The 43,610-nt window shown below is 73.2% G+C and carries 31 protein-coding genes and 1 rRNA gene; 6 read left to right on the forward strand and 26 right to left on the reverse strand.

Annotated elements, in window-relative coordinates:
* The 10 genes from AB0F71_RS35750 to eccD form a co-directional block, all read right to left on the reverse strand.
* Positions 1–93 (reverse strand): 16S ribosomal RNA (locus tag AB0F71_RS35750); the annotation flags it as partial.
* Between the two features lie 497 nt (positions 94–590).
* Positions 591–2,276, reverse strand: coding sequence for a ribonuclease J (locus tag AB0F71_RS35755; protein ID WP_360243990.1), 1,686 nt, complete (start codon positions 2,274–2,276; stop codon positions 591–593).
* Between the two features lie 171 nt (positions 2,277–2,447).
* Positions 2,448–3,347, reverse strand: coding sequence for a 4-hydroxy-tetrahydrodipicolinate synthase (gene dapA, locus AB0F71_RS35760; protein WP_360243993.1), 900 nt, complete (start codon positions 3,345–3,347; stop codon positions 2,448–2,450).
* A 215-nt stretch (positions 3,348–3,562) separates the two neighbouring features.
* On the reverse strand, positions 3,563–4,294 hold the full coding sequence (gene thyX / locus AB0F71_RS35765) for an FAD-dependent thymidylate synthase (protein ID WP_360243996.1): 732 nt from the start codon (positions 4,292–4,294) through the stop codon (positions 3,563–3,565).
* The gene (locus tag AB0F71_RS35770) at positions 4,291–4,749 is read right to left on the reverse strand and encodes a tetratricopeptide repeat protein (protein WP_360243999.1); all 459 of its coding nucleotides are present in this window, start codon (positions 4,747–4,749) and stop codon (positions 4,291–4,293) included. The genes thyX and AB0F71_RS35770 overlap by 4 nt, the downstream gene beginning before the upstream one ends.
* Before the next feature lie 25 nt (positions 4,750–4,774).
* A complete protein-coding gene (dapB, locus tag AB0F71_RS35775; RefSeq protein ID WP_360244002.1) occupies positions 4,775–5,521 on the reverse strand; it encodes a 4-hydroxy-tetrahydrodipicolinate reductase in 747 nt (248 codons plus the stop codon).
* Between the two features lie 29 nt (positions 5,522–5,550).
* Positions 5,551–6,903: a pitrilysin family protein gene (locus AB0F71_RS35780; protein ID WP_360244005.1), complete on the reverse strand. Its 1,353-nt coding sequence runs from the start codon at positions 6,901–6,903 to the stop codon at positions 5,551–5,553.
* Positions 6,904–7,021: 118 nt separating this feature from the next.
* A complete protein-coding gene (locus tag AB0F71_RS35785; protein WP_360244008.1) occupies positions 7,022–9,229 on the reverse strand; it encodes a polyribonucleotide nucleotidyltransferase in 2,208 nt (735 codons plus the stop codon).
* 455 nt (positions 9,230–9,684) lie between these two features.
* Entirely contained in the window at positions 9,685–9,975 is a 291-nt protein-coding gene (rpsO, locus tag AB0F71_RS35790) for a 30S ribosomal protein S15 (protein WP_188302791.1), read from the reverse strand.
* 200 nt (positions 9,976–10,175) lie between these two features.
* Positions 10,176–11,636, reverse strand: a complete 1,461-nt coding sequence (gene eccD / locus AB0F71_RS35795) for a type VII secretion integral membrane protein EccD (RefSeq protein ID WP_360244011.1) — start codon at positions 11,634–11,636, stop codon at positions 10,176–10,178.
* A 334-nt stretch (positions 11,637–11,970) separates the two neighbouring features.
* Between eccD and eccCa the strand changes: the two genes are divergently transcribed.
* Both eccCa and AB0F71_RS35805 read left to right on the forward strand, forming a co-directional pair.
* Positions 11,971–15,915, forward strand: coding sequence for a type VII secretion protein EccCa (gene eccCa, locus AB0F71_RS35800; RefSeq protein WP_360244014.1), 3,945 nt, complete (start codon positions 11,971–11,973; stop codon positions 15,913–15,915).
* 512 nt (positions 15,916–16,427) lie between these two features.
* Complete coding sequence (locus tag AB0F71_RS35805) at positions 16,428–17,831, forward strand: APC family permease (protein ID WP_360244017.1); 1,404 nt, start codon at positions 16,428–16,430, stop codon at positions 17,829–17,831.
* A gap of 106 nt (positions 17,832–17,937) precedes the next feature.
* Here AB0F71_RS35805 and AB0F71_RS35810 read toward each other — a convergent pair whose 3' ends face one another.
* The 6 genes from AB0F71_RS35810 to AB0F71_RS35835 all read right to left on the reverse strand — a co-directional run bounded on the left by AB0F71_RS35810 (position 17,938) and on the right by AB0F71_RS35835 (position 24,032).
* Entirely contained in the window at positions 17,938–19,233 is a 1,296-nt protein-coding gene (locus AB0F71_RS35810) for a hypothetical protein (RefSeq protein ID WP_360244020.1), read from the reverse strand.
* A gap of 144 nt (positions 19,234–19,377) precedes the next feature.
* Positions 19,378–19,920 (reverse strand): SigE family RNA polymerase sigma factor, encoded by a 543-nt coding sequence (locus tag AB0F71_RS35815; RefSeq protein WP_360244023.1) that lies wholly within the window; start codon positions 19,918–19,920, stop codon positions 19,378–19,380.
* Between the two features lie 126 nt (positions 19,921–20,046).
* A complete protein-coding gene (gene mycP, locus AB0F71_RS35820) occupies positions 20,047–21,279 on the reverse strand; it encodes a type VII secretion-associated serine protease mycosin (RefSeq protein ID WP_360244026.1) in 1,233 nt (410 codons plus the stop codon).
* 112 nt (positions 21,280–21,391) lie between these two features.
* The gene (locus tag AB0F71_RS35825; protein ID WP_360244029.1) at positions 21,392–21,682 is read right to left on the reverse strand and encodes a WXG100 family type VII secretion target; all 291 of its coding nucleotides are present in this window, start codon (positions 21,680–21,682) and stop codon (positions 21,392–21,394) included.
* 99 nt (positions 21,683–21,781) lie between these two features.
* A complete protein-coding gene (locus AB0F71_RS35830; protein WP_360244032.1) occupies positions 21,782–22,084 on the reverse strand; it encodes a WXG100 family type VII secretion target in 303 nt (100 codons plus the stop codon).
* Between the two features lie 184 nt (positions 22,085–22,268).
* Positions 22,269–24,032 (reverse strand): type VII secretion protein EccB, encoded by a 1,764-nt coding sequence (locus AB0F71_RS35835; RefSeq protein ID WP_360244035.1) that lies wholly within the window; start codon positions 24,030–24,032, stop codon positions 22,269–22,271.
* Positions 24,033–24,243: 211 nt separating this feature from the next.
* Here AB0F71_RS35835 and eccE point away from each other — a divergent pair, with 211 nt between their 5' ends.
* The 3 genes from eccE (at position 24,244) to AB0F71_RS35850 (ending at position 28,812) form a co-directional block, all read left to right on the forward strand.
* Positions 24,244–25,647, forward strand: a complete 1,404-nt coding sequence (gene eccE, locus AB0F71_RS35840) for a type VII secretion protein EccE (RefSeq protein ID WP_360244038.1) — start codon at positions 24,244–24,246, stop codon at positions 25,645–25,647.
* Positions 25,647–26,414 carry a hypothetical protein gene (locus tag AB0F71_RS35845; protein ID WP_360244041.1) on the forward strand — a complete coding sequence of 256 codons (768 nt, stop codon included), beginning with the start codon at positions 25,647–25,649 and terminating at the stop codon, positions 26,412–26,414. Before eccE ends, AB0F71_RS35845 begins: the two co-directional genes overlap by 1 nt.
* Before the next feature lie 130 nt (positions 26,415–26,544).
* Positions 26,545–28,812 carry a MinD/ParA family protein gene (locus AB0F71_RS35850; RefSeq protein ID WP_360244044.1) on the forward strand — a complete coding sequence of 756 codons (2,268 nt, stop codon included), beginning with the start codon at positions 26,545–26,547 and terminating at the stop codon, positions 28,810–28,812.
* Between the two features lie 75 nt (positions 28,813–28,887).
* Here AB0F71_RS35850 and AB0F71_RS35855 read toward each other — a convergent pair whose 3' ends face one another.
* The 10 genes from AB0F71_RS35855 to rimP all read right to left on the reverse strand — a co-directional run bounded on the left by AB0F71_RS35855 (position 28,888) and on the right by rimP (position 42,200).
* Positions 28,888–29,829: a bifunctional riboflavin kinase/FAD synthetase gene (locus AB0F71_RS35855; protein WP_360244047.1), complete on the reverse strand. Its 942-nt coding sequence runs from the start codon at positions 29,827–29,829 to the stop codon at positions 28,888–28,890.
* A gap of 64 nt (positions 29,830–29,893) precedes the next feature.
* The gene (locus AB0F71_RS35860; protein WP_360244050.1) at positions 29,894–33,517 is read right to left on the reverse strand and encodes a serine protease; all 3,624 of its coding nucleotides are present in this window, start codon (positions 33,515–33,517) and stop codon (positions 29,894–29,896) included.
* A 239-nt stretch (positions 33,518–33,756) separates the two neighbouring features.
* On the reverse strand, positions 33,757–34,686 hold the full coding sequence (gene truB, locus AB0F71_RS35865) for a tRNA pseudouridine(55) synthase TruB (RefSeq protein ID WP_360244053.1): 930 nt from the start codon (positions 34,684–34,686) through the stop codon (positions 33,757–33,759).
* A 44-nt stretch (positions 34,687–34,730) separates the two neighbouring features.
* A complete protein-coding gene (locus AB0F71_RS35870; RefSeq protein WP_360244056.1) occupies positions 34,731–35,834 on the reverse strand; it encodes a DHH family phosphoesterase in 1,104 nt (367 codons plus the stop codon).
* 2 nt (positions 35,835–35,836) lie between these two features.
* Positions 35,837–36,277, reverse strand: coding sequence for a 30S ribosome-binding factor RbfA (gene rbfA / locus AB0F71_RS35875; protein ID WP_360244059.1), 441 nt, complete (start codon positions 36,275–36,277; stop codon positions 35,837–35,839).
* Positions 36,278–36,430: 153 nt separating this feature from the next.
* Complete coding sequence (locus AB0F71_RS35880; protein ID WP_030311386.1) at positions 36,431–36,727, reverse strand: DUF503 domain-containing protein; 297 nt, start codon at positions 36,725–36,727, stop codon at positions 36,431–36,433.
* Between the two features lie 135 nt (positions 36,728–36,862).
* Positions 36,863–40,006 (reverse strand): translation initiation factor IF-2, encoded by a 3,144-nt coding sequence (gene infB / locus AB0F71_RS35885; RefSeq protein ID WP_360244062.1) that lies wholly within the window; start codon positions 40,004–40,006, stop codon positions 36,863–36,865.
* A 229-nt stretch (positions 40,007–40,235) separates the two neighbouring features.
* The gene (locus AB0F71_RS35890; RefSeq protein WP_360244065.1) at positions 40,236–40,478 is read right to left on the reverse strand and encodes a YlxR family protein; all 243 of its coding nucleotides are present in this window, start codon (positions 40,476–40,478) and stop codon (positions 40,236–40,238) included.
* Between the two features lie 124 nt (positions 40,479–40,602).
* Positions 40,603–41,607 carry a transcription termination factor NusA gene (nusA, locus tag AB0F71_RS35895; RefSeq protein ID WP_360244068.1) on the reverse strand — a complete coding sequence of 335 codons (1,005 nt, stop codon included), beginning with the start codon at positions 41,605–41,607 and terminating at the stop codon, positions 40,603–40,605.
* Positions 41,608–41,660: 53 nt separating this feature from the next.
* Positions 41,661–42,200, reverse strand: coding sequence for a ribosome maturation factor RimP (gene rimP, locus AB0F71_RS35900; RefSeq protein ID WP_360244071.1), 540 nt, complete (start codon positions 42,198–42,200; stop codon positions 41,661–41,663).
* 292 nt (positions 42,201–42,492) lie between these two features.
* Between rimP and AB0F71_RS35905 the strand changes: the two genes are divergently transcribed.
* Entirely contained in the window at positions 42,493–43,464 is a 972-nt protein-coding gene (locus AB0F71_RS35905; RefSeq protein WP_360244074.1) for a ferritin-like domain-containing protein, read from the forward strand.
* Positions 43,465–43,610 lie beyond the last annotated feature (146 nt).

The raw sequence follows: 43,610 nt of genomic DNA on the forward strand, positions 1-43,610 counted from the left end.
ACTGATCCACCCCGAAGGGCTTCACCGTTCGACTTGCATGTGTTAAGCACGCCGCCAGCGTTCGTCCTGAGCCAGGATCAAACTCTCCGTGAATGTTTACCGGTCTATCCGGTTCACACCCGCGTTGAGCGGCACGGCAACCACCGGAATAGGGTGATCCCGCGCACTGCGTCCTCGCTAGTGTTTGTTTCAAAAGGAATCTCCAACCCCAGGAAACCTGAGGCCGGGGATGTCAACATATCTGGCGTTGACTTTTGGCACGCTGTTGAGTTCTCAAGGAACGGACGCTTCCTTCGGACCGCCTTCCAGCGGGCCCTCCGGGCGCTTCGTTCTTTCGTGTTTCCAGCTTATCAGATGTTTTCAGCTCCGTTTTCCGGAGTTTCATTCATCCGATTAGGCTTTTGCCTTTCGGCGCTCCCGAACTCTACCAGAGTTTCTCGGTCCGTTTTCCCGGTAGTTCTCGAATTCGCATTCGCATTCGAGGACTTCCTTGGGGCTCGTCCCGTGGGGCAACCCGGAGAACATTACGCACCGGGTCGCCCCACGTCAAACCGGCCTCAGCGGGGCCGGACGAGGGTCTCGAGCGGGGCTCAGACCTCGACGACGACCGGCAGGATCATCGGCCGGCGGCGGTAGTTGTCCGCGACCCACTTGCCGATGGTCCGGCGGACGAGCTGCTGCACCTGGCGGGGCTCCAGCACGCCGTCGCTCGCCGAACGGTCCAGGGCCTCCTGGAGCTTGGCGATGACCGGCACGAAGGCGTTGTCGTCGATGCCGGAGCCGCGGGCCTGGATGGTCGGGCCGCCGACCATCTTGCCGTTGGTCGTGTCGACCGCGACGAAGACCGAGATGAAGCCCTCCTCGCCGAGGATCCTGCGGTCCTTGAGCGAGGCCTCGGTGATGTCGCCGACCGAGGCGCCGTCCACGTAGACGTAGCCGGCCCGGACCTTGCCGACGATCCGGGCGACGCCCTTCTCCAGGTCGACGCAGACGCCGTCCTCGGCGATGACCACGCGGTTGCGCGGCACGCCGGTGGCGATGCCCAGCTCGGCGGCGGCCCGCAGGTGGCGCCACTCGCCGTGGACCGGCATCAGGTTGCGCGGCTTGCAGATGTTGAAGAAGTACAGCAGCTCGCCGGCCGAGGCGTGGCCGGAGACGTGCACCTTGGCGTTGCCCTTGTGCACGACCTTGGCGCCCCAGCGGGTCAGGCCGTTGATCACGCGGTAGACGGCGTTCTCATTGCCCGGGATGAGCGAGGACGCCAGGACGACGGTGTCGCCCTCGACGATGCGGATCTGGTGGTCGCGGTTGGCCATCCGGGACAGCGCCGCCATCGGCTCGCCCTGGGAGCCGGTGCAGATCAGTACGACCTCCTTGTCCGGCAGGTCGTCGAGCTGCTTGACGTCGACGATCATGTTGCCGGGGACCTTGAGGTACCCGAGGTCGCGGGCGATGCCCATGTTGCGGACCATCGAGCGGCCGACGAAGGCGACCTTGCGCTTGTACTCGTGCGCGGCGTCCAGCACCTGCTGGATGCGGTGCACGTGGCTGGCGAAGGAGGCGACGATGATGCGCTTGTCGGCGTTCGCGAAAACGTTTCGCAGCGCGGCCGAGATGTCGCGCTCGTGCGGGATGAAGCCGGGGACCTCGGCGTTGGTGGAGTCCACCAGCAGCAGGTCCATGCCCTCCTCCGCCAGCTTGGCGAAGGTCGGCAGGTCGGTGAGGCGGCCGTCCAGCGGCAGCTGGTCCATCTTGAAGTCACCGGTGGCCACGACCATGCCGGCGGGGGTGCGGACCGCCACGGCGAGGGCGTCCGGGATGGAGTGGTTGACCGCGATGAACTCGCAGTCGAAGGGGCCGATGCGCTCGCGCTCGCCCTCCTTGACCTCCAGCACGTACGGCCGGATGCGGTGCTCGGCGAGCTTGGCCTCGATCAGGGCGAGGGTCAGCTTGGAGCCGATCAGCGGGATGTCCGGGTTCTCCCGCAGGAGGAACGGGACGGCGCCGATGTGGTCCTCGTGGCCGTGGGTGAGGACGATGCCGTCGACCTTGTCGAGGCGGTCCCGGATGTAGCTGAAGTCCGGGAGGATCAGGTCCACGCCGGGCTGCTCGTCCTCGGGGAAGAGGACGCCGCAGTCGATGATCAGGATGCGGTCGCCGTACTCGAGGACCGTCATGTTGCGGCCGATCTCGCCGAGGCCGCCGAGCGGAGTGATGCGGAGGGCGCCCTCCTTGAGGGCCGGGGGCGCGCCGAGTTCGGGGTGCGGGTGGCTCAAAAGACTCTCCTCACGACGCACGCCATATGCCCGGGGTCCTCCCCCTGGAGACATATGGCGTGCGTACTCAGTGTCGTTCTTCCTACTGGGTCTGTGCTCTCGCGCCTTCGGTCCGGTCCAGCGGCGGACCCGGTCGGGTCCGGCGAGCCGGGGCGCGCACGTCTGTGTCTGCTACAGGTGTACCCCGCCGGAGGCGAGATCCTGCTTCAATCGGTCGATCTCCTCGGGCGTCGCGCCGACCAGGGGCAGGCGCAGCGGCCCGGCGGGCAGGCCCTGGAGGTCCAGCGCGGCCTTGGTGAGGATCACGCCCTGGGTGCGGAACATACCGGTGAACACCGGCAGCAGGCCCTGGTGGACGGCGGTGGCCTTGGCCACATCGCCGGCCAGGTAGGCCTCGATCATCGCCTTCAACTCACCGGCGACCACGTGCCCGACGACGCTGACCACGCCGACGGCCCCGACGGACAGCAGCGGCAGGTTGAGGATGTCGTCGCCGGAGTACCAGGCGAGGCCGGAGCGGGCGATCGCCCAGGCCGCGGCGCCGAGGTCGCCCTTGGCGTCCTTGTTGGCGACGATCCGCGGGTGCTCGCCGAGCCGGACCAGGGTCTCGTGGCTCAGCGCGACACCGCTGCGGCCCGGGATGTCGTACGTCATGACCCTCAGGCCGGTGGCGTCGGCGACCTGCGTGAAGTGCCGGTACAGGCCCTCCTGCGGGGGCTTGTTGTAGTACGGCGTGACGACCAGCAGGCCGTGCGCCCCGGCCGCCTCCGCCTGGCGGGCCAGCTCGACGCTGTGGTGGGTGTCGTTGGTGCCGACCCCGGCCACCACGTGGGCACGGTCCCCGACCGCCTCCACCACGGCGCGGACGAGCTGGGCCTTCTCGGCGTCGCTGGTGGTCGGGGACTCACCGGTGGTGCCGTTGACGACGAGGCCGTCGTTCCCGGAGTCGACGAGGTGCGTGGCGAGGCGCTGGGCGCCGTCGAGGTCGAGCGCGCCGTCGGCGGTGAACGGGGTGACCATCGCGGTCAGCACCCGGCCGAACGGCGTCTGGGGGGTGGAGGTCGGAGCCATGCGTCCAAAGCTACTCGTAGGCGGTGGGGCGGTACCCATGCCGGTCCAGGGTTCGGACAGGCGCGCAGGCCAGGAGGCGGGGGAATGGGATCCCGGTGCTGCCCGCTCGGGGGTTCGGGCAGCACCGGGATCCGTGGTCACGAATGTAGGGAGCGGCTAGAAAAGCCGCAATCCAGACATGCCCGACACTCTGCCCATATGCCTGTCGTCCCAGGTCAGGGCGCGACCCGGCCGTGCTTCTCGAAGGCCGCATGGGTGAGCGGCATGAGCTGCGCCCACTGCTCCTCCATCCGCTCCGCGACCATCTCGATCTCGCGCTGCGGGAAGGACGGCACTGCCGAGTTCTCCCGCCGGGTGCGCAGCGAGAGGAAGTGCATCAGCGAGCGCGCGTTGCAGGTCGCGTACATCGAGGAGAACAGGCCGACCGGCAGCACCGCCCGGGCCACCTCGCGGGCCACGCCGGCCGCCAGCATCTCCTGGTAGCGGGCGTAGGACTCGCGGTACGCGGCCTCCATCGCCGCGGTGGTGGTCTCGTGCTGCTCCGGGGTGCCCTGGTGGAACTCGTACTTGCCCGGACGGCCCTGCTGGACCAGCTTGCGGTCGGCGCCCGGGACGTAGAAGACCGGCTCCAGCTCGCGGTAGCGGCCGGACTCCTCGTTGTACGACCAGCCGCTGCGGTGCCGGTGGAACTCGCGGAACACGAAGATCGGCGCGCTGATGAAGAAGGTCATCGAGTTGTGCTCGAACGGCGTGCCGTGCCGGTCGCGCATCAGGAAGTTGATCAGGCCCTTGGACTTCTCCGGGTCCTGCTGGAGCGCCTCCAGGGACTGCTCCCCCGCGGTCGACACCCGGGCCGACCAGATGACGTCCGAATCGGCGGCGGCGCTGCGGACCAGCTCCACCGTCACGTCGCTCCGGAAGCTGGGGGCCGTCGGTTCGTCGCTCACGCGTTACTCCTTGCGGGTTCGGTGCTGTGCAGCTTGATGGCGTGCTGCATGGTCTTGCGGGCGCGCGGGGTGTCGCCGGCGTCTGCGTACGCCACGGCGAGGCGGAACCAGACGCGCCAGTCGCCCGGTGCGGCCTCCGCCTCGGTCCGGCGGCGGGTGAACACCGCGTCGGCCGAGGCCCGGTCGATCCGCCCGCCGCTGGTGCGCTCCAGCTCGTCCACCGGCAGGCCGCCCTCGGCCTCCAGCTCGCGGGCGAGCTGCTCGCTGGCCCGGCCGAAGCGGACGGTCTGGCGCAGGAACCAGATGCCGATCACCGGGATCACGAAGGCGCAGAGGCCGATGCCGATGCCGAGCGGCTTTCCGGTGGCGACCAGCTGGACGCCCTCCCCCACGCAGAGGAGGGCGACCAGCAGCAGCACGCCGGACAGGACGAAGAAACCGGTACGGGAGGTCATTCCGCGCTCCTGGAGGTCGACACGGTCACAGCTCCAGGAAGTGTTCGAGGCCGAAGGTCAGCCCCGGGGTCTCGACGACCTTGCGCACGCCCAGCAGGATGCCCGGCATGAAGCTGCTGTGGTGCAGCGAGTCGTGCCGGATGGTGAGCGTCTCGCCGGTGTCGCCGAACATCACCTGCTGGTGGGCGAGCAGGCCGCGCAGCCGTACGGCGTGCACCGGGACCCCGTCCACGTCGGCGCCGCGCGCGCCGGGCAGGCTGTGGGTGGTGGGGTCCTGCTGCTTCGGGCGGCCGGCCTCGGCGCGGGCCGCGGCGATCAGCTGGGCGGTGCGGGTGGCGGTGCCGCTGGGGGCGTCGGCCTTGTTGTCGTGGTGCATCTCGACCACCTCGACGGACTCGAAGTACCTCGCGGCGATCTGCGAGAACTTCATGCCGAGGATGGCGCCGATGGAGAAGTTGGGCGCGATCAGCAGCCCGAGGCCAGGGGCCTCGGAGAGCCAGCCCTCGACGGTGGCCAGCCGCTCGTCCGTCCAGCCGGTCGTGCCGGTCACCACGTGGATGCCGTGGTGGAGGCAGTAGTCGAGGTTGCCCATCACCGAGTCCGGGTGGGTGAGTTCGACGGCGACCTGGGCCCCGGCCGCGGTCAGCTCCGCCAGCTTCGAGCCGCGGCCGAGGGTGGCCACCAGCTCGAGGTCCGGCGCGGCCTCGACGGCCTTGACCGCCTCCGAGCCGATCCGTCCGTTGGCGCCGATCACGGCGACACGCAGCGTCATAGCGACGTTCCTCTCCGGGAAGACAATCCTCAGACCAGCAGATCGGCGAGCTTGGCGGCCCGCTTGTCGTTGACCGGGCCGATCAGCGCCAGTGACGGCCGGTACGCGCCCAGCACATCACGGGCGACGGCGTGGACGTCCTCCAGGGTCACCGCCGCGATGCGCTCCAGCATGTCGTCCACCGACAGGTGGTGCCCGTAGCTGAGTTCGGCCTTGCCGATGCGGTTCATCAGCGAGCCGGTGTCCTCCATGCCGAGCACGGTGGAGCCGGAGATCTGGCCGATCGCGCGCTGCAGCTCCTCCTCGGTGATGCCGTCGGCGACCACCTTGGCGAGCTCCTCGCGGCAGATCCGCAGCACCTCCTCGACCCGCTTGGGCTGGCAGCCGGCGTAGATGCCGAACAGGCCGCTGTCCGCGTAGGAGGAGGAGTACGAGTAGACGGAGTAGGCCAGGCCGCGCTTCTCCCGGACCTCCTGGAACAGCCGGGAGCTCATCCCACCGCCCAGGGCCGCGTTGAGCACGCCCATCGCCCAGCGGCGCTCGTCGTGCCGGGGCACCCCGGGCACGCCCAGCACCAGGTGGGCCTGCTCGGTGGAGCGGTTGAGCACCTCGACCTTGCCGGCCGTGCGCAGCGCCTTGACGCCGCGGCGGGCCTCGGCGGGCGCCGCGGTGGAGCGGGCCAGCACCGGGGCGAAGGCCTCCTGCACCTGCTTGACGACCTTGCGGTGGTCGAGGTTGCCGGCCGCGGCGACGACCAGGTTCTCCGGGCGGTAGCGGCGGTGGTAGAAGCCGGCGACCTGGTCCCGGGTGAGGGCCTTGATGGTCTCCTGGGTGCCGAGGATCGGGCGGCCGAGCGGGCCGTTGCCGAAGATCACCTTGGCGAACAGGTCGTGGACGACGTCACCCGGGTCGTCCTCGGCCATCGCCATCTCCTCGAGGATGACGCCGCGTTCGGCGTCGACGTCCTCGGCGCGGATCAGCGAGCCGGTGAGCATGTCGCAGACCACGTCGATGGCCAGCGGCAGGTCGGTGTCCAGGACCCGGGCGTAGTAGCAGGTGTTCTCCTTCGCGGTGAAGGCGTTCATCTCGCCGCCGACCGCGTCCAGGGCCGCCGAGATGTCCAGCGCACTGCGCCGCTCGGTGCCCTTGAAGAGCAGGTGCTCCAGGTAGTGGGTGGCGCCGTTGAGCTGCGGGGTCTCGTCCCGCGAGCCGACGCCGACCCAGATGCCGAAGGTCGCGGAGCGCACCGTCGGCAGGGTCTCGGTGACGACCCGCAGGCCGCCGGGGAGGACGGTGCGGCGCACCGTGCCGGCGCCGTCGACGCCCTTGAGCAGGGTCCGGGTGGAGCCGGGACGCTGCTTTACCGCCGGGGCCTGGGCCACGGGGGGTACCTCCAGAGGAAACGCACGTGGAATGGCACGTACGGACGAACGCGTGGACAACAGGGTGCGGCCCGCACGCCGGGAGGCGTACGGGCCGCAAGGGTCAGCTAGCGGCGCTTCACTCGGAAGCGGCCTCGCCGCCTTCCTCGCCCTCGATGACCGGGATCAGGGAGAGCTTGCCGCGCGGGTCGATCTCGGCGATCTCGACCTGCACCTTGGCGCCGACGCCGAGGACGTCCTCGACGTTCTCGACGCGCTTGCCGCCGGCCAGCTTGCGGATCTGCGAGATGTGCAGCAGGCCGTCCTTGCCCGGCATGAGCGACACGAACGCGCCGAACGTCGTGGTCTTGACCACGGTGCCCAGGTAGCGCTCGCCGACCTCCGGCATGGTCGGGTTGGCGATCTGGTTGATCGTGGTGCGGGCGGCCTCGGCGGCCGGGCCGTCGGCGGCACCGATGTAGATGGTGCCGTCGTCCTCGATCGTGATCTCGGCGCCGGTGTCCTCCTGGATCTGGTTGATCATCTTGCCCTTGGGGCCGATGACCTCACCGATCTTGTCCACCGGGATCTTGATGGTGATGATGCGCGGCGCGTTCGGGGACATCTCGTCGGGCGAGTCGATGGCCTCGTTCATCACGTCGAGGATGTGCAGGCGGGCGTCGCGGGCCTGCTTGAGCGCGGCGGCCAGCACGGAGGCCGGGATGCCGTTCAGCTTGGTGTCGAGCTGCAGCGCGGTGATGAAGTTGCGGGTACCGGCGACCTTGAAGTCCATGTCGCCGTACGCGTCCTCGGCACCGAGGATGTCGGTCAGCGCGACGTAGTGGGTCTCGCCGTCGATCTCCTGGGAGATCAGGCCCATGGCGATGCCGGCGACGGCGGCCTTGAGCGGCACACCGGCGTTCAGCAGCGACATGGTCGAGGCGCAGACCGAGCCCATCGAGGTGGAGCCGTTGGAGCCGAGCGCCTCGGAGACCTGGCGGATGGCGTACGGGAACTCCTCGCGGGTCGGCAGGACCGGGAGGATGGCGCGCTCGGCGAGGGCGCCGTGGCCGATCTCGCGGCGCTTGGGCGAGCCCACGCGGCCGGTCTCGCCGACCGAGTACGGCGGGAAGTTGTAGTTGTGCATGTAGCGGCGACGCGTCTCCGGGGAGAGCGTGTCGAGCTGCTGCTCCATCCGGAGCATGTTCAGCGTGGTGACGCCCAGGATCTGGGTCTCGCCGCGCTCGAACAGGGCCGAGCCGTGGACGCGCGGGATGGCCTCGACCTCGGCGGCCAGGGTGCGGATGTCGGTGACACCGCGGCCGTCGATGCGGACCTTGTCCTTGATGACGCGCTCGCGGACGATCTTCTTGGTCAGCGCGTTGTAGGCGGCGCTGATCTCCTTCTCGCGACCCTCGAACTCGGGGAGCAGCTTCTCGGCGGCGACCGCCTTGACGCGGTCCAGCTCGGCGTTGCGCTCCTGCTTGCCCGGGATGGTGAGGGCCTTGGCCAGCTCGTCCTTGACGGCGGCGGTCAGCGCGGCCAGGACGTCGTCCTGGTAGTCCAGGAAGACCGGGAACTCGGCGGTCGGCTTGGCGGCCTGGGCGGCCAGCTGAGCCTGCGCGGCGCACAGCACCTTGATGAACGGCTTGGCGGCGTCGAGGCCGGCGGCCACGACCTCCTCGGTCGGCGCCTCGGCGCCGCCCTCGACCAGCTTGATGGTCTTGTCGGTGGCCTCGGCCTCGACCATCATGATCGCGACGTCGCCGTCCGGCAGGACGCGACCGGCGACGACCATGTCGAAGACGGCCGACTCCAGCTCGCTGTGGGTCGGGAAGGCGACCCACTGGCCCTTGATCAGCGCGACGCGGACGCCACCGATCGGGCCGGAGAACGGCAGGCCCGCCAGCTGGGTGGAGGCGGAGGCGGCGTTGATCGCGACCACGTCGTACAGGTGGTCGGGGTTGAGCGCCATGATGGTGCAGACGACCTGGACCTCGTTGCGCAGGCCCTTGACGAAGGACGGGCGCAGCGGGCGGTCGATCAGGCGGCAGGTCAGGATCGCGTCCTCGGACGGCCGACCCTCGCGACGGAAGAACGAGCCGGGGATGCGGCCGGCGGCGTACATCCGCTCCTCGACGTCCACGGTCAGCGGGAAGAAGTCGAAGTGCTCCTTCGGCTGCTTGGACGCGCTGGTGGCCGACAGCACCATGGTGTCGTCGTCCAGGTAGGCCACGGCGGAGCCGGCGGCCTGACGGGCCAGACGGCCGGTCTCGAAGCGGATGGTACGGGTGCCGAAGGAACCGTTGTCGATCACGGCTTCGGCGTAGAACACGTTCTCTTCCACCTGGAAGATCTCCTCTTTCGTACGTTCTCCGGGAGAGCGTCCCCGCGCACTGCCTCGGGCTGGCCCTTGGGGCCCTCCTGCCAGGAGGGCGGCAGTCGGGCCGGTCTTCGATCGAAGCCTCCGGGGTGCCCCGCTCGTCGGGCGGGGGTTCCGGGGGCCACTACCGAGGACCGGCGCCTCACGGCTGCCGGGCCGGGACGGGCGGTCCGCGTCTGGACGCTCTCTCGGATGCGGGCGGCTTCCGTTTGAAGCCTTCGTCCCGCGGGGGGTTCGGGCTTGCTGCCCGGGTGGCGCTCCTGCGCCATCACCCGGCATGCCCACAACCCTACGGTGCAATCCTCGGCCACCTGGGGAGGTGCGCGCGAGTTGTTATGTCAGGGTGCCGCGTTCGAACCGCCGCGGCATACGCGCGAGGGGCGGCTCCCCGGTGTGGGGAGCCGCCCCCTGCGGCGGTCTTAGCGGGCGCCGCCGGCGGCACCGCGACGGATGCCCAGGCGGTCGACGAGCGTACGGAAACGCTCGATGTCCTTCTTGGCCAGGTACTGCAGGAGGCGGCGGCGCTGGCCGACCAGGATCAGCAGGCCACGACGCGAGTGGTGGTCGTGCTTGTGGAACTTGAGGTGCTCGGTCAGGTCCGAGATACGGCGGGAGAGCATGGCCACCTGGACCTCGGGGGAACCGGTGTCGCCCTCCTTCTGGCCGAACTCGGCGAAGATCTGCTTCTTGACGTCAGAGGCGAGAGCCACTGCAACTCCTTCAAGGTCTACCGAGCGGTCCTGGTCGACAGCACAGGACTCTGCGAGAACTCGGTGTCTCGAGCGTCGTCCGTGGTCGACGGCCCACGAAGGGGTGGACACACGGCTGCGCTCGAAGGCCAAGGGTACCAGTGCCGACCACCCGGCCGGTCGGCGGGTGGAAGGCGCCCGGCGGCAGGGGCCGGGCGCGGTCAGCCGGTGGCGCCGCGGACCAGCCGGTAGACGTTCAGCACGGCGAGCGCCAGCGGGACCAGCGAGATCAGGGTGAGGCTGTCCACCAGGTCCAGGATGCGTCCCCAGAACGGGGAGACGCCGAGCCGGGGCACCACCAGGGCGATCGCGGTGAGCAGCGCGGCCCCGAAGGCGACCGAGGCGGCCAGCCAGATGGTGCGCAGGTCGAGCTCGGTGCTGGAGCCGGCCGCGCGCAGGACGAACTGCGGGGTGTGCAGGGACAGCCCGACGATCAGCAGGCACAGGCCGAGCAGGCCGGCCACGGTGAGGCTGAGGACCTGCGCGGTGTAGCGGAACAGCCGGGCGCGCAGCATGGCGGCGATGCCGAGGGCGAGCGCGAGCAGTTCGGGGAAGGTCCGGTCGGTGAAGGAGAGGACGGCGCAGGCGCCGACCACGACCGCGGCGCAGCCGCCGACCAGGCCGACCAGCACCTCGTGGCCGCGGCGGGCCTGGTGGGCGATCCGCTCGTACTGGACGGCCTCGGCGCGCTCGGCCTCCTCGTCGTAGTCGCGGCTGCGGGTGCGGGTCTGGCCGGGGGCGCTGAATCCGACCGGCAGCCGGGCGAAGCGGGCGGAGAGGCTGGGCAGGAAGCCGATCGCGGCGACGGCGGCGACACCGGTGACGGCGGCGATGTTCCCGGCCGGGGTGTCGGGCATCAGGACGGCGGCGAAGGTGGCGAGCGCGCCGGCGGTGGCCACGAAGGCGGCGGCGACGAACACCGCGTCCTTGTCCGGGAGGAGTCCGGCGAGCAGCACGGCGATCACCAGGACGGTGACGCAGCCGGTGAGGAACTGGAGCCGGCCGGGGCCGTCCCACGGGTGGGCGACGGCGATGATGCCGCTGCCGGCGATCATGGCGTGCGGCAGGGCGCCGAGGCCGAGCGCGACGGCGGCGTGGGCGTCCTGGTAGACCCGGGCGCGCACCCCGGCGAGCGCGGTGAGCACCACGGCGGCGACGCCGGCCAGCACGCCGGGCAGGCTGTGCATGTCGTGGCGCAGGTCGGAGAACCAGAGCGCGAAGCCGAGCAGGGTGAGCAGCACCCCGGCGCCGATCAGGCCGAAGCCGCGCATGAGGTCGACGGTCCAGAACCGGCGGTCGGCCTCGACGGCGCTGGCGATGGCGTCGGCGACGTCGTCGTAGACGGCGGGCGGCAGCGACTCGGCGAAGGGGCGCAGCGCCAGCAGGTCGCCGTCGCGGACCTGCTGGGCGGCCAGGGACAGGCTGCTGTCGAGGACGGTGCCGTCGCGGCGGACCAGGTGGAAGCCGGTGGGGGTGCCGTCGGGCTGGCTCTGGTTGGCCAGCCGCAGCACCTCGGGGTAGACGTCGGCGAGGGCGACGTCCTCGGGCAGGGCGACGTCGATCCGGCGGTCCGGGGCGACGACGGTCACCCGGCAGTAGCCAGTAGCGGCCGACGTGGTCATGACCCCACCTCGATCATTCGACGCACTTGACGCTCCCCCTGTGTGGACGGTGCCGCGGCACGGTGGCGCGCGGGGTGGCTGTGGAACCGGCCCGGCCGGGCCGCGAGTTGGCGCGGCGTTACCCTACCCGCTCGGTTCGTGCCCGGTGCCGCTGCGGGGTGCGGCCCCCGTCGGTGCGGGCACGCCCCTATGTAGGATCGGCGCCTGCGCGAGGTGGTACGGGGGCTGCGCTGTGTGGGGCGTCCTCAGTCACGGGAATCCCGTACCGGGCCGAGCGCAGTCGCGTGAGGGCTGATGCCGAAGTGATCGATCGACGCCGCGGGGTGGGTGACGCATGGGTGTGATCATGGTCAAGCGACCGGCCAGGGCCTACCCGCCGACGGTGCCGGACGAGCCGGTGGAGCTGGTCAGTCCGCCGGAGCTGCCCCGGCAGGGCGGCGAGGACTGGCTGATGAGCGTCCTGCCGATGCTCGGCATGGGCGGTTCGGCGGTGTTCTTCTTCTCGCCGGGTGCGGCCGCGCCGATGAAGATCATGGGCGGTCTGATGATCGTCTCGACGGTCGGCATGGTGCTGGCCCAGATCGTGCGGGCCCGCCGGGGCGGCTCGACCGCGATGGCGGACGAGCGGCGCGACTACCTCAAGTACCTCCAGCAGACCCGCCGCCAGGTGCGCCGCACGGCGGAGAGCCAGCGCGGCGCGCTGCTGTTCCTGAACCCGGCGCCGGACCAGCTCTGGTCGATCGTCGAGGACGGCCGCCGGCTGTGGGAGCGGCGGACGGCCGACGGCGACTTCGCGCAGATCCGGGTCGGCCTCGGGCCGGTGCAGCTGTCCACCCCGCTGGTGGCGCCGCAGACCGCGCCGATGGACGAGCTGGAGCCGCTGTCGGCGGCCGCGATGCACTCGTTCCTCAAGGCGCACGGCACCCTCCAGGACCTGCCGCTGGCGGTCTCGCTGCGGGCCTTCTACCACATCACGGTGTGCGGGGACCCGGACTCGGTGTACGGGAACGTGCGCGCGATGATCGCCCAGCTGACCACCCTGCACTCCCCGGACGACCTGCTGGTCGCGGTCGCCGCGGCACCCGGCGCGGCCGAGGAGTGGGACTGGACCAAGTGGCTCCCGCACAACCAGCACCGCAAGGAGAGCGACGGCGCGGGCTCGCGCCGGCTGAGCGCCACCGACCTGGGCGAACTGGAGTACCTGCTGCAGGACGAGCTGGCCGGCCGCCAGCGCTTCGTCCGGGACGCGGCGCCCGCCGCGGACCAGCCGCACCTGGTGGTGATCATGGACGGCGCCGGGGTCCCGCACGACTCGGTGCTGGCCGGCCCCGAGGGCGTGCAGGGGGTGACCGTCATCGAGGTCGTCCCGGGCGAGGTGGACGAGCCGAGCGGGCACCTGATGGTGACGGTCAACCCGCAGGAGCTGGTGCTGCGTTCGGCCTCCGGGGCGACGTACAGCGGCAAGCCGGACCTGCTCTCGCTGTGGCAGTCCGAGGCGCTGGCGCGGCAGTTGGCGCCGTACCGGGCCTCGGCCGGCGGGGACGACGAGCCGCTGCTGTCCAACCTGGACTTCACCGACATGATGAACTCGGGCGACCCGGGCTCCTTCGACGTGGCCCGCAGCTGGCGCCCGCGCGCCCAGCACGAGCGGATGCGGGTGCCGATCGGCGTCGGCGCGAACGGCGAGCACGTCTACCTGGACATCAAGGAGGCCGCGCTGGAGGGCATGGGCCCGCACGGCCTGTGCGTGGGCGCGACCGGTTCCGGCAAGTCGGAGCTGCTGCGCACCCTGGTGCTGGCGCTGGCGATGACCCACTCCTCGGAGACGCTGAACTTCGTGCTCGCCGACTTCAAGGGCGGCGCGACCTTCCTGGGCATGGCGGACATGCCGCACACCTCCGCGGTGATCACCAACCTGGAGGGCGAGCTCACCCTGGTCGACCGCATGCGCGACGCGATCGAGGGCGAGCTGCACCGCCGCCAGGAACTGCTGCACCGCTCCGGCAACTACGCCAACATCCACGAGTACGAGCGGGCCCGGGCGGCCGGCGCGGCCCTGGACCCGCTGCCCTCGCTGGTGCTGATCATCGACGAGTTCTCCGAACTCCTCACCGCCAAGCCCGACTTCATCGAGATGTTCATCCAGATCGGCCGGATCGGCCGCTCCCTGGGCGTGCACCTGCTGCTGGCCTCGCAGCGCCTGGAGGAGGGCAAGCTGCGCGGCCTGGACACCTACCTCTCGTACCGGATCGGCCTGCGCACCTTCTCGGCGGCCGAGTCGCGGGCGGCGATCGGCGTGCCGGACGCGTACCACCTGCCGCCGGTGCCGGGCGTCGGCTACCTGAAGTTCGGCGAGGACGTGATGGACCGGTTCAAGGCCGCGTACGTCTCGGGGCCCTACCGGGCGCCGGGGCAGCAGCGGTCCACCGGCGGCCGGCGGGTGAACGCCCGGCCGGTGGAGTTCACCTCGGCCTTCGTGGACCTGCCGCCGGCCCCGGTGGAGGAGGAGGCGCCGCAGGTCCAGGAACAGGACGACGCACTGGTGGACACCGTGCTGGACGTCTTCGTCCAGCGGATGTCCGGCCAGGGCCCGGCCGCCCACCAGGTGTGGCTGCCGCCGCTGGAGGAGGCGCCGAGCCTGGACCACCTGCTGCCGCCGCTGCAGCTCGTCCCGGACCGCGGACTGACCGCGCCCGGCTACCCGGGCGGGCGGCTGCGCGCGCCGATCGGCATCGTGGACAAGCCGCGCGAGCAGAAGACCGACATCCTGGAGGTCGACTTCTCCGGGGCGGCCGGCCACGGCCTGGTCGTCGGCGGCCCGCGCTCGGGCAAGTCGACCGTGATGCGCGGCATGACGGCGGCCTTCGGCCTCACCCACACCCCGCGCGAGGTGCAGTTCTACCTGCTGGACTTCGGTGCGGGCAGCTTCCAGTCGCTGCTCGGGCTGCCGCACGTCGGCGGGGTGGCGGGCCGGCTGGACGTGGACAAGGTCCGCCGGATGGTCTCCGAGGTGCACGCGGTGCTCAACCGGCGCGAGGAGCTGTTCCGGGCGACCGGGATCGACACCATCGCGACCTACCGGGCCCGCCGGGCCGCCGGGCAGCTGCCCGACGAGGCCTTCGGCGACGTCTTCCTGATGATCGACGGCTGGAACACCTTCAAGCAGGAGTTCGAGGGGCTGGAGCCGGTGATCGGCGACATCGCCCAGCGCGGCCTCGGCTACGGCGTCCACCTGGTGATCACCGCCGCCCGGTACGCGGAGGTCCGCCCCGCGCTCAAGGACCTGCTGCAGAACCGCATCGAGCTCAAGCTCGGCGACGCGATGGAGTCCGAGGTCGACCGCCGGGTGGCGCAGAACGTGCCGCCGCTGGCCGGGCGCGGGATCACCGCGGAGCGGCTGCACTTCCTGAGCGGCCTGCCGCGACTGGACGGCTCCTCCTCGGTGGACGACCTCCAGGACGGCGTGGCCGGACTGGTCGCCGCGGTCGACGGGGCCTGGGCCGGCCCGCGCGCCCCGCAGGTGCGGATGCTGCCGGCCGTCCTGGACGGGACCTCGCTGCCGAAGGGCTTCGAGCACCCGGAGCGCGGCCTGTGCTTCGGCGTGGACGAGGCCGAGCTGGCGCCGGTGTTCGTCAACTTCGAGACCGACCCGCTGTTCATCGTGTTCGGCGACACCGAGTCCGGGAAGTCCGCGCTGCTGCGGATGCTGATCAAGCAGATCACCGAGCGCTACACCCCGGACCAGGCGGGCATCGTGGTCGGCGACTACCGGCGCGCCCTGCTGGGCACCGTCCCGCCGGAGTACCTGGTGGAGTACGCGGCCGCGCAGCCGGCCATGACCGCCATCGTGGACATGCTGCGCGGGGCCTGCGCCCGCCGCCTGCCCGGTCCGGACGTGACCGCCGAACAGCTGCGCAACCGCAGCTGGTACACCGGCAAGGACATGTTCGTGATCGTCGACGACTACGAGCTGGTCGCCACCGGCTCGGGCAACCCGCTGGCACCGCTGGCCGAGTTCCTGCCGTTCGCGCGGGACATCGGCCTGCGGGTGATCGTGGCCCGCAGCGCGGGCGGCGCCGGGCGCTCGCTGTACGAGCCGGTGATGCAGCGGATGCGCGAGCTGGGCGGGCAGGGCGTCATCCTCTCCGGCAACCGGGACGAGGGCGCACTGCTGGGGACGGTCAAGCCGCAGGCGCTGCCGCCGGGGCGCGGGGTGTACGTGTCACGCCGTGCGACCAACGGGCAGATGGTCCAGACGGGCTGGCTGCCGGTGCAGTGACCGTGCAGTGACCGTGCGGCGACGGTGCACTGACCGGGCGCGGCACCAGGCCGTCCGCTACGGACAGTGAGCGAAGGGGTCGGACTCTGCGGAGTCCGGCCCCTTCGGCGTCCCACGTGCTGAAACGTTACCTAGATCTTTCCGGGCCGGGGCTGCGGTTCCCGTACCCACCTGGGCAGTTGCCGAGCGGCCGGGTGACACCTGGCGTGTCGCCGTACGACCGAGCCACGGCCTTTGAATGGTGGCCCGCAACACTCCGTTCACCTTTGATTCATGCCCGATGTTGCCAAAGTAACAAGTCGGACAAACGATGCCATGACCCTAAGTGATCATCGGATCGCATGCTTATGCCTTTCACCGCAACGGATTCCGAAGCAGTTCCGGCGTTGACGCAATCAATACGCCCAAGGTTCCATGGCGGCCCGGGAGCGACCGGACCAGACCCGAGCAACGAGCCAGCGGAGGCGATACCGCTCCCGTCCCAGGACCGAACAGAGCCGATCGGAATCCACATGACCGACACGCTTCGCCCGCCACAGAACGTAGCCGCCACGGCGGACGGCGCGGCCGCACCCCAGCAGCTCAAGCGCTCGATCGGCGTCGTGGGCGGCACCCTGCTCACGCTGTCCTGCGTCACCCCCGCGTCGACGCTCTTCGTGATCGTGCCGGAACTGTTCTCCAGCATCGGCAGCGCCACCGCCCTGGCCATCGCCATCGGCTCCGTGCTCTGCATCGCGGTCGCGTTCTGCTACTCCGAGCTCGGCACCCTGATCCCCAGCGCCGGCGGCGAGTACGCGATGGTCGGCACCCTGGCCGGACGGCTCGCGGGCTGGCTGGTCTTCATCCAGTCGCTCATCGTGGTGATGATCGTCCCCTCGGTCATCGCCCTCGGCACCGCCGACTACCTGGCGCCCGTCCTGCACGTCGACAAGCCGATCGCCGGCGCCGCCGTGATGCTGGCCGCCACCCTGGCCGGTCTGCTCGACCTGCGCGCCAACGCCTGGATCACCGGCATCTTCCTGGTCCTGGAGGTCATCGCGGCCGGCGTGGTCTCGGTGCTCGGCTTCGCCCACACCAACGCGTCCCACCCCAGCCTGCTGCACGGCCTGGTCTCCACCGACGGCGGCGCCGCCAGCCCGGTCGGCATCGGCGCCATCATCGGCGCCCTCGGCATCGCGCTGTTCGCCACCCAGGGCTTCTCCACCGCCGTCTACCTCTCCGAGGAGCTGGAGAACCCCCGCCGCACCGTCTCCCGCACCGTGCTGTGGACCCTCGGCCTCTCCAGCGCCATCATCCTGATCCCGGTCGCCGCCATCACCCTGGGCGCCCCCGACCTGCAGACCCTGACCTCCGGCGACATCTCCGGCATGGTCACCGCCTGGAGCAACTCCGCCGTCGGCACCTTCATCAGCCTCTGCATCGCGCTGGCGATCATCAACGCCGGCATCGTCATGGTCATCCAGAACTCCCGGGTGCTGTTCGCCTCCGCCCGCGACAAGGCCTGGCCCGAGCCCGTCAACAAGGCCTTCGGCACCCTCGGCCGCTTCGGCTCCCCCTGGATCGCCACCCTCGCGGTCGGCCTGCCCGGTGCCGCGCTCTGCTTCGTCAAGGGCGCGCTCCTCAGCAACATCACCGGCGTCGCCGTCACCGCGATGTACCTGCTGGTCGCCATCGCCTCGCTGCTCTCCCGCCGCGGCCACCACAAGCACGCCGCCGCCTGGCGGATGCCGCTGTGGCCCGCCGTCCCGGTGCTGCTGATCATCGTCCTGGTGTACGTGATGACCCAGCTGGACGCCGAACCCCTGCTGTGGACCGGCGGCATCACCGCCGTCGCCACCCTCTACTGGCTGTTCTACCTGCGCCCCCGGCAGGACACCCGCTGGGTGATCAGCCTCCCCGAGGACCAGCAGGGCTGACCCGCCTCCCCCGAACCCCCACCCCGAACCCCCACCCCTCCCCCACACGGCGGTGCCCCGGGCCCTCCCCCAGGCCCGGGGCACCGCCATGTCCGCACCGCCTGCGCTACTTCCTCAGCTTCCACACCGGGGCGGCGGCGATCGCCTGCATCTGGTCGTCGGTCAGCACCGGGGCCTTGCGGGTCGCCGGGCTGGTCTGGGTGCCGCTGTTGAACGAGCTGATCACCACCCGCAGGCCGTCCGGGTGCAGGGTGTCGACGGTCCACATGCCCACGCCCGGCTTGTCGCTCCCATGGCGGACGACCACCTTGGTGCCGTCCGGCAGCGTCCTGGCGTCGCCGAACAACGAGTCCCCCCGGTCACCGCTCCAGTCCTGCACGTTGAGCTGCACCATGGACTTGCCCTTGCCGTCGTCGAGCACGAAGTTGGCGTAGCCGAAACCGCTGCCCATGGCCTCCGTCTCGGTCAGCCCGCTCGGCAGCAGTGCGGCGACGTTCTGCAGGATCTCCTGCCCGCTGTACTCCCTGGAGGTGTCGCGCACCGGGACCGGCTTCGGCTCCGGGATCGCGGCGATCACCGGGTCCCAGGACTTGTCGGTGACGATCGCCCTGAGCTGGTCCGGCGACAGCGGCGGGGTCGGCCGGCTGTCCGGCGCGCCCTTCTCGGCCGGGGAGTTCCACTCCGACAGCTCGACCTGCCGGCCGTCCTGGCCGATCAGCCTGGCGCTCCAGGACTTGGTGGTGGCCCGCTTGTCCGGGTACTCGTAGCCCTGGAGCACGGTCAGCGAACCGCCGCCCGGCAGACTCGTGCTGGTGCAGGCGTCGTACGGGACCAGCTTCTTGTCCGGGCAGGCATTCTGCGCCCGGTTGGGGTCGTTCGGCGCCAGCCGGGTGAGCGAGATGCCCATCGCGGCCTTGCCCTTGCCGTCGTCGAACAGCAGGGTGGCGCCCGCGTTGCCGCCGCCGCCCGGCTTGCCGGCCGCCGGCTCGGTGCCGGTGCCCTTGCCGTCGGTGACCTGGCCCTTGGGCAGCAGGGCCTGGAAGGCGGCCAGCACCTCGTCGCCGCTGACCGCCTTCGGGGTGGGCGTACCCGTCGAAGCCGGGGTCAGGGCGGCGCTCGTGCCCGTACTCCCGGACGCGGCCCCGGTGGAGGCGGCCGCCAGCGTGGCCGTCCCGGAGGGCGAGCCGGACCCGGTCAGGTACACCGCTCCGGTGCCCACCAGGGCCAGCGCGGCGGCGCCGCCCACCACCGCGGCGGCCGAACGGCTGCGCCAGCGGCGGCGGCCGCGCTGGTACCCGCCCGCGACCATCCCGGCCTGGTCGGCCTGCTCGGGGCGGAAAGCCTCACCGGTGCGGGTGAGGGCGTAGAGGAGATCGTCTTCGAACTTGTCCTGCTCGGGCATGGCGGATCACCGTCTCCTTGCGTCGCGAAAGTGCCGGGGAAATGGGGGGCGTCGGCGGGGCGTGCCGGTGGGTGCGGCGTAGCGATGGGTGTGACGTACCGACGGGTGTGCCGGTGGGCGGGGTGTGCCGGTGGGCGGGACGTTTCAGCGGGCCGAGAGCTCGGCCAGCGAGTCGCCGAGCAGGGTGCGCAGCCGGGCCAGCGCCCGGGTGGTCCTGGTACGGACCGCGCCGGAGGAGAGCCGCAGCACCTCGGCGGTCTGCTCGACACTGCGGTCCTCCCAGTAGCGCAGCACCAGCACGGCCCGGTCCGCGGCGGACATCCGCCCCAGCGCGTCCAGCAGGGTCAGCCGCAGACTGCTGTCCGCGTCCGGCCCGACCGCCTCCGGCAACGCCTCGGTCGGGCGCTCGCCGCTGGAGCGGCGGCGCTGCTGGGCGAGGAAGGTGCGCACCATCACGGTGTGGGTGTAGGCCGCCGGGTTGTCGATCCGGTGGCGGCCGCCGGTGAAGGCGCTGCGCCGCCAGAGCACGTACATCCGGCTGAGGGCCTCCTGCACGAGGTCCTCGGCGTAGTGGGTGTCGCCGCTGGTGAGCAGACAGGCCGAGCGGTACAGGTGCCCGGTGCGGCTGGAGACCAGTTCCAGGAACTCGGCGTCCTTGGCCTCCCGGCCGCCCCCGATCCACCCCATGTGCCCGTCGCTCCCCCGCGTCCGTGTGCCCCGCCGACACTTGATGGATGCGGTGAACCGGCCCCGGTGTTACGGGTGTTCCGCAGGATCTTTTCCGGACCGCGCAGGGGCGCGCGGGCGGGCGGGTCAGTCGGCGGAGCCGCGGCGCCGGTCGCGCAGCACGACGCCGCCGCCGATCAGCAGGGCGACCAGCAGCGCGCCGACGCCGACCACATAGGTGGCGGTACGGCCGTCGCGGTCGGCCTGGGTCTCGCCGAGGCCGACCGGGGCCGGCACGATCGGGGCCGCGGCCAGCTTCACGGGGGCGTCCTGGGCGGGCTCGGACGGCGGGTCCTCCGGCGCCGTGGTGACGGCCTTCACCGGGTCCACCACGCCCCAGCCGATGAACCGGTTCGGGCCGCGCTCGGTGCGCTGGGCGGTCTGCTCGATCCAGGCCCGCACCTGGGCCGGCGTCCACTTCGGGTGCGCGCCGACCAGCAGCGCGGCGAGCCCGGCGACGTACGGGGCGGCGAAGCTGGTGCCGTTGTCCACGCACTGGCCGCCGCCGGGCACCGTGGAGAGCATCTCGACGCCGGGCGCGGCGACCTTCACGAAGGAGCCGTACTGGGAGAACGGGGCGCGCTCGTTGTTGCGGTCGGAGGCGCCCACGGACAGCACGGTCGGGAAGGCGCCCGGGTAGGTGTCGCCCTCGTTGCCGTCGTTGCCGCTGGAGGCGACCACCACGACCTTGTTCTGCTCGGCCCGCTCGATCGCGGCCTTCAACTCCTGGTAGCCGCCGAACCGGGCGTCGCCCGCGCCGCGCACGTCCTGGGAGATGTTGATGACCCCGACGTGCCTGTCGACCGCGTCGTTGATGGCCTTGGTCAGGGTGGAGACGTCGCCGTTGCCCGCGCTGTCGTTCTGCCGGATCGCGTAGATCCTGGCGTCGGGGGCCAGTCCGACGAAGCCGGTCCGGTCGCTGCGGCTCGCGGCGATGATGCCGGCCACCTTGGTGCCGTGGCCGACCGTGTCGGTCAGCGAGGTTCCGTCGACGGCCTTGTTGCTCTGCTTGTCGATCAGCAGGCTCGGGCCCGCGTCCACCTTGCCGTGCAGCTGCAGGTTGGTGTCGTCCACCCCGGTGTCGATGACGGCGACCGTCACGCCGCTGCCGGTGGTCGCCCCGCCCTGCCAGAGCTGGTCGAGCAGTATCCGCTGCAGCGACCACGGCACGGTCGGCACGTCGGGCGCGGGCCGGGGGCAGTCACCGGCGGCGGCCAGCCCGGGCCCGCCGTCCGCGTGCGCGGGGGCGGCCAGCGGACCGCCCAGCACCGTGAGCGCGGCCAGCGCCGCGGCCGTCCTGCGGAACCCGCGTCCGGACACCCTGCCACCCCTCATGTTCGCCACCCCGTGCCGCGCCGCGCGCCGAAGGGCGGGCGCCCGGATCCCGGGCGCCCGCCCCTGTCGTTCCCGTCCGGGAACGGTCGGTCGACCGCTACTGCCAGAGACCGGCGTTCTTCTTCTCGGTCGCGTTGTAGCTCTGCGCGGCGCTCTCCAGCGAACCGGAGATCTTGGCGCAGGTGTCCTTGAGGTTCTGGGCGGCGGAGTCCCACTTGGCCTGCTGGGCGTTGTAGCCCTGCTGGGCCTGGCCCTGCCAGCCCTGGGAGATCTTGGTGACCTCCTTGCGCAGCTCGGACAGCATGCTCTCGATCTTGTTGGCCGAGTTCTGCACGTCCTGCGACGCCTGGTGGAGGGTCTGGAAGTTGACGAGGATGTGGTCGGTCACAATGTCTCCCTTGACGAGGATGCGGAGCACCCGGCGCTCAGCCGCGGGCGCCCCGTCGAACGGACGGTCGGAACAGAGTGCTGGTCAGCTCTTCGACGCTCAGCCCTGCGGGCCGAACAGCGCCTTCTGCTCCTCTTCCGCGCTCGCGTAGTGCTTGGTGGTCAACTCGATCGCGTGCTTGATCGCGGTCAGCGACTTGCGCAGCTCGTCGACGTCCGTGTTGACCTGGTTCTGCAGCACCTTGTAGGCGTCCGCCGCCTGGCCCTTCCAGCCACTGGTGATGTTGTCGACCGTGGTCTGGAGCGCCTTGCGCTCCGCCTCGATCTGGCCGATGGCCGTCTCGATCTTCCCGGCGAAGTCCATCATCTCCTGCGCGGTCACCGTGAACTGGCCGTCACTCATGCTCCACCATCCCCCATGAGACAAACATTGTGTGTACGTAGGGCCCCCCGGGGCCCCGCCGTCGCATCACCCGTCGTGATGTCCAGCAGCACTGTAGTCGGCACACGCAACTCACCCAACATCGAGCGCCCACTAGTTACCAGACCATGACACTGGGGCCAATTCCGTTGCCGGGCTTGGCCGATCAGGCGTTCTGCGGCTGCGCGGCGCTCTTCGCGGTCAGCGGCGGGCCGGCCGGGACCAGGTTCGACCACTCCTTGGGCACCGGCAGCGGCTGGACGTTCTGGTAGCCCAACCGCGCCTGGTTCCCGCCGGGTTGGTCGTCCGGGTTCTGGGTCGGCTGGCCACCCGTGCCGGGGTTCTGGGCGCCCGGCGCCGGGGTCGCCGACTTCGGCGCACCGCCGGGCGTGGCCGACGGGCTGGGGCCGTGGCCGCCGTCGCTGTTGGCCGGGACGGAGTAGCGCAGGCCGGTCTCGGTGATCAGGAAGTCGGTGCCGGAGCCGTCGGCCGCACCGGCGTTGGCATTCGCCCCCGCGTTGGCGTTCGCACCGGCATTGGCGTTGGCGTTGCCGTTCGCACCGGCGGCCGCCGTCGCGGCGGCACCGGCCGCGTTGTCCACCGCCCGGTAGAACAGCCCGTGGCCGGGCGTCACGTACGCCGCGCCCGCGCCGTTGTTGTACGCCGCCGGGTAGGACGTCCCGGCCCAGACGCTGCGCCTGGGCGTGCGACCGTCCTCGGCCATGCCGTCGAAGGTGCTGCACACCACCTGGCGGGGGTCCTGCCGGTCCGTCCAGTTGTTCACCGGCGCACCGGACTTCAACGGCCAGTCGTCCGGCGTGTTCGGCAGCCGTACATCCGTGTTGAACCTGGACTGGTCGTCCGGGGTCATCTCGTCGCTGCGCGGCCGCTTGTCCTGGTCGTACTTGTAGAGCATCTGGTAGGCCGGGTTCTGCCGGATCAGCTCCGCCTGGAACGGGGTGATCAGGAAGAGGCCGTCCTTGCCGACCACGTAGTTGCGGTCCTGGTAGTGCACCAGCCGGCCGATCCGGCGGTCCGCCGCGTTGCCCAGGGCCACGTTCGAGTTGGGACCCTGGCTGTCCGCCATGTCCTTGACGTCGGGGAAGACGATCGGGCTCGCGGGCACCAGGGTGTCCAGCCACTCCCGCTTCACCCGCTGCGGCACCGCGTTGGGCCCGAAGACCGCCGTGACCAGCGCCCGGCGCTCCTTGTCGTCGGACTTCGGTCCGATCGCGTGCTTGCGGCCCTGCGCGTCGACCAGGAACAGGCTCGCCACCGCCTGGCCCGCCGCCGAGCTGGTCGACACCTGCTGGTCGTCGGCCTGCTGGACCAGCATCAGCTGGTCCGGGCCGAGCATCCGGTCCTTCGCGGACAGCGCCGCCGCGTCCGCCCCGGCCGCCACGAACACCGCCTGGTTGACGGTCTCCCGCTTGTCGTCCGACCCCGGACGGTCGCAGACCGCCCACTTCATCGGCTGGCTCGCGTTGTCCTTGCCCGGCAACTTGTCCGGGGCGTACGGGATCCCGATGGTCGGGCCGTGGTTGGGGTAGCGGTCCAGCACCCCGTCGTCCACCACCACGACCTTGGCGTCGACCGGCAGCACCAGCCGCGCCGAGGACATGTTGAGCACCTGGTGCAACCGCTTGGTCCGGCCGTCCGGGTCGGTCAGCACCACGTAGCGGGTGGTCGACTGCTTGCCCTGGATGATGTTCTTGCCGCTGTCCCACTGCAGCGGGGCGGCGGGCTTGAACACCCCCCAGAGCCCGAACCCGGCCACCACCACGGCCCCCACCAGCACGCTCGGCAGCACCGCCTTCACCGGGCGCGGCGCGTCCTCGTCACTGCCGCCGCCGGAGGGCAGCAGGAACGCCCCCACCGTGCGTTTGCGGGCGAAGGTGTACGCGTTGAGCTCGTCCCGGCGCGATGCCATCCTCGTCGTCCCCCTCTGTCAGACGTGTGCCGGCGCCGTGCCGGCGGTGCCCGGCCTCCCGTCGGCCCGACCTGCCCGTGGTCCGCACCCGCCGGGCGGGATCCGGCCCGAACCCTCTACGATGCGGCAGCAGACGGTGAGTACGGTACGGGTACGGTCCGCGAACCAGCCAGCCGGGCCGCGGCAACGGATCAGAGAGGGCCATCGGGGGATGCCAAGCCAGACCGCTCCAGAACGCCGCGCGAGCGCGGGCGGCGGGAGGTCGCACCGGTCCGGGCGGGCCCGTCGCGGCGCCGCGCCCACCGGGGCCGCGGCCGGACGGCCGCCGACGGGCGGCGAGGGCGGCCCCGTCCAGGTGCGCGTCAACCCCCGGCCCGGACTGCTCGGCGGCCGGTTGAAGCTCCAGCAGCTGGTCCTGGTCGAGGTCGCGGTCGCCCTGGTCGCGGTCGGCTGGACGATCAGCCGCCCGGTCGCGGCCGGCTTCGGCGCGGTCTCGCTGGTCCTGCTGGTGCTGGCGGTCGTCCCGCTGCGCGGCCGCACCATCCCGGAGCTGCTGCGGGTCCGCTCGGCCCTCAAGTCCCGCCGCAAGCAGGCGAAGTCGCTGCTGCCGCCGCCCGGCACCGACCCGGCGCTGGCGCCCGCGCTGGAGCTGGAACCGGCACTGCGCACCTGCACCCACGCCACCGAGGCCGACTTCGGCGGCCGCCCCGTCCGCCGGGAGACCGGCATGGTCGGCGACGGCACCTTCCTCAGCTCGGTGCTGCTCGTCCAGGCCAAGGACCAGCCGCTGCGCCCGGTGCGCACCGCGCTGCCGCTGCCGCTGGACGTGATCTGCTCGGCGCTCACCGTGGACGACATCGCCCTGGAGTCGGTGCAGCTGGTCCAGCACACCCAGCCCGCCCCGGCCCAGCACGTGCCGGAGCAGTCGCTGGCCGCCCGCGGCTACCGCGAACTGCCCGACGGCACCGCCACCCCCGGCCTGCGGCTGACCTGGGTCGCCCTCAAGCTCGACCCGGAGCGCGCGGCCACCGCCGTCCGGGCCCGTGGCGGCGGCGAGGAGGGCGCCCGCAAGGCCCTCCAGCGGGTCACCGACCAGCTGGCCGGACGGCTCAACAGCGCCGGGTTCAAAGCCACCGTGCTGGACGAGCGCGAGCTGATCGCCGCCCTCGCCATCGCCACCTGCGCCAACCCGATCGCGGTGGCCGGGCGGCAGGGCACCGGCAGCGGCGGCGGCACCACCCGCCGCACCCAGGAGGGCAACCGCTTCTGGCGGATCGACGACCGCTGGCACAGCACCTACTGGATCTCCCGCTGGCCGCAGCTGACCCGCCCCGGCGGCGCGGCCGGCCGGATCGGCGCCCCGGACCTGGTCAACCTGATCACCGGCTCCCCCGCGCTGGCCAGCACGTTCAGCCTCACCGCCGGGCACGGCACCGGCGGCTCGGTCACCGTCAGCGGCCACCTGCGGGTGACCGGGCGCAGCGAGGGCGAGGTCGGCGACATCGGCCGCCAGCTGGAGGCGCGGGCGCAGAGCGCCGGCCTCGGCCTGGTCCGGCTCGACCTCGAACAGGCCCCCGGCATGCTCGCCACCCTGCCGCTGGGAGGAGCGTCCTGATGGCGTACCAGACCTACCCCGCCCCCGGTCCGACGCCCGGCACCGAGCAGCGCCGGCCGCGACCGCGGATCCTGCCCGGCTTCGGGCTGCGCGGACCGCGCCGGGAGAAGCACGTGCTGGAGGCCGCCGACCTGGCGGCGCTGGCCTTCCCGGTCGGCGACGACGGCGTGGTGATCGGCGTCGACCCGCAGGGCCTGCCGGCGGTGCTCGGGCTGTTCCGCCCCAGCGCGTACGACCTGGTGCTGGTCGGCGGCGTGTGGACGGCACAGGTGATCGCGCTGCGCGCGGCCGCGATCGGCGCCCGGGTCGCGGTGGAGACCGCCCGCGGCCAGCTCTGGGGCCCGATGGCGCAGGCCGCCGGCGGCGGCCAGCCGTGCGTGACGGTGCACCAGGTCGGGCGGCTCGGCCCGCAGGGCGCCTCGGTGGCCTCGCCCGTCCTGGTGGTGCGCGACCTCGGCGCCCGCCCGCCGCGCACCCGGCTCTCCGCCGCGCCCTGGCAGACCACGCTGACCCTGCTGCCCTACCTCGGCCCGAACGCCTCCCGGGTGCTCAACGCGGCCGACCTGGTCGGGGTGCAGCGGATCATGCCCCAGGAGGCGGAGGTGGTCGGCCGGGTGCTGTCGCTGCCGCCGGAGGACGTGGCCGCGCTGCCCGGCCTCGGCGACGACCTCACCCTGTGGGCCACCCGGATGCGGCGCCAGTACGTCCGGACAGTGGCCGGCCAGGCCGAACAGCAGGTGCTCGGCGGCCCGCGCCGGATGGACTGAGGGGCGCGTCCGGGCCGGTCGTTCCCGGTCCGGAACCGAAGCCGCCTTCAACAGGGGCAGCCGAACGGCCTAGTCTTTGTTGCGGCAACGGCACCGCTGAACAAGCGGCGGCGAACACGAGGGAGCCCTAGTGAGCAGCGATCGGGACGGCGTCTACGTCGGCGACAACGCGGCGGAGGACGACGACGACTGGTCCGACGCGCCCGATTACACTCCCCCGTCCTGGTACGTGCAGTCGGGCCCGGCGGCGGCGCCCGCCGCACCGGGCCCGGGGGCTGACGGCGCGGCGGCCGGGGCTCCGGCGGGCGGGGCTCCGACGGCCGCGGCTGCGGCGCCGGAGTCGGCCGCTCCCGCACCGGCCCCGGTGCCGACGGCCGGACAGACGCCGGAGGCACCCCAGCCCACCCCTGCTCCCCAGCCGGTCGCGGCTCCCGCACCGGACCCGGCCGCGCCCCCGGCGCCCGCGCCCGCCCCGGCGGCCGAGCAGGCGCCCCTCCCCGCCCCGGTGCCGCCGGTCGCGCCCGTGCAGGCCGAGGCGCAGCACGTCCCCTTCCCGGTGGCGGCCCCGGCCGTGACGCCGGAGCAGCCGCAGGCACCGGTCGCCGCCCAGCCCTGGCCGCCGGCTGCGGAGGCGCCGGCCCAGTCGAGCGGGCCGCAGCCGTACCCGGCAGCCGCGCCGGTGCCGCAGGCCGTACCGCCCGCGCAGCCCGGACCGTCCGCGCAGCCCGCCCAGCCCGGCCCGCCGGTGCCGCCGCAGCAGTTCGCGCAGCAGCCGCCGGCCCAGCCCGGACCGCCCCAGGGCCCGACCGCTCCGGCGGCTGACCCGCAGGTGAGCTGGGACCCGCAGGCCGCCTGGGCCGCCCAGCAGTCGGCCGCCGCCCAGCCCCAGCCCGGCCAGCCCCAGCCCGGCCAGCCCTACCCCGGGCAGCCCGAGCAGCACGCGCAGCCGCAGCCGGTCCAGCCGCAGCCCGCGCCGCCCGCTCCGGTGGACCCGCGCCAGGGCGGCTGGCCGCAGCCCGGCGCCTACCAGCAGCCGGCCGCCGCCCAGCCCTACCCCGGCCAGCCCCACCCCGGGCAGCCCTACCCCGGCCAGCCCGGCCAGCCGCAGCAGCCCGCCCCCGCCCAGCCCTGGCCGCCGCAGGGCGGCGCCGCCACGCCGCCGCCCGCCGCGTTCCAGCAGGCCGCCGCCCCGCAGCAGACCGCCCACGGGGCGCCGCTGGGCTACACCGCCGCCGTCGAGCTGTCCTCGGACCGGCTGCTGCGCAGCCAGCCCAAGCAGCAGCGCCAGCAGCCGCGGTTCCAGTTCGGCGGCAAGGCCGCGGCGGCCGAGAAGGCCCGCAAGCTGGAGATCATCCGCACCCCGGTGCTGAGCTGCTACCGGATCGCCGTGATCAGCCTCAAGGGCGGTGTCGGCAAGACCACGACCACCACCGCGCTCGGCGCCACCCTGGCCAGCGAGCGCCAGGACAAGGTGATCGCGATCGACGCCAACCCGGACGCCGGCACCCTGGGCCGCCGGGTCAAGCGCCAGACCGGCGCGACCATCCGCGACCTGGTGACGGCCATCCCGCACCTGCGCAGCTACATGGACATCCGTCAGTTCACCTCGCAGGACCTCAACTCGGGCCTGGAGATCCTGGCGAACGACGTCGACCCGGCCGTGTCGACGACCTTCAACGACTCGGACTACCGCCAGGTCATCGAGGTGCTGGGCCGCCAGTACCCGATCATCCTGACCGACTCCGGCACCGGCCTGCTGTACAGCGCGATGCGCGGGGTGCTGGACCTCGCCGACCAGCTGATCATCGTCTCCACCCCGAGCGTGGACGGCGCCTCCAGCGCCTCCACCACGCTGGACTGGCTCTCCGCGCACGGCTACGCGGACCTGGTGCAGCGCAGCATCACGGTGGTCTCCGGGGTGCGCGAGACCAGCAAGATGATCAAGGTCGAGGACATCGTCGCGCACTTCCAGACCCGCTGCCGCGGCGTCATCGTGGTGCCCTTCGACGAGAGCCTGGCGGCCGGTGCCGAGGTCAACCTCGACATGATGCGGCCCAAGGTCCGCGAGGCGTACTTCGAGCTGGCCACCCTGGTCGGCGAGGACATCGCCCGGGCCCAGCACGCCGCCGCCCAGCAGGCCGGCTGGCAGCAGCAGGCGCAGGCGGGCCACCAGCAGCCGGGCCCGCCGCAGCCGTACGCCGATCCCCAGCAGCAGGGCTACCCCGCCCCGCCCGCCCCGGGGGCGCCGTGGGCTCCGCAGCCCGGCCAGGCCCCGCCGCCCCCGCCCGGGTACGGCTACCCCCAGCAGCCCGCCCCCGGAGCCCCGTGGCCGCAGCAGCCCGGAGCCCCGCAGCCGGGCCCCGGCTACGGCTACCCGCCGCAGGCGCCCCCGCAGTGACGAACGGAAGGGGCCCGCCGACTTCGAGTCGGCGGGCCCCTTCGGCATTCCCCGGCAGCGGCGGCCGGACCGGGCTCAGGCCTCGGTCAGCTCCCGGGCGCGCTTGACGTCGTCGGCCATCCGGTCCAGCAGCGCCTCGATGGAGTCGAACTTCTCCATCCCGCGCAGGTAGGCCAGGAAGTCCACGGCCACGTGCAGCCCGTACAGGTCCAGCCCGACCCGGTCGATGGCGTACGCCTCGACGGTACGGGCGGTGCCGTCGAAGGTCGGGTTGGTGCCGACCGAGATCGCCGCCGGCATCCGCTCGCCCTCGGCGGTCAGCCAGCCCGCGTACACGCCGTCGGCCGGGACGGCGCTGTGCGGCACGGTCTCCACGTTGGCGGTCGGGTAGCCGAGCTCACGGCCGCGCTGCGCGCCGCGCACCACCACGCCCTCGACCCGGTGCGGGCGGCCGAGCACCTCGTTGGCACCGGCCATGTCCCCGGTCTCGACCAGGCGGCGGGTCAGGCTGGAGGAGAACGGCTCGCCGTCCCCGGCGGTGCCGGACACCTGGAGGTCCACCACCTCCACCTCGAAGTCGTCCGCCCCGCCCAGCTCGGCGAGCAGCGCGACGTCCCCCGCGGCCCGGTGCCCGAAGCGGAAGTTGGGGCCCTCGATCACCACCCGGGCGTGCAGCGCGTCCACCAGCACCTGCCGGACGAAGGTCTCCGGGGACTCCTGGGAGAACTCGGTGGTGAACGGCAGCACCAGCACCGCGTCCACGCCGAGTTCGGCGATCAGCTCGGCCCGGCGCGGGTGCGGCGCGAGCAGCGGCGGGTGGCTGCCCGGGCGGATCACCTCGCGCGGGTGCGGGTCGAAGGTCACCACGACCGAGGGGAGGCCGAGTTCACGGGCCCGCTCGACGGCCCGCCCGATGATCAGCTGATGCCCGCGGTGCACCCCGTCGAACGAGCCGATGGTGACGACGCTGCGTCCCCAGTCACCGGGGATCTCCTCCAGGCCACGCCAGCGCTGCACCCGACTGCTCCTTGTTCCGTACGGTGCGTGCCCTCGGCACGCTCAAACGCTCACAACCGAACCCCTATAGCGTGCCATGCGCCTGCCCCGGCTCAGGCACCGGAATGGGGGTTGGGCGCACCGGCGCGCGGACGGCCCGCACGGCCGCCGTCCGCTCCGCCTCGGCGGCGGCGTACTGGGCGTCCCGGCCGGCCGCGACCAGGGCCCGCATCCGGGCCAGCCGGGGCCCGTCCGGGGCGGTCGGGGCGGCGTCGACCGGCCACCGGGCGAGCAGCCGGGCGAAGGCCGCCGAACGCCCCGCACAGCGCACCAGCAGCTCGTCCGCGCCCGCCAGCCCCGGCACCGCCCGGGCCAGCACGGCGCGCGCCCGGGCCGGGTTCTCGGCCGCGCAGTGCTCGGCGAGGCGCTCCACGGCCGCGGTGAGCACCGCCCGGTCGGCCTCGGTGGCGAGCAGGGTGTCCAGCAGCTCGCAGCGCAGCGCGTCCGCCGCCGGGTCCGCCACCGGGACGGACAGCGCCTCGGCGAAGGGCGTACGGACCGCCGCCTCGGGGGCGGCCAGCACACCGCCGAGCAGCACCCGCAGCTCCAACCGGGCGGCCGGCCCGTCGATCGCGGCCCGCCCCAGCCGACGGCCGAGGTAGTCGACGGCGACCGGCCCGGCCAGCGCCGGGTGGCGGCGCAGCAGCCGGGCGGCCAGGTCGGCGCTGCGCCGGGCGGCCACCGGGGCGCGGGCGTCGGCCAGCACCCGCAGGGTCTCGGCGGGGGCCGCGCCGGGCGCCGCCAGGGCGTCGGCGAGTGCGGCCAGCACGGGCTCCGGGTCGCTCTCCAGGGCCGGGGCGAGGGCCCGCGGGGTCAGGAAGGCGTCGCCGCCCGCACGGTGGCGGGCGAGCGCGGCGTCCAGGTGCCCGGCCCTGGTCACCGGGTCGGCGACCAGCAGGGCCAGCGCGGCGCCGTGCAGGGCCGGTTCGTCCTCCCGGGCGAGCAGGGTCAGCGCGGTGAAGCGCAGCAGTTCGGCCCCGGCACCGCTCGCGTACGGGGCGGTCCGCAGCGCGTGCACGGCGGCCGCGACGTGCCGTTCGGGCCGGCGGTCGTGGCTCCAGCGGTCCACCGCGCGACAGAGCGCGGACGGCTCCTCGGCGGCGAGCGCGGTGAGCAGCGCGTCCGCCCGCGGGTGCGCGGCGTCGGCCAGCGCGTCGGCCAACTCGTCCAGGGCGGCGCGGCGGTGGGCGTACAGCAGCTCGTGGGCGAGGTCCGCCACCGTGCGGCCCGGGCGGCCCGGCAGGCCGGCCGGGTCGTCGAACCAGGTGCAGAGCAGCGGGAACACCGCGACCGGGTCGGCGCGCAGCCGCTCGGCCGCCGCCGCGAGGAACTGCTGCCCCGGGCCGTCGGCGGCCACCAGGCGGCGCAGCAGGGCGAGTTCGGCCTCGACGGGCAGGCCGAGACCGGTCCAGAACGCGGGGTCGAAGCGGTTCAGCCCGTCGAGCGCCTCCCAACCGCCCGCGGTGGCCGCCCGTTCGGCCGTCCGGCGGGCCAACTGGTCGAGCAGCGCCAGGTGTTCGGTCGGGTCGGGGCTGGCGGCGAGTCCGGCGGTGAGCAACCGGGCCGCCCACCAGGCGGGTTCGCTGCCGGGCGGGCGCAGGTCCAGCGCACGCCAGATCCGGTGCAGCCACGGGTCCAGGGCGGTCGCGCCCCAGGTCTCGGCGACCCGGCGCAGCGCGGCGGCGACCGGGCCGATCCGGTGCCGGGGGACGGCCGGTGCGGGGCCCTGCGGTCCGGGCGGGGTGTCCTCGGCCTCGCCGAGCAGCATCCGCAGCGCCGCGTCCAGGTCCAGGTGTCGGCCCTGCAGCCAGTCGGCGAACTCCCCGTGGGCGAAGCGGAAACCGGGCCCGGCGGGGACGAACAGCCCCTCGGCGAGCACCGCCGTGGCCCAGCCGCCGTCGACCGGGAACAGCTCCTGGAAGGCCTCCCGGCCGAGCGAGCCCGGCTCCTCGCCGAGCATCCGCCGGGCCGCCTCGTGCACCCGCCCGGCCACCGCCGCCGCGAGCCGGCGCACCCGGCCCCGGCGCGCTCCGGCGGGCCGGGCGGCGCCCCGGCGGTGGGCGCCCGGGCGGCGCGGCCGGACGTCCTCGGCCAGTCGCTGGGCCACCCGCAGGCAGAGCAGGTCCAGGTGGGCGCCGAACAGTTCGCTGCGCAGCGCCGGCCCGTCGTGCAGGCCGTGCGCCCACAGCTCGCCGGCCAGCCGGACGGCCAGCGGGTGCCGGGCGTCCTCGGCGGCGGCCGGGCGGCCGGGCGGCAGCCCGTAGCGGCGGCGCACCCGCTCGGCCGCCTCGGCGGGCAGCGGGCCCAGCCGGTGCCCGGCCAGGGTCGGGGTGCCGGGGCCGCCGCCGTCCATCCGGACGGTGGGGGCGCTGGCCAGGTCGCCGTCCGGGCCCGGTTCGGCCGGGCGGGGCACGCCACCGGCGCCGCTGCCCCAGGGCTCGGCCGCCAGCCGTTCCCAGAGCTCCTCGCCGCAGGCGGTGAGCAGCCGTGCCCCGCAGCCGGTGAGCCACTGCCCGGCGCCGCGCAGCCAGCGCGGGTCCAGTTCGGCCGGGGCCTCCTCGGGGCCGTCCAGGACGACCAGCAGCGGGCGCCCGGCCGCCGCGCACAGCGCCGCCACCGGCTCGGGCGCGGGCGCCGGGGTGTCGAGCTCGGCCGCGGCGGCGGCCAGCGCCCGTTCCACCGCCTCGGCGAGCGAGCGGTCCTCGGCGCGCAGGTCGGCGCCGCGCAGCCAGAGGGTGGGCAGCGGCCGGGCGCCGTCGCTGCGGCGGGCGGCCAGTGCGGCGAGTTCGGTGGAGCGGCCGCTGCCGGGGGCGCCGACCAGGGCGGTGACGGTCGCCGCCGGCTCGTCCCCGGCCAGGCCGTCCGGCCGGTCCACCCGGTCGGCGGCCAGCCCGGCCACCCGGCCCGGCCCGGCCCCGGCGGCGGCCAGCTGGGCACCGGTCAGCCGCAGCACCCCGGCCAGGTTCAGCGCGGGGCCGTACCCGGGCACGGTCGCCGCGTTGCGCGCCAGCAGCTCGGCCAGCGCCGGCGCGACCACCGCGCCGCCCCCGGCGGGCACCGCCCACAGCGCGCCGCCGTACTGCGCTCCCCCATACGGCGCTCCCCCGTACTGCGCTCCCCCGTGCTGCGGTCCGCGCAGGGCGGGCGCGGCCAGCGCCACCACCGCGCCGCTGCGGGCGTCCAGCACCGGTGAGCCGGCCGGCACCACGACCCCGGCCACCGCGGGCACGTCCAGCACCGGCACCCCCGCCAGCAGGTGCCCGCCGTACGCCGCGCCGCCGACGCCCAGCAGTCCGCAGCGCAGCACCACCGCCCGGCCGTCCTCGCCGGTCAGGGCGGGCAGCAGCACCTCGTGCCCGGCGCCCAGCGCGGCCACCGGCAGCGGCGGGACGGGGAGCCCGCCGACCGCGTCGGTGCGCAGCAGTGCGAGCCCGTGCTCGGGCAGCGGCAGCACCGCGTCGGTGCCGAGCACCCTGGTCTGTCCGCCGGGGGTGTGCAGCACCAGCCGGTCCAGGCCCGCCACGGCCTCGTGCGCGGTGAGCACCCAGCCCTGCGGGTCGGCGGCGAACCCCAAGCCGTGCAGCCGCCCGTCGAGGTCGCGGATCCGCAGCAGGTACCGCCCCGGATCGCCCTCCGCACACGCCGGCATGGAGCCCCCTCACCCGTCGAGCGGGCCCGTCGCCCGCTCGCCGCCCGGAGCCTGCCCCCCGCGGGGGCGCCCCGACCGCGCCCGCGCCGTTCACCACGGCGGTTCACCTCGCGCGCTCCCCCGTGCGGGTGACGCCCCCCGTTGGGGTGAAGGACCCCCCCGGGGGAACCCCGGACGGGAACGCGCAACCCCCGCCGGGAGGGCTCCCGACGGGGGTTGCGGTACGACGGAGGGCCGCCTCAGCCGACGAACACCGCGACCGGCTTCGCCTGGCCGCCCTTCTCCTCGACCAGCGCGAGGAAGCGCCCGTCCGGCCCGAACACCGCGATCGGCCCGTCCACGCCCAGCCCGGGCGCCTTCAGCCGGGAGCCGTGCGACAGCTTCTCCGCGGAGGCCTCGTCCAGGTCCCAGCGCGGGAACGCGGCCGCCGCCGCCTCCCCGATCGGCAGCACCTCCAGCCCGCTCGCGGACTCGCCGGTGACCGACTCCTCCAACTGCTCCAGGGTGCGCGCCGACTCCACCCCGTACGGCCCGACCTTGGTGCGGCGCAGCGCCGTCAGGTGCCCACCGACCCCCAGCCCGGCGCCCAGGTCGCGGGCCAGCGCCCGGATGTAGGTGCCGGAGGAGCACTCCACGGTCACGTCCAGGTCGATCACCGGGGTGCCGTCCTCGGCGACCGCCGCGCGCTGCTCGTGCACGGTGAAGGAGTGGATGGTGGTGGGCCGGGCGGCGAGCTCGAAGTCCTCGCCCTCGCGCACCCGCGCGTACGAGCGCTTGCCGTCGATCTTGATCGCGCTGACCTTGGACGGCACCTGCATGATCTCGCCGGTGAGCGCCGCGATCCCGGCGTCGATCGCCTCCCGGGTGACGCCGTCCGCCGGGACCGAGGCGGTGACCTCGCCCTCGCGGTCGTCGGTGACGGTGGTCTGGCCGAGCCGGACGGTCGCCTCGTAGGTCTTGGCGGTCAGCATCAGGTGGCCGAGCAGCCGGGTGGCCCGCTCGACGCCGATCACCAGCACGCCGGTGGCCATCGGGTCCAGCGTGCCGGCGTGCCCGACCTTCCTGGTCCCGGCCAGCCACCGCAGCTTGGCGACGACCCCGTGGGAGGTGATGCCCTCGGGCTTGTCGACGATCACCAGGCCGTCCGGGCCGGTGCCTTTGCGCTTCATCGGGTTCTTTCTCTGGAACGTGCGGAAGTTGCTCTACGGGAAGGTCAGTGGAGGGGCCGCAGCGCGCCCCGGAACCGCTCGACCACCGCGGCGACGTCCTCCCGGGCGGAGAAGCCGGCCGCGAAGACGTGCCCGCCGCCGCCCAGTTCACCACAGGCCGCGGCGACGTCCACCGCGCCCTTGGAGCGGGAGGAGCCGCGCAGCGTGCCGTCCGGGTCCTGCTTGAGCACCAGGGCCACCTCGGCCTCGGCCGGCCGGCGCAGGATGTCGATCAGCCCCTCGATCTCCTCGACGGTGACGCTGAACAGCGCCAGGTCCTGGTAGGGCACCCAGGTCCACACCAGGCCCAGCCCGTCGGCCGCCTCCGGCTCGTAGACGGCCCGGTCCAGGGCGGCCGCGAGCACCTTGAGGTAGCCGAAGGAGGAGGTGTCCCACAGCTGCCGGGAGATCAGGTCGTGCCGGATGCCGGTGGCCAGCAGCCGCCCGGCGAGTTCGTGGGTCGCGGGCGTGGTCGCCCGGTACTTGAAGGAGCCGGTGTCGGTGGCGACCCCGGTGTACAGGCAGGTGGCCAGCTCCTGGTCGAGCTCGACGCCGAGCCGGCGCAGCAGTTCGTCCACCAGGACGGCGGTGGCCGGCGCGGTCGGGTCGATCAGCTGGTGGGTGCCGAAGCCCGGGTTGGAGGCGTGGTGGTCGAACACCACCAGGACGGGTGCGGCGAACGCCTTGTCGTGCAGCAGCCCCAGCCGGCTCTGTGCGGCGACGTCGAAGCAGAGCACCAGCTCGGGCACGTCCGGCACCTCGGAGGCCGGCACGATCAGCTCCTGGCCGGGCAGGAAGGCCAGCGACTCGGGCACGATCTGCGGGTCGTCGCCGAAGGAGACCCGCACCTGCTTGCCGAGCGCGCGCAGCGCCAGGGCCGCCGCCAGCGAGGAGCCCAGCGCGTCGCCGTCCGGGCAGATGTGGCAGATCAGGTCGATCGAGCGGGCCCGTCCGATCTCGGCCACCACCTGCTGCCAGATCAGCTCGAAGCCGCTCTCCTCGGCGCGCGGGCCGGGGAGCGCCGCGAGGGCACCCTCCACCGTGCTGGTGGAGGACGCCCCCGTGGTCGATCCGGCTCGCGAGGCGGCCTGCGCCGACTCACCCGCCATGTCTACTCGTCCTCGTCGTCACGCTCGGACGCCGGGACCTTGTACGGGTCCGCGTCACCGGCGTAGGTCGCGCCCGCGGCGGTGGTGCGCACCGCCGCGTCGATGGCCTTGGCCCGGTCGAGCAGGTCGTCGATGTTCCGGGCGTTGTCCGGCAGCGCGTCCGCGACGAAGGTCAGCGTCGGGGTGAAGCGCACCCCGATCTTGCCGACCTCGGAGCGGATCACGCCCTTGGCGCTCTCCAGCGCGGCCGCGGTGGCCTCGCGGTCGGTGTCGTCACCGAAGACGGTGTAGAAGACGGTGGCCTCGCGCAGGTCGCCGGTCACCCGGGTGTCGGTGATGGTCACGAACCCCAGTCGCGGGTCCTTGATCCGCCGCTCCAGGGTCTGGGCGACGACCACCTGGATGCGGTCGGCGAGCTTGCGCGCCCTAGCGGTGTCGGTCACGTTGCCTCCTCGTGCAATGGGCCCGGTACCCGGGAGAGCTGCGCACCCGTCTGGGCCCACGCCCCAAAGTACCGGCCCGCGCCCGGCCTTGCGGGCGCTCTCGGTCCTGATCCGTGTGAGAACGGCGACTTCCGTCGGCCGGCTCCACGGTCCTCATTCGTCGTCGTCGTTGTGGTAGCGCCTCCTCGCGGAGAGGAGCTGCACCTCGGGGCGGCCGGCGACCAACCGCTCACAGCTGTCCAGGACCTCGGTGACGTACCCGGCTTCGCCGGCGACCACCGCGAGGCCGATCTCGGCCCGGCGGTGCAGGTCCTGGTTCCCGGTCTCGGCAGCGCACACGCTGTACTTGCGCTGCAGTTCGGCCACGATCGGCCGCACGATCGAACGCTTCTCCTTGAGCGAGTGGACGTCGCCCAGCAGCAGGTCGAAGGTGAGTGTTCCCACGAACATGTATGACAGGTCTCGCCGACCTGGAAGGCCTCGGGGTGTCGGCGCGGAACCGGCCGACACCCCAGGACCCTACACAGCGAGACCGGGGCCGGTCGACGGAAATACCACCCGTCGACCGGCCCCGGTTGACACCGACTAGGCGCGCGGCTTCTCGCGCATCTCGTAGGTCTCGATGATGTCCTCGACCTTGATGTCGTTGAACGACCCCAGGGTGACACCGGCCTCGAAGCCCTCGCGGACCTCGGTCGCGTCGTCCTTGAAGCGGCGCAGACCCTCGATGGTGAGGCTCTCCGCCACGACCTTGCCGTCGCGCAGCAGGCGGGCCTTGGCGTTGCGGCGGATGATGCCGTCGCGGACCAGGACACCGGCGATGTTGCCGAACTTGGAGGAGCGGAAGACCTCGCGGATCTCCGCGGCGCCGAGGCGCACCTCCTCGTACTCCGGCTTGAGCATGCCCTTGAGGGCGTTCTCGATCTCCTCGATCGCCTGGTAGATGACCGAGTAGTACCGGACGTCCACGCCTTCCTTGTCGGCCGCGGCGCGCGCACGGCCTTCGGCGCGCACGTTGAAGCCGATGATGATGGCGTCCGAGCCCATCGCCAGGTCGACGTCGGACTCGGTGATCGCACCGACGCCGCGGTGCAGCACCCGGAGCTCGACCTCCTCGCCCACGTCCAGCTTGACGAGGGCGTCCTCGAGGGCCTCGACCGAACCGGAGACGTCACCCTTGATGATGAGGTTGAGCTGCTCGATGGAGCCGGCGGCGATGGCCTTGTCCAGGTCCTCCAGGGACACCCGGACCCGACGCTGCGCGAAGGCGGCGTTGCGGTCGCGGGCCGAGCGCTTCTCGGCGATCTGGCGGGCGGTGCGGTCCTCGTCGACGACGATGAAGCTGTCGCCGGCGCGGGGCACCGAGGTCAGACCGAGCAGCAGCACCGGGCGGGACGGGCCGGCCTCGGCGAGGCTGTTGCCGTTCTCGTCCAGCATGGCGCGGACGCGGCCGTAGGCGTCGCCCACGACGATCGAGTCACCGACGCGGAGGGTACCGCGCTGGACCAGGACGGTCGCCATGGCGCCGCGGCCCTTGTCCAGGTGGGCTTCGATCGCAATACCCTGCGCGTCCTGGTGCGGGTTGGCCCGCAGGTCGAGCGAGGCGTCCGCGGTCAGGACCACGGCCTCCAGCAGCTGGTCGATGTTCAGACCCTGGCGCGCGGAGATGTCGACGAACATGGTGTCGCCGCCGTACTCCTCGGCCACCAGGCCGAACTCGGTCAGCTGGCCGCGGACCTTGGTCGGGTCGGCGCCCTCGACGTCGATCTTGTTGACGGCGACCACGATCGGCACACCGGCGGCCTTGGCGTGGTTGAGCGCCTCGACCGTCTGCGGCATGACACCGTCGTTGGCCGCGACCACCAGGATCGCGATGTCGGTGGACTTGGCACCACGGGCACGCATGGCGGAGAACGCCTCGTGACCCGGGGTGTCGAGGAAGGTGATCGGGCGCTCTTCGCCGTTCACCATCGTCGCCACCTGGTAGGCACCGATGTGCTGGGTGATGCCACCGGCCTCGCCGGCCACCACGTTGGACTTGCGGATCGCGTCCAGCAGTCGGGTCTTACCGTGGTCGACGTGACCCATGACGGTGACGACCGGCGGGCGCGGGGCCAGCTGGTCCTCGTCGCCCTCGTTGGCACCGAAGTCGATGTCGAACGACTCCAGCAGCTCGCGGTCCTCGTCGTCCCGGCTGACGATCTCCAGCTGGAAGCCCATCTCGTCCGCCAGCAGCTGCAGCGTGGCGTCGGAGACCGACTGGGTCGCGGTGACCATCTCACCGAGGTTGAACATGACGGAGACGAGCGCGGCCGGGTTGGCGTTGATCTTCTCCGCGAAGTCCATCAGCGAGGCGCCGCTCGACAGGCGAACGGTCTGGCCGTTGCCGCGAGGCAGCATCACACCGCCGACGGACGGGGCCTGCATGGCCTCGTACTCCTGGCGCTTCGCCCGCTTCGACTTGCGACCGCGAGCCGGGCGACCGCCCGGGCCACGACCGAAGGCACCCTGCGTGCCACCACGGGCACCCGGGCCACCGGGACGACCGCCGAAGCCGCCGGGACGGGGGCCGAAGCCACCGCCACCACCGGGGGCGCCGCCACCCGGACGCGGACCGCCGAAGCCGCCGCCACCGGCCGGACGCGAGCCCGGACCGGCCGGACGACCCTGGAAGCCCGGACGGGCGCCGCCGCCACCGGGACCGGCCGGACGGCCGCCGGGGCCACCCGGACCACGGCCACCCGGGCCCGGACGCGGGCCGGCCGGACGCTGCGGCATCATGCCGGGGTTCGGACGCGGCATGCCCGACGGGCTCGGGGCGCCGGGGCGCGGACCGGCCGGACGCGGCATGCCGTCGGGACGGGGGGCACCACCGGGACGCGGGGCACCGGCACCCGGCGCACCACCCGGACGCGGACGGTCGCCACCGGGACGCGGGGCGCCACGGTCAGCACCGGGAGCACCACCCGGACGCGGACGGTCGCCACCCGGACGGGGAGCGCCACCGGCACCCGGCGCACCGGCCGGACGCGGACGGTCGCCACCGGGACGCGGACGGTCGCCGCCCTGCGCACCCGGAGCACCCGGACGGGCACCCGGCGCGCCCGGACGGCGGTCGCCGGGGCGGGCCATGCCGGTCGCACTGCCCGAGGTGAACGGGTTGTTGCCCGGACGCGGGCCGGCCGGACGCGGGCCCGGACGGGCGCCGCCGGAGGCCTGGCCGCTCGGGCGCGGGGCCTGGGAGGCCGGACGCGGGGCGTCGGCACCGGCCGGAGCCGGCGAGGAGAACTCGGCCGCGGGAGCGGCCGGAGCCGCCGGGGTCGCGGGGCGCGCCGCCGGGCGCGGGCCCGGGGTCGGCGCACCCGGACGGGCGGCGGCGGGAGCGGCCGGAGCCGCGGGGGCGGCCGGGGCGGCGGGAGCCGCGGCGGCCGGGGTCGGACGGGGACCCGGGGTCGCGGCAGGCCGCGGACCCGGGGCCGGGGCACCCGGCTTGGGTGCACCCGCGGCGCCTGCCGCGGGCTGGGGCGCCGCGGGCTTCCGCGGGCCAGGCTTGGCAGCGCCACCAGTGGGGGCCACACCAAGCGCGTCAGTCAACTTGCGCACGACCGGCGCCTCGATCGTCGAGGACGCCGAACGGACGAACTCACCGAGCTCGGTGAGCTTGGCCATGACGGCCTTGCTCTCCAAGCCAAGCTCCTTGGCGAGTTCATAAACCCGGACCTTAGCCACTTCACTCCTGTCTTGAGTCCGGGGGTCTCGTCCGCCGGACTGTCGCTACTTCATGGGCGTACCCATCGCGTACTCATCGCGTACTCATCGAGTGCTCATCGCAATCTCGACCTACTTCCACATCGCGAGGTACCTGACTGGTGGCACGGCGCGCGGCTGCCCGAGCGCTGTGCTTGTTGCGGTGGTTCTCCGCCGCGGTGAGCGACGGCCGTCACGGGAGGCGGCCCGCCTAGGAGGCTCCGCCCGCCCGCTCCTCGATGAACCCGCGGAGCCGCTCCGTGTCGAGCGATCCCTGGAGCCGGAAGGCCCGGGGGAACGCCCGACGGCGGACCGCGAGGTCGAGGCAGGCCGGGTCGAGGTGCAGGTGAGCGCCCCGGCCCGGCAGTGCGCCACGGGGATCAGGGACGCAGACGCCCTCGACCGCCGTGACACGCAACAGCTGGTGCTTGGCCGCTCGCTTGCGGCAGCCCACGCAGGTGCGTTCCGGGCGTGCTCGGACATGCGTCCGGCCAGACGAAGGCAAGTCTACCCCTCCGAAGGGACATGGCGCCGCCCCGAAGATCCAGGAGGACCGACGGGGACGACAGGAACAACACTCACGACCGGGCTTCGGCTTCCTCGGCCTGGCCCTCGGTGTCCGGCCGGATGTCGATCCGCCAGCCCGTGAGACGGGCGGCCAGACGGGCGTTCTGCCCCTCCTTGCCGATCGCCAGGGACAGCTGGTAGTCCGGCACGATCACCCGCGCGGAACGCTGGGCGGCGTCCACGATCTCCACGCTGGTCACCCGCGCGGGGGACAGCGCGGCGGCGACCATCTCACGCGGGTCCTCGGACCAGTCCACGATGTCGATCTTCTCGCCGTGCAGCTCGCCCATCACGGCGCGCACCCGGGAGCCCATCGGACCGATGCAGGCGCCCTTGGCGTTCAGCCCGGCCCGGCGCGACCAGACCGCGATCTTGGTGCGGTGGCCGGCCTCACGGGCGATCGCGGCGATCTCCACGCTGCCGTCCGCGATCTCCGGGACCTCCAGCGCGAACAGCTTCTTCACCAGGCTGGGGTGGGTGCGCGACAGCGTCACCGACGGCCCGCGGACACCGCGGCGCACCGCGACGACGTAGCACTTGAGCCGGGTGCCGTGCCGGTAGTCCTCGCCCGGGACCTGCTCCTGCGGCGGCAGGATGGCCTCCAGCTTGCCGATGTCGACCAGCACGTTCTTCGGGTCGTTGCCCTGCTGGACGACACCGGTGACGATGTCGCCCTCCTTGCCCGCGTACTCGCCGAAGGTCTGGTCGTCGGCGGCGTCGCGCAGGCGCTGCATCATCACCTGGATGCCGATGCTGGACGCGATCCGGCCGAAGCCGTTCGGGGTGTCGTCGAACTCCTTCGGCTCGACACCCTCCTCCAGCTCCGCCGGGTCCTCCATGGCCCACACGGTGACGTGGCCGCTCTTGCGGTCCAGGTGCACCCGGGCGCGACGGCGCGAGCCCTCGGTGCGGTGGTACGCGGTGAGGAGGGCGGACTCGATGGACTCGACCAGCAGGTCGAAGGGGATGTTCTTCTCGTTGACCAGCGTGCGCAGGGCACTCATGTCGATGTCCACGGCTACGCCTCCTCGTCTTTCGTCACGTTCATGATGGTCGTACGGCAGCCGGATCACTCGGCGCCGTCGTCCCCCTCGTCGAAGTCGGCGGCCTCGTCCAGGAGCTGCTCGTCGTCCTTGCGGTTGAACTCGACCTGGACCCGGGCCCGCGCCACCTCGACGTACTCCAGACGGCGCTCCTTGGGACGGCCGCGCCCCTTCACCGGCTGCACCTCGACCAGCGCGCCGTCCTCGTCCGCCTCCAGCACCCGGGCGACCAGCTCCCCGCCGTCGACCAGGTGGATCTTGGCGAGCCGCCCCTCCGCGCGCTGCCAGTGCCGCGGCAGTTCGAGCGGGCGCTCCGCACCCGGCGAACCGACCTCCAGCAGGTAGGGCTCGTCCCCCATGACGTCCGAGGCGTCCAGGGCCTCGCCGACCACCCGGCTGAACTCGGCGATGGCGTCCATGTCCACGCCGCCGTCGGTGTCGACGTCGATCTGCACCTGTCGGCGGCTGCCCGCCTTGGTGACCTTGACGTCCTCCAGGTCCAGTCCGGCCTGGGCGGCCAGCGGCTCCAGCAACGCGCGCAGCCGGTCGGTGTGGGTGGTGCTCATCCGGGTGGACTCCTCGGCCGCGTCTGCTGTTGTCAGAGGTCGCCCCGTGCCCTCCGCGCCCCACGGGGCGCACACCGGGTCACGGCAGCTCGGCCCAAAGCCTAGCCGGTGAAGCCGCGAACCACCGATTCCGGACCTCCCCCGACCGGTCGCACGCCACCCACTGCGAGCAAGCTCACACCACCCCGCCCATCGCACCGAACCCCCGCAATCATGGGGGTTCTGCGAAGATTCAGCCCAACGAGGGCAGGCGGGGAGGCCGTCCTCCCGTACCCGCTCCGGAGTGACCCCGATGCAGCCGCCCAGCCGACGGACCTTCCTGGCCCTCGGACTGATCACCCTGACCGCCGCCTGCACCACCGAGGGAGCCACACCCCCCACCCCCGACAACTCCGGCCCGGACCCCGACCACCCCGTCCGCCTACGCGCAGTCGCCGCCACCGACACCCTGCTGGCCGCCTACGACACCCTCCTCACCACCCCCGGCGACCGCACCCCCCTGCTACAGACCCTGCGCGCCGAAACCGCCCAACACCGCGCCGCCCTCGCCCAAGGCCTGCCGCCCACCTCCATACCCCCCAGCACCAGCACCCCCAGCACCACCACCCCTCCCACCCCTCCCACCCCTCCCACTCTCGCCACCCTGGAACACCAAACCGCCCAATCCCACCTCGCCGACCTCACCACCGCCCGCCCACCCCTCGCCCGCCTCCTCGCCTCGGTGTCCGCCGCCAACGCCCTGCACGCCACAGCCCTCGGCGCCCCCACCGACCAGCCCACCCCGAGCAGCACCCCCACCCCCACCCCGAGCAACACCCCCACCCCCGGAACAGCCCTCCCCGCCCTCCAGAAGGCCCTGAGCGCCGAACACGCCGCCGTCTACGGCTACGGCGTCGTCGGCGCCCACCTCCCCGACGACCAGCAACGCACCGACGCCCGCACCGCCTACGCCGCCCACCAGTCCCAGCGCGACGCCTGGCAACGCCTCATCACCACCCTCGGCGCCACCCCCACCCCCGCCGCCGCCGGCTACCGCCTCCCCTTCCCCGTCACCGACCCCACCACCGCCACCCACCTCGCCGCCCACCTGGAAACCAGCCTCACCACCGTCTACGCCGACCTGGTCGCCGACCTCCCCACCCCCCACCGCCCCACCGCAGCCACCGCCCTCCGCGACTGCACCCTCCGCGCCCACCGCTGGGGCGCCCCCGACACCCCCTTCCCCGGCATCCCCACCCCCCTCCCCACCCCCACCCAAACCTGACCCGCACCACCCCACCCAGCACCACCCCACCCACCCCACCACCCCCCTCCCCCCCACCCACCCCAGGCGAGAGGGACGCGCTGCGGGAGGGGGCGGTGGAGGGGGTGGGTGCGGAGAGGGGCGTGACGGGTGATTTTCAGACCGCC

The sequence above is a fragment of the Kitasatospora sp. NPDC028055 genome (assembly GCF_040637885.1).
Lineage (GTDB): Bacteria > Actinomycetota > Actinomycetes > Streptomycetales > Streptomycetaceae > Kitasatospora.

Coding starts and splice junctions, on each gene's coding strand:
- dapA (WP_360243993.1), bottom strand. CDS start 3,347: ATGGCTCCGACCTCCACCCCCCAGACGCCGTTCGGCCGGGTGCTGACC.
- AB0F71_RS35770 (WP_360243999.1), bottom strand. CDS start 4,749: ATGACCTCCCGTACCGGTTTCTTCGTCCTGTCCGGCGTGCTGCTGCTG.
- dapB (WP_360244002.1), bottom strand. CDS start 5,521: ATGACGCTGCGTGTCGCCGTGATCGGCGCCAACGGACGGATCGGCTCG.
- eccD (WP_360244011.1), bottom strand. CDS start 11,636: ATGACCACGTCGGCCGCTACTGGCTACTGCCGGGTGACCGTCGTCGCC.
- eccCa (WP_360244014.1), top strand. CDS start 11,971: ATGGGTGTGATCATGGTCAAGCGACCGGCCAGGGCCTACCCGCCGACG.
- AB0F71_RS35805 (WP_360244017.1), top strand. CDS start 16,428: ATGACCGACACGCTTCGCCCGCCACAGAACGTAGCCGCCACGGCGGAC.
- AB0F71_RS35810 (WP_360244020.1), bottom strand. CDS start 19,233: ATGCCCGAGCAGGACAAGTTCGAAGACGATCTCCTCTACGCCCTCACC.
- AB0F71_RS35815 (WP_360244023.1), bottom strand. CDS start 19,920: ATGGGGTGGATCGGGGGCGGCCGGGAGGCCAAGGACGCCGAGTTCCTG.
- AB0F71_RS35830 (WP_360244032.1), bottom strand. CDS start 22,084: ATGAGTGACGGCCAGTTCACGGTGACCGCGCAGGAGATGATGGACTTC.
- AB0F71_RS35835 (WP_360244035.1), bottom strand. CDS start 24,032: ATGGCATCGCGCCGGGACGAGCTCAACGCGTACACCTTCGCCCGCAAA.
- eccE (WP_360244038.1), top strand. CDS start 24,244: ATGCCAAGCCAGACCGCTCCAGAACGCCGCGCGAGCGCGGGCGGCGGG.
- AB0F71_RS35845 (WP_360244041.1), top strand. CDS start 25,647: ATGGCGTACCAGACCTACCCCGCCCCCGGTCCGACGCCCGGCACCGAG.
- AB0F71_RS35860 (WP_360244050.1), bottom strand. CDS start 33,517: ATGCCGGCGTGTGCGGAGGGCGATCCGGGGCGGTACCTGCTGCGGATC.
- truB (WP_360244053.1), bottom strand. CDS start 34,686: ATGAAGCGCAAAGGCACCGGCCCGGACGGCCTGGTGATCGTCGACAAG.
- AB0F71_RS35870 (WP_360244056.1), bottom strand. CDS start 35,834: ATGGCGGGTGAGTCGGCGCAGGCCGCCTCGCGAGCCGGATCGACCACG.
- AB0F71_RS35880 (WP_030311386.1), bottom strand. CDS start 36,727: ATGTTCGTGGGAACACTCACCTTCGACCTGCTGCTGGGCGACGTCCAC.
- rimP (WP_360244071.1), bottom strand. CDS start 42,200: ATGAGCACCACCCACACCGACCGGCTGCGCGCGTTGCTGGAGCCGCTG.
- AB0F71_RS35905 (WP_360244074.1), top strand. CDS start 42,493: ATGCAGCCGCCCAGCCGACGGACCTTCCTGGCCCTCGGACTGATCACC.